The organism is Sinobaca sp. SA16-1 (genome assembly GCF_059510515.1).
The window spans coordinates 688903-738404 of the sequence record NZ_JCAKFL010000003.1; the positions used below are offsets into that span (position 1 = coordinate 688903).

The following is a 49502-nucleotide window of genomic DNA, read 5'->3' on the forward strand; positions in this document are numbered from 1 at the left end:
ATACGTTTGACTGTCAATCACTTCAGCTCCTAAAGCTTTTTCATAAAATACAATGGCTTCCCGGCCTTTGCCATCAATCATAAGATACGGATTCATCCCTTGAATCATCAGTATACTGCCTCCTTTATTCGTAGTCGGAAAAGAAGACCGAAGATGACTGCTCCCATCACATCACCTCTCAATATATGGCTTGTTATTAAATATATTCTGGATAACCCAATAGTTCCCTTTAAAAAAATCAACAAAAAATCCTGCGCTGTAGGCTACAGGATGTGATTCTGAGGTTTAGTGGTAATAAGCTCTTCCGAACGGTCCGTGGCCGAAGGCGGAGCAGGGGATAAGGCAGAAATTTCATCGCGCCATTCAGGTGTCATATTAATATCCAATGAGTTTAACGAATGCTCAAGCTGCTCCGGGCTGCGCGCTCCGATAATAGGGGCGGTGATACCAGGATGCGATTTAGCCCAGGCGACAGCGAGAGAAGCGGGGTGGATGCCATGGGTGGCTGCATAGGAAGAAAAGCGTGCAGCAATATCGAAATTAACCGTATCTGCATAACGGTCGGTGTACATCTTTTGTTCGACCAAACGTCCCTGGACCGGTCTGTCCGTTACGCCGTATTTTCCGGTAAGCAGGCCGCCCCCGAGAGGACTGTAGGAGATCACTCCGACCTGTTCGGAAGCGGCAAAGGGAAGGATTTCGACTTCGGCCTGACGCTTGGCAAGGTTATACATCGGCTGGATCAACTCAAAGCGGCTGAGATGTTCTTTAGCTGAAATACCCAGAGCTTTCGCGAGCTGCCAGGCTGCCCAGTTGCTGGCCGCCGGATAAAGGATTTTCCCCTGGCGCTGCAGATCGTCAAGAGCGCGGAGAGTTTCTTCCATTGGGGTGAGTGAATCGAATTTATGTAGAAAATAAAAGTCAATTCGATCCGTTTTCAGCCGGCGCAGGCTGTTCTCGACCTCAAGCATGATATGACGCCTGGACAATCCGCGTGCATTCACATCCGTACCGGTTGGATTGGCCACTTTGGTTGTGAGCACAATATCATTCCGGCATCCGGCGATACAGTCTCCCAGAATTATTTCCGCCCGGCTGTCATTGTAGTTGTTGGCAGTATCAAAAAAGTTAATGCCGGCTTCCCGGCAGCGATTGAACATAGTTTTAGACGTTTCTTCGTCTGCATTGCCTCCAAAAGACATCGTGCCAAAACAAAGCTCAGATACAGAAATACCTGTTTTTCCGATCGGATTGTATTTCATATAAGCCGCCTCCTGCTTGAGTAGTTACAAAAAGTATAAAGCTTAACCCCCGTTATGTAAACGCTGTAATGTAAAATATTGACTCCAGTGTCCGTTTGTTACTTTAATGAATAATATGTATCGAAAAAAGCAGAATCGCCGAGCAGGTAATAGCGAAGCAGCTCACTGATGCGTTTTTTCATGTTGAGCTTCAACAGGTGTAGACGCTCATGACGGCCTTGGCAGTAAATGTCATATACAATAAAACCCGGATAGGCTGCATCGGCCCGGGCAAGCCGAATGCCTTGCTGCTGTAGATCCTGCTTGATATCACGGAGGTCCCGTTTTATCCGGAGAATCAGCACGTCAAACAATTCCTGGTAGTAGTGACCAAGCTTCATCGTCTTTTCCAGAAAAAAAGAGCGGTCTTGTTCCATTGTATTCACAAGCAGCTCGGTAAGCAGAAAACGATCTGCGGTCTGAAGGTGCTGCTCTTCTATCATTTTGACGTCTTCCATCGCACACCTCTCTTTCCTGAAGCAGCAGAACAGGATTTTTCTAAGTATATACGAATAAACGTTCCCCTGTGAAGACTTAAATACGAATCGACTGTAAATAAAAAACAGCGCCTTTCCCACAAATAGGAAAGATGCTGTTTTTAGTTTCCCTGGTCAGCGTTTCGTTTCATGTACGGTTCCTTCTTTTAAAACGTAATTCCTATTGTTCTACCCGTTTCCAAAAGAAGAAAACCTTTATGAGAATTAAGGCGTCACACGAACAGCACCGAAGTATCCATCATTCCAGTAGGCAGAAAAGGGGGTGTAATCCACGCCTTTACTCACTGTGGCATGAAATAATGTGTTGTTATCAATATAGATAGACACATGGTTAATGATGCCATTTTTATTCGTATCAAAAAAGACAAGGTCTCCTTTTTTCAGGTTGGACCGAGCAACGGGGGTTCCGGCTAAATACTGCTGGCGTGAAGTCCGTGGAAGCGTAATACCATTTTCAGCAAACACACGCTGGGTAAAGGATGAACAGTCAAAAGCCGACGTTATTGTAGGGGCTGCTCCAAACAAGTACGGAGTGCCGATATAGCTTTCTCCCCTTGCGATGACGTTATCAATAACGCTCGTATGAACGCCGCCGACCTGTTCTTTAGGTGGTTCAGGGGTCGATGTATCGCTGTTGGAAGATTTTTCATAAGCTGCCATTACCGAATCGCTGATGGCCGCAGTTCCCCCTAAGATTAAGCTGCGGTTGGAGGAATTTTGAGCGTAGTCGACGGTAGCTGTTCGAGCGCTGCTGTGATGGGATAAGATAACTGGTGCATTCAACTTATTTGCAAGTCCAGCCGCAGCTACAGCATCAGGGTAATCTTCCTGTTGAGTGTTTACAGAAGTACCGCGCACATAAATATTATGTTGTCCGGAGGCGGATAAAGATTCTGCAGCAGCAATACTTGTTTCATAACGATCTGCTCCTTGAATTCTTTCTACCGTTCGTCCTTCATTGCGAAGCTGCTGCTCTACAGAGGCACTTACTGCAGCCGTGCCTCCGAAAATAGTTACATGTTTAACGTTAGCTGGAAGGTTCACACTTAAACTGTTTTTTCTGGTTAAATATATCGGACGTTCTTTAATGGCAGCCATGCCGGAAGCACTTAGTGCATCAGCTGCCACTTCACCGCTTACGAGAAGAGCGGAACTTTTCTTATCATAACTGGAAGTTTCGTTCACGGCTTCAGCTGTTTCATAACGGGTGTCTCCAGAAATACGCTGGACAGAAATGCCTTCAGCGTTCAGCTTTTTTTCTACAGTAGAAGAAATTGCCTGCGTGCCACCCAAAAGATAAACTGTTTTCGTGTTTAAGCGGCGCAGTTCCGAAATAATACGGGAGTCAAGAGAGCCAGATCTTGTTAACAGTATGGGAGCATCATTTTTAGCAACCAGGCTTGCAGAAGCCAGCGCATCAGCAGGATGATCTGCTCGGGCTAGAATGGCATAATCACTTTTATTCCATCCGTATTCTGAAATGCCAATGGAGGTACCAATCCGGTCCTGCCCGTGTATTCGCTCCGAGGCGTCCGCTGTAGTAGGGAAAGCAGCAAAGCCAATCAGACAGGCAAATACCAAAGGAGTAGTGCAGCGTAGTAAAGATTTTTTCATTATGTATTCCTCCATATGTATGTTTTGGTGTTTCTAATATCACGTGCAGAGGGTCTCATTTATGGGAGGCGCATACTCTAGTTATCGGCAGGTTCTGTAAACATTTGAAGGGAAAAAAGTAAATTGACCAGAACGGTCGAACATGCTATATTTAAGTCGACCAATGCGGTCTAATAAAAATGAACGGAGGGATGGCTTATTACAACATCTTTTGCAAACCTGCAGCCGGAGAAGAAAAAAGCCATTCTGGACGCCGCATTAAAAGAATTCAGCGACAATGGATACAAGCAGGCGTCCACAAACAATATCGTTAAAGATGCCCAGATCGGTAAAGGGATGCTGTTTTATTACTTTAAAAGCAAAAAAGGCATGTACGAATATTTAGTGGACTACAGCATGGAATTTATCAAAACGGAATATTATGCCTACATTGATGAGTCCGAAACTGATTTTATCGAGCGCTACCGGAAAACATCGGAGCAGAAACTACACTGTTACTTATCGCATCCGTATCTTTTTGCGTTTCTCGGCACGTTGTTTCTATCAGACGAAAAAGAGTGGAGCCCGTCCCTGCGGGAAAAATATGAGGAATTGACGAGGCTTGGCTACAGCAAGATGTACCATAACGTCGATATGACACTTTTCCGGGACGACGTCGATGTAGAAAAAGTATTTAAGCTGATCACCTGGGCAGTGGAAGGTTACGGCAATGATATAAAGCACAGGCTGCACGGGAAAATGATAAGTGAAATAAAAATGGAGCCTTTTTGGGATGAATTTCATGACTATTTAGACATATTAAAAAAAAGCTTCTATAAACAGGAGGTAAGCTGTCATGACTATTCTGGAGACGACGGAGCTGACAAAGACGTTTGGACGGGTTAAGGCACTTGATCGAGTGAGTATCGAAGTGAAAGAAGGCGAGGTTTACGGATTTATCGGCCCGAATGGGGCAGGAAAGTCCACGACGCTTCGTGTGCTGCTGGGTGCGATTAAAGCAACAAGCGGAAGTGCCCGTATCTTTGGAAAGGATGTATGGAAAGAAGCGGTCGCCGTGCATAAGCGAATTGCCTATGTTCCGGGTGACGTCAGCCTCTGGCCGAATTTAACGGGCGGAGAAGTTATTGACTTGTTTATGAAGCTTCATGGAACGAAGAATGCGAAGAGGCGCAGCGAGCTCATCGAGATGTTCGATCTGGATCCGGCTAAAAAGTGCGGAGCCTATTCAAAAGGAAACCGGCAGAAAGTGGCATTGATCGCTGCCTTTGCGTCTGAAGCAGATTTGTATATTATGGATGAACCAACATCCGGACTCGATCCGCTGATGGAAAAGATTTTTCAAAAGCAGGTACTGGAAGCAAGGAAAAATGGAAAAAGTGTGCTTTTATCAAGCCATATTCTGTCCGAAGTGGAGAAACTGTGCGACCGGCTCAGCATTATCCGTCAGGGGGAAATTATCGAAACCGGCAGTCTTGCCGATCTTCGTCATTTAACGAGAACCACTCTGCTGCTGGAGACGAAGAAACCGCCGCAGGGGCTGTCTTCTTTAAAAGGTGTCCACGAAATGACCCATAAAGAAGGTGCTCTTCAATTCCAGGTGGATACAGAAGAACTGGAGCATGTGATGGCGTTTGTCAGTTCTTTTGGGATTACCCGGCTCGAAAGTGCACCTCCTACGCTGGAAGATTTGTTTTTGCGCCATTATGAAACCGCGCGTCCAAAAGCGCAATAGAGGGGGAAGGAAGATGTATCAGTCTTTATTTGCCCAAACGGAAAAACTGTCCTGGTTTGTCATCAAGCGCAACAAGCTTCGTTTTCTCATATGGCTGATAGTATTGGTTGGAATAACTGCCGGAACGGCAGCCTCCTTTTTAGGACTTTACCCCTCCGAGGCAGAACGCCAGGCGCTTACGACGGCGATGGTAAACCCGGCGACAACAGCGATAGTAGGGCGCGGCTATGGATTGGATAATTATACGTATGGCGCTATGATGGGCCATCAGATGCTTGCGATGACGGCCCTTACAGCCGGCATCATGAATATCCTGTTTGTGAGCCGCAATACAAGAGGCGATGAAGAGGACGGAAAGACAGAAATGCTGATAGCCCTGCCAATCGGCAGAATGTCTTCATTAGCTTCAGTGATTGGCACGGCGTTTTTTTTAAATGCCGTTTTAGTTCTAATGATGACAGCGGCATTAATGATGCTTAATATTGAGAGCATTGATGGGGCAGGTGCTTTTCTCTATTCTGCCGCTATCGGGCTGTGCGGGTGTTTTTTTGCAGCGGGAACGGCTCTTTCCGCACAGCTTGCCCAGGGCGCCAAAACCGCGACCGGTCTGGCGTTTGGTTTATTAATGACCACGTATGCCCTTCGTGCCATTGGAGATGTGAATGAAAATGCTCTCTCCTGGCTGTCTCCGATAGGGTGGGCGCAGCAGACGGAAGTCTTTGTAAACAACATCTGGTGGCCGCTGTGGCTGTTAGCGGCTGCAGTGCTCCTAACAGCAGGTACCGCCCTGTATATCAATGCAGCAAGAGACACAGGAGCTGGTTTGTTTTCAGCCAAAAAAGGAAAAAAAGAAGCTGGACTGCTGCTGCAGGGACCAGGTGGACTTGCTTTCAGGCTGCAGCGGACCGGTATATTATTCTGGACTGCTGCTCTTCTGCTGCTTGGTATCACGTACGGATCGGTATTGACCGATACGGAGGCTTTCTTTGAAACAACGGATGTCATGCAGGGAATTATTTCGCAGACTTCTGATTTCACGCTAAGCGAGCAGTTTCTGCCGATTTTAATGGCTGTCATGTCTCTTATTGGAACCATTCCTGCTGTCATAGCTGTATTGAAAATAAAAACGGAAGAGAAAAAAGAACGCTTGCAGCACATACTGGGCCGTTCGGTTTCCCGGGTGCAGCTGCTAGGCAGTTATGCGATTCTTTCCGTTACGCTTAGTATCGTGATGCTGCTTGCAACAGCTGGTGGGATGGCGTTGGCGATAGACCAGGAAAGCATCTCAATTTCTACGGTGTTTACTTCTGCCTCTCTTTATCTCCCGGCTTTATGGGTGATGACCGGTCTGGCTGTTCTCCTGATTGGGTTTTTCCCCAAGTATACGTTTATAGTCTGGCTGTATTTAGGCTATTCCTATGTGGCTGTATATTTTGGGGGGATCTTTCAGTTTCCGGACTGGGTGGCCGAACTGACACCGTTTGGCTGGGTAGCATCATATCCACTAGAAGACGTGAATACCATGCCAATCATAGGATTGGTGATTACAGCCATTCTGCTCGGGACAGCCGGATTTATAGGATTTATGAGACGGGATACGAATGGATAATATGTACAAATAAACAGTTGATTATATTATTGTCTATATTATTATTATGTAAACAAAAACATGGAAATCTATTTCGGGTATAAGTTTCTCGAAAACGGGTATGTTTTTATATAACCTAAAGGAGGGTCTGCACGATGAGAAGAATTGGTGTTAATAAAATTGCGATCAATGGAAAAACCCATTATAAAGCCGATAAAATGGTGCTTGAGTGGCATTCCAACAGCAGGTGGGTCCTTCAGGTCCAGTATTTGAACCTCACGTTGAAAGATTTTCAAAAAACAAAAGATGGAAGCGTGGAATTGACGATTTACTCGGATAATGATAAATTCGGCACATATAAAGGACGGGCGCGGCCGATTCCTTTACACGGCGACAAAAAGAATCAAGGCGTCTACAATTACAAATTTCAGGGAACGGAGCCTTTAACCGAAGTCGAAGAAAAATTAACACACAACGGATAGAAAGGAATGACAGTCCATGAAGCAATACAGCGAAGAAGTATTAACGGAGCGTGGATTCGTGTTTGACGAAGAAGCCACGAAAGAAGAAACAAAAAATAAATTTAACTCCAACGGCTACAAAATTTATACGCAGTGGCTCAAAGATGAACGAATTGCCTCTTTAGGAGTAAACAACGATACAGAAGACAAGCACATTATTTCCTCATTAAACAAGCTGGAAGAAGACCGGAAGAAAAACGCTAATTAACGATTATTTCGGGGGAGGATTCACGTATGAGAGACATTGAGATCAAACTGGTCTACATCAATGATCAATTCATCGACTGCCAGGGTGGCATTTTATCTGTGGAAAACACGGAAGACAGCTGGCAGTTTGAGATGCATCATCCGGTACTAACCCTGGAAGAAGAAGGACTGCACCATACGGATGAGTACTATTTAAAGCTTTACACAGCAGATGATACGATGTTTACCGGGCGTACCTTTACGTCTGAAAACGTAGAACAAAATAAAAAGCTCCTTGTGTTTCAAGGAGCCGGTGAACTAAATGAAGCGTGACATGGAAAGTCTCCGGCTCAAGCCGGGGACTTTTTGGCGGTAAGACGCTTAGGGATTCATCTGTTTCATCACATATTTTAGTCCGGTTTTGGAATGAGGGAAGGTAGGAATATTCCGTTCCAGATTCCCCATAGTCATAGCAAGATTGCTGCTCATGCCAACAACAATACACTGCGTGCCGACTAATTTCAGGCTGTCATGCACCCGCTGAATATAGTATTTCAAACGATCTTCGAATTCATATACTGCGCCCAGATTTAATATAACGTACTCGATTCGGTGTGTGCTGCATTCTTCTAAAAGAGAGTGCAGCATGTGCCCGGCACGTTCTTCATTGAATTCTCCAATCATAGGCAGCACGATCGTGCGGTCCCAAATATGTACGATTGGAATAGACAGCTTCCGGTACCATGCTTCTTTTCGTTTTTCTTCCTCCGCTCGTGAGGTCACATCCATCAGCATTACAACAAAACCAATAATGTGGTCTTCCTCCTGGAGAGGAGTAATGACAATATCGGCAACGATCGTTTGTTTTATCGTAATGCGTGTCCGCTGTGTCTGCTGCATGTGCTTCATCACATCGAGCTGATGCGCGCTTAAATCATAAAAATGATGAATGGAAACGCCGATAAAATCTTCCGGTCCAGTCATATAAAACAACGGGGCAGCTTCCTTCAATAATACCGCCGCCTGTTTATTCGCCCAAATGATTGTATACTCCTTATCCAAGAGCATTACATTTTCACCAATACTGTTAAGAATGGTCCGGGAACTCATATTTGAAGGAATGCTGCCAATACCTGACATAGGATACCGCCTCCATCGTAAAGTCATATTCTTTTGATTATAGGTTACCACATAATGCCAGCCTTCCGCTTTAAAATCGGCAGGATTTGGCAATAGAAAAAAGAAGGAATATAACATGAGCTGTTTACTATAAACAAAGGAGTTTTATACATGAGAGCTGTAACGGTAAAGGAAGCCGGCGGTGCAGATCAGCTGCAGGTAACAAATCAGCCGCTGCCGGAACGGGGCAGGCGTGAGCTTTTAATTAAAGTAGAAGCCGCTGCAATTAACCGGACGGATATTCTAGCACGTGAAGGGAAAGCCGGTTACATGAAAAATCCTATCCTTGGAATAGAAGTAGCCGGTACGGTAGTGGAGAGCGACAGCTGGTCCTGGCAGAAAGGAGACCGGGTAATGGGACTTGTCGAAGGCGGCGGCTATGCAGAATACGCCGTAATGCCCGCTGACCGGGCGATGCCGATACCCTCATCTTTGTCCTTCGAGGAAGCCGCAGCCATTCCTGAGGTATTTCTAACGGCGTTTCAGACGCTCTACTGGATTGGACGGCTTCAAAAAGAAGAAACGGTCCTTATTCATGCAGGGGCAAGCGGTGTAGGAACCGCCGCGGTGCAGCTTGCCCACAGGCTCAGCCAGGCACGGATCATTGTAACCGCAGGATCGCAGAAAAAACTCGATGCGTGCCGTAATCTTGGTGCTTCCGTGTGCATTAACTACAAAACCGAAAAATTTGAGAAAGAAGTACTAAACGTTACAGACAATACGGGTGTAGACTTGATTTTGGACTTTATCGGAGCCTCCTACTGGGAAAAAAACCTAAATAGCGTACGAACCGACGGACGCTGGGTGTTGATCGGTATACTCGGAGGCGCGGTTGTGGAAAAAATGAATTTAATGGACGTACTCTTAAAGCGCGTTCAGATTACAGGGACATTGTTAACACCAAGAAGCAGTGAATACAAAGCGGAACTCACTGCCGATTTTGTGAAACATACCATGCATTTATTTCAACGCGGGGATCTGGCACCGGTAGTGGACGAAGTATTTTCCCTGGAGGAAGCGTCCGCCGCCCACACAAAAATGGAATCCAACAAAAATATCGGCAAAATTATTCTGCGGATCAGTTGAACGGCAAGCAGGGAGCAGCATCGCTTCCTGCTCGATTATGGTAGAATAGAGAATGAATATTCATTCATTTTTTAGAGGAGGAAAACGATGGTTAAACCAGGCGATGTATTTCGGGGAGAAAAAACGTTCCAACGGGAGGAAGTGCGCCATTTTGCCGAAATAACAGGAGATACCGGCAGGCATCATATGGAAGAAGATGAAAAAGGACGGGTGATGGTTCACGGGCTGCTGACCGCAAGCATCGGCACGAAAATTGGCGGAGGGCTGCATTATATTGCAAGAGAACTAAACAGTGAATTTCTGCGCCCGGTCTTCAGTGGAGATACAGTAACGTGTGAACTCGAAATTCTTACTGTCGATAAAGAAGAAGCCCGTCAGGTCGTGTCGCTCCGCTCGACATACCGCAACCAGAACGGAAAAGAAGTGCTGCGCGGTACAAGCATCGGCGTTATTCTGCATCGTTAAAAAGGCCTCTTCCTGTATGGAAGGGGCCTGGATTCATGATTAATAGACAGCGACCACTGCAGGACGGGCCCCTTTTGTGGTGTAATGCAGGGTAACCGTACTGCCTTCTTTCAGGGAGTAGGTGGTGCTGTATGCTTTGCTAACCGCTGTTTCTTTACCGTTTATCTGAAAATAGAGCGTGTGGTTGTCGCCCTGGCCGATATATTTGGCTTTTGTAGTTATCACATTGGGGATTTTTAAGCTTTCTCCGGCCCAAAGCGCAGAAGTTTTTTTGTTGTTTAGTTGTTTTAATGAAGAAACGGTAGTGCCGAAACGGTTAGCGAGCGAATACATCGTGTCACCCGGCTGTACCTTATAGGACGCTTTGGCAGTGGTGGCGGCAGGAGAGGCTTTTACTTTCAGCTTTTCCCCGACGTAAATGGTTGTGCCTTTTTTCTTATTTAACTGCTGCAGCGCAGGCACGGTCATGTTGTGGGCCCGGGCAATGCGGTACATGGTGTCTCCCGATACCACGGTATAACTGCCTGATTTGGATTTACTTTTCTGAAACTGGTCAAGTGGAACGCCTTTTCCTTGATTGGCATTCTCATTATTGGCAGCTTCTATAGGGACGAGAAGCGTCTGTCCGGAACGGATCATGTACGAATGCAGTTCATTTACACTTTGCAGCTGTTCGACGGTAACTTTGTGTTTGTTGGCAATCGAGTAAAGGGTGTCACCTGGCTGAACCCGGTAATCCTCACTGCATGCGCACGCACTTCCGGCAGTGGATAATGTTAAGAAACCGGCAGCCGCTATACTGGATGCAAGCGAGACCCGCCATACTTTCCGGCGTACGACCTTTTTGTTCTGGTGGCTGGTTGAGCGGGTAGGAAGGGAAGAAACCATTTTCAACAACTCCTTTTCGTTAGTGGGTTTCACTAAAATGCAACATGTACATTTTGAATACGAAAAAAGGAAAAATGGAATCAGGATGGGGTGATATAGAGGATTGGTACTACTCTTATTATACCTTTAAAAGAAGGAAAAGAAACAAAAATTCGCTGAATAGAACAAAATTTTTATAAACATGAAAATGAATAAAAATACATTTATGTGATTATTTATTTACATTTATCCTGGTTTCCATTACACTGAATGAAAGAGTAAAAGGATAAAGGAGAAAGATCATGGTTACGATAAGAAAAGCCCGGCCGGGGGATGTAGAATCTATATATAGCATTGTTTACGATTACGCCCTGCAGGGGCTTATGCTTCATCGCACCCGTGAAGCAATCCGGCAGGAGATAGAAGCAGAAGCAATGTTTGTGGCAGAAGAAGCTTCTTTGATTTACGGCGTGGCAGGAATTACCGTCTTTGATCCTTCTCTGGCAGAAATCCGCTCCCTCGCGGTAAATAAAAGCGGACAGGGCAAGGGAATCGGCAGCAAACTGGTTGAGCGGATCGTGGAAGAAACAAGAGAGCGCCGCATCGAAAAGCTTCTTTCACTCACCTACCAGGTTCCTTTTTTTGAAAAGTGTGGATTTCATATCACCCAGAAGGAAACGATGCCGCAGAAAGTGTGGAAAGACTGCATACACTGCGCGAAATTTACCAACTGTGACGAAGTTGCAATGGTCGTTTATGTATAAAGGAAAGGGATAACGGCAGGACACAGCGAATACAAACGAAGTAGAGAGAATAAAGGAGGTGCCTGCTGTATGCATTACCGCGTAACGTATTACTTTTCCAAAGACTTTTCTGTTGTTCATATGATCAAAACAGATGAACCTTCTGAATCGCTCAGCAACCGTATTTTTGCTGAAAATGAAATTCAGTTTCATGATTCCTCCGGAACGCTCCACCGTTTTTTAATGAAGGATGTTGTCCTGATTACCATCGATCAAGCTCACCAGGAAGCATAAACAAACCGCACATCCTCCGGGATGTGTTTTTTTTTGCCGGGCTTTCTTGATTGCCAGGAAAGAATAGATATTTTATAATGCAGAAGACAAAAGGAGAGTGGCAGCGATGATTAAAGGCGTTATATTCGATTTTGACGGATTGATTCTTGATACAGAAACCCATCAATATGAAGTGATGAATACGATATACAAAGAGCACGGCCACGAACTGCCGCTGGCATTGTGGCAGGAACAGATTGGCACGTACACGGGATTCAGGCCGTTTTCCTATTTGGAAGAGCAGCTGCAGACCCCGGTTGAACATGAGGTGCTTGAAAAAAGACTGAACGAAACCTTCGTGGAAAAGTTGTCGTCTGAACAGCCGCGTCCCGGCGTGCATGACTACCTTCAGGCCGCTTCGCACCTGAATTTAAAAATCGGTCTCGCCTCGAGCTCCGATTATTCCTGGGTGTCCCGTCATTTGAAGACATTAGGGCTGTATGATCATTTTGAAACGATCAATACGAAAGATGACGTGGAGATTGTCAAACCCGATCCTGCGCTTTATCAAATAACTGCCAAACAGCTCGGTCTTTCCCCGGAAGAGTGTCTCGTATTTGAAGATTCGGCAAATGGGGCGCTCGCTGCAAGAAGAGCGGGAATGGCCTGTGTGGTGTTTCCGAATACGGTCACGAAAGCAATGGAATTCGGGGAAGTGTCCCATCAGTTGGAATCGATGGCGGACATGGAACTGCAGGAATTGATCCAATATATTAATGAAAAAGCATAAAAAAGGAATCCCATCGCGGGATTCCTTTTTTATGCCTGATTGGCTCGTTCATTCCGGGAGAAATACAGGCCGGGGTTTCCCGGGCTGACGATCGCGGCGACCACACGGTCATGGTCTTCATCGACATCCTGCAGGGAATAAATTTCGGCGACAATCTGCGCCGGCGTCTGCCGAAAGGACGTTTCAATCATCCAGCAGGAGCTGGTAAGCTCCCTTGATTTAAAAGAGGTGCGGATATACTTTTCAATAGCGCCGAAATCACGCTGGCGGCCGGTGATAGCCAGTTCATAATTTACAATCATAAAGCTCATAGCGTATTACTCTCCTTCTTTCTAACAGTTCCTATTCAGTGTACCAAATCGTGACATGCACAGAAAGCATGATGCCTGCAGGGAAGCTCGATTCATTGCGGTTCTTTTTAAAGTTATTTATAGTAAATAAAGAAAGGAGAGGATAAAAATGAGTGTACATGACTTTACAGTGAAAACCCCTAAAGAAGAGGAGAAGGCATTATCCGATTATAAAGGGCAGGTCATGCTGATCGTAAATACAGCGACCAAATGCGGGCTTGCTCCTCAGTTTGACGGACTCGAAGCGCTCCATAAAAACTATAAAGAGGAAGGCCTTGCCGTAGTCGGATTTCCATCCAATGATTTTCTCAACCAGGAACCTGTAGAGGATGAAGCGATGGAAGAAACGTGCAAAGTGAATTTCGGCGTAACGTTTCCCCTGTTTGCGAAAGTAAAAGTGAACGGACCGGAGGCCCATCCTTTATATAAATACTTAAAGAAAGAAGAAGGCGGCGTGTTCGGCTCTGCTATCAAATGGAACTTCACGAAGTTTCTGGTAGACCAGGAAGGCAGAGTAGTTTCCCGCTACGGACCGAAAACAGCACCAAAGGATATGGAAGACGATATCCGCAGACTTCTTGAAAAAAACGAGTAAGACAGTGCGGCCCGGGAGGCCGCTTTTTTTATAGGCACAGAACTTTTTATCCATAAGACAAAAGACTTGCGGCGGCAGGCTTCTTATAGCATAATAATAACCATTCCGATTTATTAGAAAAGGTGGTGAAGGGTGGGCCCGGCCTGCTGTTGATTATGCCAATGAATAACATACAAACATTTTTTAAGTTTCATCCTATAGAGGCACAGCGTTATACCTTTGTGCTGGATAATAAGCTGCATATGATAGACAGTGATTTTATGATAGGGGTTATTTTGTCTTCTTCCCAGGAAGAACAAGAAGAAGTAATGAGCATGCTTCATCATATTAAAAACGATCAGCAGACGATTCATGACATGCTCAAACATTTTGCGATACTATACGTGAAATACCAGTAAAAATGAAGCCGCAGCACCTGCGTGAAATGAAATTGTCCTGCTCTTTATGACAAATTTACGAAAAGGATTGTTTGTTGGCTGAATACCGGTAAAATGAGAGGGGTGCATGACGAGTCTAACGCAGTTATTGGAGGATACATATGAAATTAATCATTCGCTTACTTGCCGGCATTGCAGCCGGGGCACTTATTGGCTATGCGGGGAATGAAACGACCGTACAGCTGATGGTAACCATAAAAGAACTGATTGGGACGTTTATTTTCTTTATGGTTCCGTTGATTATCCTGTTTTTTATTACAGCAGGAATAGCTTCCCTCGGAAGAGGAGCGGGGCGTATCCTGGGGGCCACCGTCGGGACAGCCTACGCGTCTACGGTGCTGGCAGGAACTTTTGCGTTAACGGTGGTCGTGTTTGTACTTCCTGCTATAGGTCTGACAGGAGGAGAAGCAGCCCAGCCTTCTGAAATGGAAGGATTTATTGATTTCACGATTGAGCCGGTGTTTGATGTATTGACGGCTCTCGTGCTGGCATTTGTGTTTGGTATTGGCATTGCCGCTACCGGTTCGCAAAAGCTGCTTGGCTTTTTCACGGAAGGGCAGTCCATTGTAGAACTGTCGATTCGTAAAGTGCTGATCCCTCTGCTTCCTTTTTATATTGCAGGTGTATTTGCAGAAATGAGCTATGAAGGCACTGTCGTGCAGACGCTGGGCGTATTTGGAATAGTCCTGCTGCTCGCCATTGGAATGCATTTTGCCTGGCTTATGATTCAGTATAGTATTGCAGGAACATTGAACCGGACAAATCCTTTTGTGCTTCTAAAGACGATGCTCCCTGCTTATTTCACAGCATTAGGTACGATGAGCAGTGCCGCTACGATTCCGGTAACGCTGGAATCCGTGAAAAAAACAAAGGCGCGGCATGCTGTAGCCAATTTTGTCGTGCCATTGTGCGCGAACATCCATTTATCAGGAAGCATGATTACGATCGTGACAGCAGCCACAGCCGTCATGTACGTTTATCCAGGGCTTGCGTTTCCCGGCTTTCTGGCGATGATTCCTGTTATTATGACGCTCGGCGTGATGATGGTGGCAGCACCCGGCGTACCGGGCGGCGCTGTCGTTGCAGCAGTCGGGGTACTATCCACCATGCTTGGTTTCGATGAAGGAGCGGTTGCCCTGATGATTGCCATTTACCTGGCTCAGGACAGCTTCGGAACGGCAGCCAATGTTACCGGAGATGGTGCCATTACAATGATTATTAACTCTTTAAAAAGCAGCAAAGCCAATATAGACGTGGATTAAAAAGCAGAGCCCGCGGGCTCTGCTTTTTTGTGGCGAACAATAGTGAAGAGCGGGTCTTTGTTTTATTATTGGAAAGAAGAGGGTATAAATAGATAAAACAGGATGAAAACAGAGGAGATTGGACATGAATATTATCGTTTTTCAAATGAATATTATTGCCGGAGAGCCGGAACGCAACAGGGAAAAAGTAAAAGCGTGGTTTCAGCGGAATGTGGAGCCTGCGGTAGATATTGTAATGCTTCCTGAAATGTGGACAACTGCTTACGCGCTGGAGGAACTTGACGATCTGGCGGAGCCACCGAACGGCCCGGCCGTTACTTTTCTTAAAGAACTGGCTGTAGAGTATAATGTTCATATCATCGGCGGGTCAATCGCGGTGAAAGAAGACAATAACATTTACAACCGGGCTGTCGTCATTGATAGAAAAGGCCATGTCGTATACGAGTACGATAAAATTCATCTTGTGCCCATGCTTGATGAACCAACCTACCTGAGCGGCGGCAGACAAAAGGTTCAGGCGTTTGAGCTGGACGGCATTAAAATGGGGATTATTATCTGCTATGACCTGCGTTTTCCGGAAATTATCCGGGATCTGGCCCTGCAGGGCATTCAAGTCTTGTTTATACCGGCGGAATGGCCGGATGCACGTGCAGCCCACTGGGAAACATTAAGTGTGGCCCGGGCGATTGAAAATCAAATGTATGTAGTGTCCTGCAACCGTATAGGGTCGTATAACGGCACGACGTTTGCCGGACGTTCAATGTTTATTGAACCATTTGGAGGCGTGCTTTCCAAAGGAACCCCGGATAAAGAAGAAGTGCTGCAGAACACACTGGATCTGGAAAGCGTGAAACGAGTAAGAGAAGAGGTGCCTATTTTTAAAAGCAGAGTACCGGACTTGTATAATTAATCCACTAGACAGAAGGGGATGAAGGATGAATAAGATCGGATTGGTCTACCGGGAAGATGGCCGGCAGCTGGAATATACGATAAGAGGGGCGGGACCGGCTGTACTCGTAATGCACGGCGGTCATTCGAACTGTTATGAACAGCTGGGGTACAAAGAGCTTATCGAGGCAGGTTATTCCATTATAACGCCTTCCCGTGCCGGTTATGGGGAAACGTCCCTTGCATGCGGGAACACACTGCAGATGGCTGCAGAAAGCTGGGTACAGCTGCTTGATGCCTGCAGTATCAATTCGGTTTCCATCCTTGCCATGTCAGCCGGCGGACCGGAAGGCATCGCAATGGCAGCACTTTATCCCGACCGGGTAAAATGCCTCGTGCTGCAGTCTGCCGTAACAAAAACGTGGCTTGCGCCAGGAGATAAAGAATATACTGCAGCCCGGATTCTGTTTAATCGTTATACAGAAAAAGGGACATGGCGTCTGCTTGCTGCAGCCAGCCGGAAGCTCCCGGACGTTGTCTACAAAGCAATGAGCTCTTCTTTCAGCACGCTGCCTTATGAAAACATTGCCGGCAAAACCCGCCCGGAAGACGTAACGGCATTTGTGCAGATGATGCAGACGCAGCGGTCGAAAACCGGCTTTTTCAACGACATCGCTCTGGCCCGGGAGTGTGTGCCTTCTCTTCTGGAACAGATCACATGTCCAGTGCTTATTCAGCACAGCAGAAACGACGCAGCGGTAGCCGGTTCTCATATGTATCACGCGGGAAAGCATATAAAACAGGCAGAAATGCAGCTGCTCGACACATGGGGCCATTTAATCTGGGTTGGTCGTTACTCCGATCAAATGCAGGAAAAGCTGCAAGCATTCTTAAACGCTCATAGCTGAAGTGCGGCAGCATGGGCCCTCCACTTGGGGTGGCATTGTTTGTCACCGCCCGAATTGCTAATAGTAAAGTACCGGATATGTTCAAATACCTGATCCCGCAGATCAGCATTCTTTTGGCAGTGTTTCTTATTGTTACGTATCTGCCGGATATTATTATGTTTATTCCGGATAATTATGAAAGCTGGTTCAATACGACGCCGGCAGAGTAAGAAGGAGGAGAACAAAAATGATATCGGCAGAAAACGCACGGCTGCAGATACGGAGCCGCTCCCATATCGGGCCTACCACCGGCATGGCGCCGGAGTACACCCAGACAAACGTAGTGATTCTTCCCGAAAAAGAAGCCGCGGCTTTCCGGGAATTTACGCGTCTGAATCCAAAGTCGTGTCCGGTACTCGAAGAAATGACCGCGGGCGATTACGTTTCCTCTTTAGCGGCCGGATCGGATATCCGCAGTGATGTGCCGAAGTATCGTATTTACAAAAAAGGCGCATATGTGGAACAGCAAACGGACATCACGGATTTGTGGAGAGAGGATTTTGTAACGTTTCTAATCGGATGCAGCTTTACATTCGAAGCTGCGCTGCTTAAGGAATCGGTGCCGATCCGTCATATAGAAGAGCACCGCAATGTACCAATGTATAAAACAACCATACCGGCAGAAGCCTCACTCCCTTTTCAAGGAAAGATGGTCGTGAGCATGCGTCCGATCCCGGAAGCACTCGTCCAGAAAGCAGAACAGATTACCGCCCGATATCCTGATGTGCACGGGGCACCTGTTCACGTCGGAAATCCAACCGATCTGGGCATTACGGATCTAGGGAACCCGGATTACGGCGACGCGGTAACGATCCGTCCGGGAGAAGTACCCGTATTCTGGGCGTGCGGGGTCACACCGCAGAACGCACTGTTGGAAGCAGAAGTACCGCTCGCGATTACTCATGAACCAGGCCATATGTTTATTACAGATCAGCCGCATGATGTGTATAAAAAAAGTGAATAAAAAGAGCTTCTTCCTTAGGGAAGAGGCTCTTTTGGTGAATCCATCAGTTCAAAATCAACCGCCTGTTTTTCTTCACCGTTTATTAAAACAGCCAGCGTGTGCCTGCCCGGATAATGAACCCGGGTCGTTAACTGCCGGAAGGACAAGGTTTTAACGAACTGCCTGTGCGTGTCAGCTGCTACCTCTGTTTCGGTTACATGAAATACCTTCCGCGAGCGGCGGCCGCTGTTTTTTACATAATCCACTGCGAATTCCACCCGCACCTTCGTACGCTTTTTGGTCGAGAGGAGAAAAGAAAACTCTGCGCTGTCACCGATAGGCAGCCTGTCGGGAACGATAGTGAGATTGGACACTTCTGTGCGGCCTGGATAAAATCCAAACAGCCCTAATATTCGGAGGTCGCCTTTTTTCAGCAGGGAGCGCGACGCATGCTTGACGATCCAGCTGGTACGTCCTCCTATTTCATTCCAGCGGGTAACCGTTTCGAGAAATAAATCGGGATGGGTTTTGGATATGTCATTCAAATGATTGGCCACACTTTTCTGCACATACAGAGACGGATCCTGAGCGAGTTCTTCCAGCAGAGGAAGCGTGAGTTCAGGATTCTTTTTTAATGCAGGGATTCCTTCTCCCCATGGCAGTCGTGGGCGGCTGCCTTCGCTGGCCAGTCGGCGGATATGCTCATTCGGGCTGCGGGTCCATACAGCCATCCGTGCCAATGTGCCGTTCAGGTCATGTTTTAAAAAGGAACGGATCGCATATTCTGAGGTGGAATAGCACGTATAGGCTTCCAGCGCCTGAAGGGACCGCTCCCGGTGCAGATGGCCAAAGCGTGCCACAAATTCAGGAAAGACAATGCCTTCCAGCCCTTGAAAAGAAGGAGCGGCCTGGTCAAGTAACTCGAGTGCTTCGAGATACCCATCAGGCAGGACCTGCTGCATCGATTCGGCAATCCGTGCAGCCCGCTGCTTAAATTCCAGCTGCTCCCAGTCTCCCTGGTATACGGCGTTTCGGAAATCTACCACAGAAACGGCAGGCGAAAGCGCAGAGAGTATGCCGCCAAGACGTTCCACGTAGTCTGAACTATAAATACTTTTTAGACTGGCTGTCATATGATCCCCCCGTTGAGATGCTTAATTGTAAACTATTTTATATCATAGATGGAATATTTGATAAATCTGCCGATAGTAAGAAAAAGACTGTATACCATATTATACGGGATAAAAGGAGATAATCGAATGGCATTTCTAACAATAGCAGGCTTGAGAAGAACTGAAAAAAAAGGAAACGGATCCACACCCGTTTATCAGGGGAAAGGCACATTATCTATACCATCCGGCAGTGATATGCACCGGCAGCTGCATATTATCAATTTAAGCGAAGCGGATCTTTCGATAGTGAAATCACTCAAGCCTCTAGTGGTAGAAAACATAGATTGGATCACCGAACAGTTTTACTGCAATATTACCAAACAGCCCAACCTTCTGGAGATCATTGAAAAACACAGCCACGTGGAGCGTCTGAAAACAACGTTAAAAGCCCATATCGTGGAGTTGTTTGATGGGGCGATTGATGATACGTTTTTGGCAAAAAGAAAGCGCATTGCCCATGCCCACGTACGGATTGGTCTGGAAACGAAATGGTACATGTCTGCTTTTCAGGATCTGCTGAACTCACTGGCTAAAACCGCCGAAGCTCATATTGAAAGCCGGGAGGAATTAACACAGGCTGTACTTATTATAAGCAAGTTGATTAATTTTGAACAGCAGATCGTTCTTGAAGCCTATGAAGAAGAAAACGAGAGACTTCGTCTGGCAGATCAGGCCGTGACGGATACGTTCATCGAACGGGTCAACGTTACGTCCGAAGAGCTGTCAGCTATATCTGAAGAAACCAGTGTGTCGATTAAACAAACAACGGTGCAGTCGGAAAATATATTAAAGCTTGCCCAGCAGGGATCAGACCTGGCCGATAAGTCGGAGGCGTCTTCGATGAGCGGCAAAACCCAGGTGGAGCACCAAAGTGAAAACATGGCCTATATTAAAAAAAGCATGGATACGATCCTGCAGGATTCCAAAGAACTGCAGGTCATTTCCCAGCAGATCAATGAAGTGATCGATATCGTTCAGGATATTGCGGTGAAAACGAACCTGCTAGCGCTGAACGCCGCAATTGAAGCATCGCGTGCGGGCGAACACGGAAAAGGGTTTTCTGTCGTAGCCGACGAGATACGTGCGCTTTCAACCCAGACGAAACACTCTACGTCCACTGTCTCGGACTTGATTGCCAAAACCAATGCACAGGTGAAAAATGTGTCCGCTTCTGTGGGTCAAGTTAATTTACTCGTCCAGGAAGGAACGAACGGCATGGCGGAGACAGACCGTTATTTTGCCGAAATTCTGGCAGCGATGAAAGAGTCAAAAGGACAGAACGAGAAAATTGAAATGGAGCTTGGGACGTTTGCTGCGGTAATGAAGGAAATGGAACACGCCATGGCAGAGGTGGCCGGTTCGGCTGAAGGGCTCAGCCGGATACGGGAAGAATTTGAACAACAGCAGCGCTGAAAAAAACGGAACCTCTTTTAAAAGAGGTTCCGTTTTTTTTCGGGCCGGCGGGAAGAAGCAAGCTGCAGGTTGGACTGCACGCAGTTCCGGCCGCGGCTTTTTGCTTTATATAGAGCCTGGTCTGCCTGTTCTGCGATAGGACAAAGCGGGGGAGGCAGGGTGCCGGCAGCGGTGTAGGTTGAAGCAACTCCGAAGCTGGAAGTAACTGTAATGCTTTTATCTTCAATGGTAATCGCCGACGCGGCAATTTTCCGGCGTAGATTCTCGGCAATTTTTACAGCGGTTTTTAATGGGACGTTGGGAAGGCAAATAATAAACTCTTCTCCACCAAACCGTCCGATAATATCGGAAGCACGCAGGTTGTCTTTCACCGTAAGCGCCACGTTTCGCAGCGCCCGGTCTCCGGCTTCGTGGCCGAAGGTATCATTTACCTGTTTAAAGTAATCGATATCAAACATAATGATGCTGACATAGCCTCCTTTTCGGCTTAACGTTTTGTTTGCATCGTTTGCGCGCTCAATAAAGGCGGCTTTATTCAGAAGCATCGTAAGAGAATCAATCGTCGCAAGCTCTTTTAGTTCTTTTTCTATTTCCACGCGCGTGGTGACATCAATTAATGTAACGATTTTCCCAATATCTGTATTATTTCTATCATAGATAGAGGAAAAACGGGGATGGAAGTGGTAGTTTATTTCGTCGGTCTCCCACGTGAAGTCTTCTTCTTTTTCCTGGTATATAATCTTAAGGAATTTAGGATGATCTGCTAATACTTTATCTGCGGGCTGGCCGATGGAATCATCTGAGAGTTCGGGTACCAGCTCCTGCATGGGCCGGGTATAGTCTATAATCATGTCGCTTTTATTCAGCACGATGACCGGCTCTTTCATATTTTCAAATACCCGGTCTCTTGCGATCGGAGCCACAAGAAAAAAAGGAAACATGACAAGGGCAAAGCCGTGAAACAAAAAGGAAACAGCCAAAAACACAGGAGCGAGATCAAGGCCGGCGGGCTGGAAATTATATGCATGAAGAATACCGGATAGAATGGGAATGCAGATGCCGGCTGCCATTAACAGGGTAGGGACTTTGTATTTCGAAGAAACGCGCTGCAGCTGGCGCAGCAAAATGAGAACACTTGAGAGCAGGCAGAAGAACATAAAAAAAGAATGTATATAGAACCACAGACCCGGCACCAGGTTTAAAACAGGAAAAGGCCCGCTGTTATCAAAAGAAACAGATGCATAAAAATAAGAGTGCAGATGACTTGTCTGCTGCATTAAAAGAGTGATTACAGGAAGCACGCATAGCAGCTGAAAAAGCCAGGATGGCATTTTTAATCCAACATAGCGGACACACATAAATAAAATAAACAATGGAATAAAAGGGATAAACAAATATTCCACGTTCAGCCAGAATCTTATATTTTCAAAGGAGGAGGCGGATAAACGAAGCGTATGCGCAAAGGCATACAAGGCAGTATAAAGCGTAGCCAGAATAAAATAAAACCCGCCGGGAGAAGCTTTAATTTTAAAAATGGCAAATATGCTGAGCATAAGGCTGAGAACGCCGCTGAGCACAACAGCACTCATGTAGAGGCTTAAATCTCCCATTACTGTATCCTCCTCTATAAACAGTTCCGAACGATCATGTATATTTTATAACGAACTATCTATAGTATAAACAATCTTTATATCGAATGGTATGGTTATTCCTATAATAATAGGGAAAAGAAGGAAAAAAATGCCCGGCGGCAGGTGCTGTTAACGGGAGCCTGCCGGCTCGGACAAAAGGTGCTCGTAGACGCGGACGCAGTTGCGGCCATCACGCTTGGCCTCATACAGAGCAAGATCAGCTTTTTTTGTTAACCTGTTGAGTACTGCCGGGACATCCGCCGGCTCATCAAGCAGCACATGGGCAATCCCGAAACTCGAAGTCACTTCAATATCAAACTCTTCTGTGACAATTTTTAATCCGGCTATTGCCAGACGAAGCGTGTGGGCTTTTTCCACCGCTTCTTCTTTTGTTGTTCCGGGAAGACATAAAATAAACTCCTCCCCGCCATAACGGCCGGCAATATCAGACGGGCGCAGGCTTTTTCTAACGATTTGGGCAATGCTTGTAAGCACCTGGTCTCCGGCATCATGGCCGTATGTGTCATTAACCTGTTTAAAATAATCAATATCCAATAAGATAAGCGCTGCCTGTACGGGTGGAGACGTCGGCAGGCTTAGACTTTTTTCAGCCTGTTCGGTAAAAAAGGTACGGTTGTATATTTGGGTAAGGCCGTCCGTGCTGGCCAGGTGTTTTAATGTTTCTTCCATTGCTACACGTTCTGTAATATCGAGAAAGGTAACAACGGTCCCGGCGTGGTTGCTGTTTTTATCCATCACCGGAGAGAAACGGACGTGAAAATGGGCAGGCCGTTCGTTGATTTGAAGAGAAAAATCACATTCTTCGCCTTTCTCGACAGCAGTAACTAGATCTTCGTGTTTGTTCAGCGCCTCATGTATTGAATGGCCGACGAGTGGATCGGTAACATGCAGGGGCAGGCTTTTAAAAGAGGTATTGTAGTCAATAATAATATCGTTATCGTTTAGCACAAGCACTCCCTGCTCAATGCTTTCAAACACAATATCTCTTGCGATCGGCGCTACATCAAACATGCGCAGGGAGGTAAGCGCCAGCCCATGAAACACAAAAGACAGGCTCATAAAAACAGGAACCAGATCGATACTTCCGGCGCCGGTATTGACGGTGTTCAAAAATCCGCCGATGCCCGGCACGATAAGCCCGATAATCATCAAATAAGTCTGCTTTCGAAACGGTTTAATTAATTTCCGAAGCTGCAGGAGCAAAAGCACAATGCTGATACAAACGCAGCTGTAAAAAAATACAGCATGAAGCATATAAAAAGGGCCATGCTGCAAATAGATAACTGAAAACGGATTATTAACGATTACCCCCATAGAAGTATAATACATATAGTGAAATTCATTTGTGTTTTGCATGATAATAGTGATTACAGGAATAATTAACACAAGACAAGACATCCATAGTCGCACTTTATGGCCGCAGTATTCTGCAGCCATTAAGAGAATAAATACAGGCAGCAGCGGCAGCGCAATATACTCGACGCGGAGCCAAAAGCGCATCGCTTCATAAGTCATGCTGTAAATTTCCATTGCATAGGAAAAGGTAAACAGGGCGGACAAGGCGGTAACAATAATATAATAGCGGCCGCCCGGCGCATGCCGGAACTGCATAAATCCGAAAATAGAAAGAAAAGAACTTAATAGAGAGGCAACGGATACAATAATTAAATAGATTATAACGGTCGACGACATAGGTTCTTCTCCTTCTATATATAAGTATGGCTGTATCTAGTATATAGAGAGGACGTTTGTTCGTCTATAGTGTACAAAAATATAATATTCACTGTGATAGAAGAATAAATGGCAGTCATTATTTTTTCGGAAATCAATAGTTAAAGAACAAATGTGAGTCCATAGGCAATGAGAATACTAGAAACGATAAAGTACAGGGAGAATGGTAAATTCCATAAGCTGAGCCGGAAAGGCACAAGGTTCATCTGGCCGGCCAGAAGCGACACCGATAAATTATAAGGGCTGTAAATGGCCGTGGCGAGACTTGATGTAATTAATACGAGCGCGAGCGGGATGGAAGAAATATCGGCCATTACGGGAGAAAGCACTTCGCCAAGAAGCGCAATCGATACGAGCGGATGAAAGCCGCTGAATGAAGCCAGGATGAAATACAGGCCGATTAATCCGAACAACAGCAGTTCATGCCCGGCATTCGCAAGAAAGACAGCTTCCAAATAAGAAATAAAAGGAGACGCCGACAGCATTTCCACAAAAAAACCGGCACTTAGAAACATAAAGAAATAGTTGGAAAGAGAAAAAGTCCGCACTTTAAAAACGGGAACGGCAATATTTAAATAACGTCTGCGCCTATGAATCAGCAGCGCCCAAATAAATGAAATCGGCACAATCGATAGAACGACGGAAAACAAAAAGCCCTGCTCGAATAAGTATTCAAAAAGAGTCGCCGTCAGCACGAGCACACAGAGCATGCCCATCATCTGCGCGGTTTTTCTAATGATTTTTTTTAAAGGAAGGCTTTCGCTGGTCTTTATCATAAGAGGGAGGCCTTTGTATTTTCTGCGTGAAAATATCCAATCGGATAAAAACATCAGCAGCACGAGCGGAATTAAAAATGGGACGAGGTGAATATAGGTAAACCCCGTTAAATCAAGCGAAATGATGACCATAATTTCAATAGGACTCCACACAAGACAAAGCGCGTACCCGCGCAGAATGCTGCGGGTATAAAAAATATCGGCCATTTTCGTCTTCATGCCGGAAAGCGACGGCTTTAACGTCCGATGAACGAGCGACACGGTGGCGATGTTTAAAAAGAGCCCTAGAAAGTGGGAAATCATAAAGCTGCGCGTGTACAGTGTGTGTACGTCATGAACGCCATTCTGGAGAAGCCGGCGCAGGCTCGTATCATACTGTCCGGCCCGTATAATCGAATTTAAAAAAGGAAGAACAAAAAACAGAGACAATATGCCGATCATCGAATCAAAATACAAAAAGAAAGAGCTCCAGGCAGTTCCGTTGTAGACAAACAACACGGATGCCAGAATAAGAAAGACCAGTCCTGATTTTTTATAAAGGCCGGATGCGTGTAAAGAAGCTGCCGCAAGCGACAATACAGCGAGAATGCCTACCGCATAAGAGAAAAACGGCGTTTCCCAAAAGCGGGACATGGTATAGATAAGTATTAAACTCGAATATAACGTAATAATGACCGGCCTCATAGTCTCCTCCTTTTTATTGAATAAAACATATTATCTCATGTATTTTTAAACGATCCTACAAAATATTTAAAGAAAATAGTTACAGCAGCTGAATGTTTCCGATAGACTAAGAATAAGAGAGCAGCAGCAGAGAGAAGCTGTATAGTAAAACAATCAGGAGGCACAACCGTCATGACAATAAAAGCACAAAGCCTGGATTTACACAAATATACGTCCAATATATGTACAGCATTAGTAGGAAAAACAGAAGAAGAAGTGAACCGGGAACTGGATATTATTCTGCCTAAAGAGCCTGACGTACTGGAATGGCGTGCTGATCATTTGCAGACGCTGGCAGACACCGGCCGGGTGCTTCGTACAGCCTCATCCATTAGAAAGCGGGCCGGCAGCCTGCCGATTATTTTCACGATCCGGTCCGTGCACGAAGGCGGAGAAACGATCGACATAGAAGAAGAGGCAAAAATAGAGCTGATCGAGCAGGTAGCGGCAACTGGAAGTGTGAGCGCGGTAGACTATGAATGGAGTAATCAACAGGAACAGGTGGAAACTGTTCAAAAGTCCTGCCGGAAACACGGGATCCAGTGTATCCTGTCCTATCATAATTTTCAGGAAACGCCTGCCCGTGAAGATATGGTACGAATTCTTCAAGAGATGGCTGCTCAAAATCCGGATTACGGCAAGCTCGCTGTCATGCCGAAGAAAAATACGGATGTACTGCAGCTATTAGATGTGACCGAAGAGCTGGCAGCCTCTATTGACATGCCGATTATTACAATGGCGATGGGGAAGCTTGGAGGCATTACCCGGCTCGCCGGCTGGCAGTACGGGTCCGTTCTCACGTTTGCCGTGGGAAGCAGCAGTTCTGCTCCCGGCCAGATACCGATTGATTTAGTCAGAAGTGTGGAACAAGTGCTTAAATAAAGGGGATTATACAGAAAGCCGTCCGGCATCCGGGCGGCTTTCTCATGCGTTATTTATGTCTAGCCCGCCGGATACTTCACAGCGTTTTTTGCCAGCTTCTGCTCGATAATTTCTTTTACATCAAGATTTAGGTCTGAGCACATCATCAAAGCATAAATAAGCACGTCGGCGATCTCTTCGCGGATATTATCTCCGTTCGCCTCCAGCGCCTGGGCACTGCTTTTCCACTGGAAATCCTCCAGCAGCTCGGCTGCTTCAATAGAAAGGGAAATCGCAAGATCTTTTGGGTTATGGTACTGCCGCCAGTCTCTCTCGTCCCGGAAGTGGTTAATTTCGTTGATTAACTGATTAATGTCGCTCATGGTCTGCTCCTTTGCTTACCGCCCGTAGTTTCTTTTTCAGCTTAGGGTCAATGGCATATAAAAACAAGCCGTGGATGCCCCGCTTCATTAACATAGTAAGCGAATTTAAAATAATTTCCTCTTTCATCTGTTCATTCTGCGCTTTTGTATAGTCTTTTCTTGCCGCAAATGCGCCTTTATCCTGGTATTTTGTCGTATCAATGACTAGTTTGTCTGTTTCTTCATCGTAGCTTACGGAAGGGCCGATCACCACGCCGGCATAGTTCAAATCAAAGCCCTGCACCGTATAAATGGAGCCGACTTCCTTGATCGTCTGGGGACTCTCGGCCCATGTTTTTTTGTCGTCCGTGCGGTTCCACGGCATGTTTAAACCATCTTCGTCGACATAGTAGGTGCCGCCATCCTTTTTATGCAGGTAATCAAACGTGGATACGATCCGGGAAAGGCCATGCTGTTTGTTCTTCGCTTCAATGGCCTGCCGGAAGTCATCCGGATCGTCAAACAGCTGAAATTCATAGCTGTCTGGACGGTCCAGCGGAAAAACAGGTACCTGCTTTTCGAGAAAAGCATTGATCCAGTCCAGTACGGATTGGTCCGCAGTCATCCGCAGCTGCGAAGAAAGTGGCAGCGTTTCGGTTTTATATTGCCTGCTGATATTCTGCATCATCTTTTCGTTCCAATAGCTTTTAATTTTCAGTACCTGATTTGGATCGAATATAATAATGGTGATTTTACTGCGCTTCATAATTTCCTGCAGATGGTTTGCAGCGTTGAAATTATTGTAGGAATCTTCTTTGGTCAGCAGGAGGTGGGCTTCGTCCACCAGCGTAATATCTGCCGTTTGATCCTGTTTTGTCATTTTATTAATAAATGACGTTGGCTTTTCAAAATTATTTTTCTTTAAATTAGGCAGACTGTCCGCCATATTTTTATACGTTTTAAGCATTTCGGCGTGATTAACGAGTAAGTAGTTTTTTGTTTTGTAGAGCGTCGAGCCCGGATCGCCGGCTTCATCCTGGATCGTGTTAAACAGGGAGCTGAGCAGCACGCTTTTGCCGGTGCCGGCATCGCCTTGAATAATAAACACCCGATGCTCCGGATGCTGGATGTGTTCTTTGCAGTATGCAATCAGCTTTTCTTTTACATCTACCTGCTCCGGAGAAAGCTCCTTAAAAGGGGAAAGCTTGAACAGATCCTTGTTCTCCAAATACGCCAGGGATTCGGACACGATATTCCGGCTGCGCAGCTCTTCCCAGATTTCCTGAAACAGTGTCTCGTTGTAGTAACTTTTCTGGTAGTACTGGTGCATCTGCCTAGTGGCACGCTGGCTGACATTCTGGAGCTTGTACCGGTTGTCGGCAATAAAGTAGTTAATGAGGTTGGATTCAATGTTATATGTAGCCGACTGGTTGAATGTTTCATGGCCGAACATCAGAAGGGAGTTCAGGCTGCGGCGTTTTGGATTGACAAAATGATTCTTCAGGCGCCGGTCCGCCTGCACAGACTGGCCGATATAGGCCGTCGGTTTGTTTTTCTCATACAAAATATAAATCACAGGCTGATTATTTAACGCCTGTACGGGCATGGATGCAATAGTTTCTTCGGTAAATGTGTGATGTTCGACGATTAATGGGCCCATACTTTCTCCTTAAGTGTATTTTTCTCATCGTACCATAAGACAGATTGCGGCAAAAAGAACGTGAAGAAATTAACATAGAAATTGCGGAAAAATTATTGTATACTATAACAATAATTGAAATAAAACCTGTATTAAAACACGGCTTCATATTTTATTCTTCGGCCTAGGATGATACAATATAGTAAGGTAATTATGTGTATGAAGCGGATGTACAGCAGACAATATAGAAGAGTGAAAAGTAGAACGCTTACATCCTTTCAATAAAATTAAGTATAGAGGCGATAACATGAGTAAGGAACATACTTCTACAGACGTCATTTTAATTGGTGCAGGTATTATGAGCGCCACGCTGGGTTCGCTATTAAAAGAAGTAGCACCGGAATGGAACATTACAATGTTTGAGAGACTGAGCGGGGCAGGCGAAGAAAGTTCCAATGAATGGAACAACGCAGGCACGGGCCATTCTTCGCTCTGTGAGCTCAACTACACGGACCAGAATCCGGACGGCTCCATCGACATCAGCAAGGCTGTCAAAGTGAACGAAGAATACCAGCTGTCCAAGCAGTTCTGGTCGTATCTTGTCACGAGCGGAAAGATACAAAATCCAAGAGACTTTATTATGCCGGTGCCGCACATGAGCTTTGTGCAGGGCCAGGACAATGTCAACTTTTTGAAAAAGAGACTCGATGCTCTATCAGGAAATCCATTATTTCAGGGCATGGATTATGCAACCGATGCCGAAACGTTAAAAAAATGGATCCCACTCATGATGAAAGGCCGTTCGCTGGACGCTCCGATTGCCGCAACGAAAATTGACGCCGGCACCGACGTAAACTTCGGCGCCTTAACGCGCAAACTGTTTAACCATCTGGAAAGCCAGGACGTTAATATGAAATTCAGGCATCAGGTGGAAGACATTAAGCGCGTAAGCGGCGGCGGATGGAAGCTGAAAGTACAGAACCTGGAAACCGGAAAAACAGAACATCACCAGGCTAAATTTGTCTTTATCGGCGGCGGAGGCGGAAGCCTTCATCTTCTTCAGAAAACCGGAATACCGGAAAGCAGAGGCATCGGCGGATTCCCGGTAAGCGGCATGTTTATGGTATGCAGGAAGCCGGAAATTGTCGAGCAGCACCATGCGAAAGTATATGGCAAAGCACCGGTCGGCGCGCCCCCAATGTCCGTTCCCCACCTGGACACAAGGTTAATTGATAAGGAAGAGTCGCTGTTCTTTGGACCATTCGCGGGCTTTTCCCCGAAATTTCTGAAATCAGGATCGAATCTGGATCTTTTCACTTCCGTCAGGGCAAACAACCTGATTACAATGTCGGCGGCCGGCATGAAAAACATGCCTCTGACAAAGTACCTGATCAATCAATTGCGGCTGAATAAGGAACAGCGGATGGAAGAACTGCGCGACTTCGTACCGGAAGCAAAAAGCGAAGACTGGGAGCTTCTTGTCGCCGGCCAGCGTGTGCAGGTTATTAAAGACACAGCCGAAGGCAAAGGCACGCTGCAGTTCGGCACGGAAGTCGTCAGCTCTGCCGACGGTTCTGTATCCGCTCTTCTCGGCGCCTCACCGGGCGCGTCTACTGCTGTTGCTGTCATGCTCGAAGTAATGGAAAAATGCTTCCCGGACAAAGCAAGCCGCTGGGAGCCGAAGATCAAAGAAATGATTCCATCCTACGGCAAAAAGCTGTCCGATCATCCCGAGCTCGTGGACAAGCTGCACGAATCCACAGCAAAAGCACTGAACCTGGAGCAGGAAGAAAAAAAGCAGGGGAATTTAGCTTAATAGGATTTGAAAACGCGCATGCGGCCTGAGGGTTGCGTGCGTTTTTTATTAAAGAAAAAATATTATAGTTTCAGGATAATGCATGGTGAACCGTATCATAAGTTCAGTTATTCTTATTCGTTCATATTAGATTTAATAGCGATAAAGAAGCATACATTAGAAAACTAGTCTGCTTAAACAACTGTAAACCGGGAATAGAAGACCTAAGCATACTATGTCTCAAACCATGAGGAGGTTTTTTATGCTCGATTATAAGTTGACCCGCGTGATTGATTTGACAATTATGAAGCAGAATCTGGAAGGGTTTCCGGAGAATGTCCTGGCGGATGCGCACCGGGAATTGGCGCTGGAAATTGGCTATGAGTTAAAGAATGAAGATAAAGAAGAGCTCGACCGTACGACGCAGGCGATTGATGATTATTTAAATATGAAGCTGGGCTATCAGGAATTAACAGAAACAATCCAGCAGCAGCAAAAAGAGCAGTAAAAAACGAGCAGGGATTTGAGCCCCTGCTCGTTTTTATGCGTCTGCTTCTGTTTTGTTTTTCTCTGTTTTATCAATAACTTTCGTTCCAACGAGGTCGCCGGTCACGTTCAGTGCCGTCGCTCCCATACCGATCAAAACGTCGACTGCTACAAGCAGGGCAACGGCTTCCATCGGCAGCCCGAGCTGGGCGAAAACGGTGGCAATCATAATGATACCCGCACCGGGCACGCCGGCTGTGCCAATGGTAGCCAGTGTGNCAAAACGTCGACTGCTACAAGCAGGGCAACGGCTTCCATCGGCAGCCCGAGCTGGGCGAAAACGGTGGCAATCATAATGATACCCGCACCGGGCACGCCGGCTGTGCCAATGGTAGCCAGTGTGCCGATCAGCACAATCTGCAGGATGGCGACAAAGCCGAGCGGTTCTCCAATAACGTTAGCGGCGAATACGGCGGAAACCGCCACGCGTATCGCTGCGCCGTCCATATTAATCGTAGAGCCGAGCGGAATACTGAAGCCGTACAGGCTCTGCCGGATGCCGAGATTTTTCGCTGCATTGAGCGTAATAGGAACGGTTCCTGTGCTGCTCTGTGTGACAAAAGCGGTAAGCATCGGTGTACGGGCTTCTTTGAAAAACGCTCCGAGTTTGGTTTTCGTAACAAGCAGCAATCCGATGTACAAAGCCAGCTGCACGGCAAGTGCCGCATACAGCACGAGAATAAAGTTTCCGAGTGACAGCAGAGTGCCAGCGCCCTGGCTGCCGACGATACCGGCGATAATAGCGAAAATGCCGAACGGAATGTACTGGAGAATTCCTTTCATTACTGTGATGGTCATTTCATTTAACGCTTCTGCGCCGCGGTAAAGCCTCTCTCCCATATCCCCTGTAGAGGCGGACGAGCGCAGATAGGAAATCGCGATACCAAAAACGATGGCGGTAAAAATAATGCCAAGCAGATTCATTTCTGTAAAAGCAACAGCGAGGTTATCCGGTACAATACTTAGAACCACTTCTGTTAGTCCCGGACTGTCGGGAGAATCAACATTTTCACTTCCGTCGAGTGTGACCCCGGTCCCCGGATTAAAAAGACTGGCGACAGAAATACCAACAATAATCGCAATGGCAGAGGTAACAACATAATAGAGAAAAACTTTTCCGCCCATGCGGCCAAGCCCTTCTATTGTAGTCTGGTTTACCCCGACGATAAGGGTAAATAAAATAAGGGGAATAATAATAAACTGCAGGAGCCGCATCAGCAGATCTCCGAAAGGCGCAAGCACAGAGGCATTTTCCCCGAATATAAGTCCAACTGCAATACCGGCTGCAAGAGCAACGGTAATTTTTTTTATCAACGACACTTCAAAATACTTTTTCACTAACTGCTTCAAGCCAAACCCTCCTTTATAAAAAAACCTATCGATTTAGTCAACATTAAATAACCTATCTAAAATAGGAAGGAAAGTCAATAAGATTGCTTACAATATGTATAAAACCTTATAGAAAGCACTTGTCTTTTTCGTTTCTAAAGAGTTTTTACTAATAGGATGGTTATGAAAAAGGAGAGGAGGTCTTGTGTTAAAATGGAAATAAATTGGGAGGTGTGGTCGATGGGCAATCACTCAAATGATGGACATACCATCGGAGAATCTGCTATTGGAATCATGCCATCCGGCTTATTTATTATTAACACCTGTACGTTTTTCGATACGACGTTTAAACAAGATAAAACAAAGACCTGATCTTAAAACAAGTACTGGATTTTAGGTTGTTTGATAGAGGAGGTTTCAACATTGACAGCAAGGCTCATTTTACTCATTTAATATCCGTGGCCATTGGATCTTTTTCTGCTGACATACTGGAAAATATAAACGTTAATGTTTGGGCATCCAGAGTGATTGGTTGTTTTATTTCTATTCTGGCTGCATTTCCCTTAAATAGAATGTTTAAAATCTTTTAAAGTAATTATGTGCTGTTCATTTTTGCGGAACGAATTTTTATAATGGACAGGTTTAAATAAAAGAAAAAAAGGAATGATTATTTATGTACAATAATTACTAAATATTATCAAAGAATCAAAAGTACGTAAAAAGAAAGGATGACAAAACATGCAAAAAAGAAAACTGGGAACGTCAGAACTTGAGGTATCACCACTGGGACTCGGATGCATGGGCATGTCTGAATTTTACGGTACAGGAAATGAAGAAGAATCGATTCAAACGATTCACCACGCGCTTGAACAGGGAGTAACGTTTCTGGATACAGCCGATATGTATGGCGTCGGCCACAATGAGAAGCTGATTGGACGGGCGATTAAAGACCGCCGTGATGACGTAGTTCTGGCAACAAAATTCGGCAATGTTCGTGGAGAGGACGGTTCTTTTAAAGGAGTAAACGGGCATCCGGACTATGTTAAGCAATCATGTGAAGACAGCTTAAAACGCCTGGGAATCGATCATATTGATCTATACTACCAGCATCGTGTGGACCCGGTGGTGCCGATTGAAGAGACCGTCGGGGCGATGGCAGAACTCGTAAAAGAAGGAAAAGTCCGTTATCTGGGATTATCGGAGGCATCTCCAAAGTCGATAAAAAAAGCGCATCAAGAGCATACGATCACTGCGCTGCAGACGGAATATTCGCTCTGGAGCCGTGATGTGGAAGAGGAAATTCTTCCATTGTGCCGGGAACTCGGTATTGGCTTTGTTCCATACAGTCCGCTTGGCCGTGGCTTTTTAACCGGACAGATTAAAACGATCGATGACTTGGAAGAAAATGATTTCCGCCGCTACAATCCGCGCTTCCAAGGCGAAAATTTCCAAAAAAACATTGATCTTGTAAGAAAAGTCGAAGACCTGGCAAAGGAAAAAGGCTGCGATCCATCCCAGCTTGCTTTAGCCTGGCTTCTTGCCCAGGGAGAGGACATTGTGCCCATTCCGGGAACCAAGCGCCGCAAATACGTGGACAGTAACCTTGGAGCGCTGCAGGTGAACGTTTCAAAACAGGATCTTGAACAAATTGATAAAATAGTGCCCCGTGGTGCGTTTGCCGGAGAACGTTACCCTGCAGAACACATGAAAGGTCTTAACGACCAATAACAGATAACACGTAAGAAGCTTGGCATGCGGTTTTTCTACGAGAGAAGCACAGCTAATGGAATCCAGCTGTGCTTTTTCACATGGTACCAATTGAAAGATAAAAGGAGTAGATACTATGACTAATGAACGTCCGTTTGTCATGATCACAGGAGCCTCTTCCGGATTAGGACTGGAACTTGCTAAATTATTTGCTCAGGATGGGTATGATATTGCGATTTCAGGCTCGAGTGAGCGGATTTTTGAAGCAGAATCGACTATCAAAAGCTATGGGGTGGAGGCGTATCCTCTCCAGGCTGATGCCTCTACCTATGAAGGAGTGGAGGCATTCTGGCAGTTTGTAAAAAGCAAAAATAGAAAGCTGGATGCAGCTGTGTTGAATGTCGGTGTTAGTATGGGCGGTTCCTTCCTTGAAAATGATTTAGAAGAAGAGTTAAAGTTGATCGACATTAATATTAAAGGAACGGTGCATATGGCAAAACGCGTCGTGCAGCATATGGTTCCAAATAAAGAAGGAAATATTCTGCTCGTGTCTTCTGTCTCAGCGACGCTACCGACTCCGTATGAAACAGTATACGGACCCTCTAAAGCATTTGGATTTATGTTCGCGGAATCGCTGAGAGAAGAGTTAAAAGAAACAGGAGTCAATGTAACAGCGATGCTTCCTGGTGCGACCAATACAGATTTCCATCATAACGCCGGCATGGATTCTACGTACTTCGGCGACGAGAGAAACAAAAACGACAAAGAATTAGTCGCGCAGCAGGGCTACGAAGCGTTTAAGAATAAAGTAGATCACGTCGTGTGCGGGGATGAAGCGACGAAACAAGAAGCGGAAGACAATCGAACAACACCGGAAGAGGTAAAAGCTGCGGCCCATGCGAAAAAAGCAAAACCGCAATAACTAAAAAGAAGCTGCCGGTGAGCAGCTTCTTTTTAGTTATTCTACAGGTTGTACTTTATACACTTCCCGGGAAACAACGAGATTCTCTGTATTTTCGCGGTAGGCCTGGTAATGATCAGTCTGAATGTGCTGCTGAACGGCTTCTTCATCTTTCCACTTTTCCGAAAAGATAAGCACCTATCCATATTCCAGCAGCAGACTAAATTTCATGTTTATCTTCTCCTTTTCAAGACAAACTTAATATCCTGCCGTGATATGAATTCTGCGTAGACACACAAAAAACCTTCACCGCTGAGTCGGTGAATGTACACAAAAAAGCCTTCACCTGTCTCATAGGTAAAGGTCTCGCTAACAGCATACTGGCTGCCAATAAAACCGAGGATTTCTCCCGTCCTGACGATTTTATTGAAAAAGCTACTCCCCTTTTTCCAAAGGATATCAAGTTATTTCTTATAATGTACTCTTCTCTAACGAACATGTCAATCTTAATTATTCTGGCTGGTGGACCAAGTTTTCTGGAAGCATGCTTTACTTACGGGGATGGTGCAGTACCCGGCATTGTGGCCCGGATTTTCAAGATCATGTGTCACAATATCAAGAGACGTTCTACATGAAATAACGCCTCACACAGCAGTTGATTTTACTTTTATGTTGGATAGAGTACTGCGGCGTGGAGGCTTATAAGAGATAAACTGAGAGAAATTTCAGTTTTATCAGTGAAGTTCCTCAAATGGAACCAGACCATTTGAGAGCAGTCTTCAGCTGACACTAAAGGGACCAAACGACAGAAACATACCCAAGTGAAAAAGGAATAAGGCAAGAAGTATTACTGTGTACAGAAGCATAATCATAGAGGTACTTCTTTGGCTGTCTAATACATAGTATTTCACTAAAAGAAAGGAGCGGGAGAAATAGAAAACAAACGTGAAAATAATGAACATCGTTCCAAGTGGATAGGTAATCGACCGCCATGAACCCAAGTAGGAATAAAAAGAAAAACTGAGATTATAAAGCAAAATACATAGAATAGAGAGTGTCACCATATCACTGAAAATTTTCTGCGTACTTCTTTCAGTCGTAGAGTAACGCCTGCTGAACCAGCGGATCACATAAAAGTTCACAAGCACGGCTGGAACACTTAGCACAAACAATGTTTGTCCCAAAAAAATGTACATAAATATTCCCATGGTTTCATAAACAGGAAGAAGAGTTCCCATAATGATTAGGTTAACCGCATATAAGACAAAGACAAGCAAAAAAAGGAACAAAATGAGGAGAATGATACTGTTTATAATCGTTAAATGATGATCTTTCTTAATATTTTTTCTGGGAGCGCTCAAGGCGTTTACAAAAAAAGCCCACATGGTTAGTTTCTTATCACCGGATTTTGTCATAATAGCTCCTTTTTACCTGAAATGAAATGGGCATGCCTAATTGAACAGTGAAAAGCAGAGAGACCGCTTATAATAGTTCTCTTTTAGTCAACTACTAGATATATTCGATGCCTGGTATAGAATTCCTTTCTCTAAAAACAAAGGCGGGCGCTGAAAAGAGTGAAGCTTATCAGAAGATTTATGGAACCAATAGATTAATGCGGCTGTATTTTAACGGAAAATAAGAAAAGCAGAAGGAAAAACAGTACCTAATCCACAATTTTGAGGCCTAAAAGAGCCGCAAACTGCAGGGCCTGATGACTGGAGACTTTGCAGCCGAATAGATTATCGGGCGAGATTGTGAGGGAATCAAACCTGGAGGTACTAATGTCGATTCCTTTTAATGATGTCTGTTCAAAGTTGGCATCCGTAATGTTACAGGAGGTGAAGGCGACATTCTTAAACAGACAGTCAAAAAAGTCGGTATTCACTAATGAGCTGTCCTGAAAAGAGGTTTTCTCGCATTTGGATTCGCCAAACGCTGCGAGGTTTAACAGGGAGTGCTCAAATGACACGTGACCGAATCGGGACTCGGTGAAGTTAACGCCTGTCAGCTTACAGCTGTGGAACACGACGCGGTGAATGGAAGAATGGCTTAAATCAGCGTTGGAGAAATCACAGTTTTCAAACTGCACGTCGGTAATGTCGATATCCCGGAAAAATGTGTGCGAGAATCGGGAGTTTTTGATAATCATTTTTGACAAACGGGCACGAGGAAGCGATTCTGCTTCAAACAAAGAATCGGTGATCGAGCAGAGCTCGAGCTCTGGATCTTCCTCCATTAGAATATCGCTGAAACTTCTCGTAAAAAGGTGGTCCGGAATAGCAGGGGCGTTTATTTTCATACTAAAACCTCTCTCTGCGTGTATTGTATTACTATAGGAAAGAAACACAAATAAAAACAGACTATATTTTTTGTGCAAGGTATGAGCAAAGGTTATTATATCCATGATAATTTCACATACTATAATATTTTTAAAATAAAATAAGCAGTAAACAGACAAAACTACTTGAGAAATTACATATAAATTCATTTGTCTATATATGATAAAGTTAAAGAAAAACCTGAGGCGGGGGAATCGCAATGCACATAATAGAACGCCATCAGTTTTGGATATGGCTTCTACTTTTAATAGGGGCATGGGGATCGATTTTATTTACACCGTCTTCGCTGTGGGACCTGCCGCTGAAAGCACTGCTCGCTGCTTTGTTTTTTGGGGTGTTTTTTCTGCTGCCGCTTGCAAACGAGCACATGAAAATACAGGCGGGGCTCATCTTTATACTGGGGCTGGTGGCTGCTGCAGCGGCCTGGCCGGAGGGGACGACGATGCCCGTATATGAACTGCTGCTTGTTTACACCCTCTTGGGCGGCCTGGCTGTGTTTTATCTGCCGGCTGCATACGCTGCGGCAGTGGGTGCTGGGTTTATCGTTCTGGCGGGTCTTTCCGGGCTGCCGGGTAACCTTAGCTTTTTTCTGTTGTACATACTGACGGCCGGTACGGGACTGATTATGTATACGTATATGTATCGGAAAGAACAGAGAATGTCCCGGCGCAATGAAATCCTGTTCACTGATTTTCGAAAAATGAAGCGTTCCCTGATTTCAGGTGAACAGGCCGTGCGTCGTGAAGAGCGGACGCAGATTGCCAGGGAAATTCATGATTCGGTGGGCCATAAATTAACCGCATTACTCATGCAGCTGGAAGTATTCCGGATTCAGGTCCCGGAAAAACAGGAAGAGGTACAGGCGCTGAAGGAGCTGGCCAATGAAAGCCTGGAAGAAACGAGATCGGCGGTGAAGTCATTAAAGCGTGAGGAAAGTTCCGGGCTGCCGGCGATTCTTCTGCTTATCCGCAAGCTGGAGGCAGAAAGCGTTGTAACAATCGATTTTACGATAAAACAGAGAGCACTTACCGCTCCGTTGAGCAACGTCCAGTCTATTGCCGTGTATAGAGGCGTACAGGAAGCGATTACGAACGCGATGAAGCATGGCAGTTCCAACCAGATAAGCATTACTTTCGAGGCACCGGGCGGTCATATTTTCCGTTTTATCGTAAGAAATTCTATAAAATCGGAGATGTTTCAAAAAGAAGGTTTTGGCCTTTCCTCGATGCGAGAAAGAATGGAAGAAGCCGGTGGAAGTTTACGCATTGAAATATATAACAAAGAATTTATAGTAACGGGAACGCTGCCATTAGGGCAGGAAGGGGGTGCACACTATGATTCATATACTGCTGGCCGAAGATCAGAAGATGGTTCGACAGGGATTGAAAGTTATGATTGAAACGGACGAATCTATGCTGGTGAGCGGGGAAGCGGCAACGGGTCTGGAAGCCGTCGAATTATGCGCAAGCGGCAACCGCTATGATATTGCGATTCTCGATATCCGGATGCCGGTTATGGATGGGTTAAAAGCCGCTAAAAAACTGCACGAAGACTACCCGCAGATGAAAATTCTCATGCTGACGACGTTTAACGATGACGAGTATGCAATTGAAGCGTTAAAAAACGGAGCGAGGGGCTACCTGCTGAAAAGTGCCGACACGGAGGAGTTGATCCGCTCGATCCATACCTGCCTGGAAGGAGGACTCGTTCTCGAAAGCCATGTGGCGGCCAAAGTACTTCCTAATTTAATCGGTCGCAGCCCTCAGGAAAAGCAGTTTCTGGATCCGTCATTGACCGAACGGGAAGTGTCGCTCATCTGCTGCGTCGGAAAAGGAATGAACAATAAAGAAATAGCGGACACCCTTTATCTTTCTATCGGTACAGTAAAAAATCAAATCAGCGTAATTCTCGAAAAACTGGAGCTTCGGGATCGTACCCAGCTTGCTATTTATGCAATCCGCAATCAGATGGTATAAACAGATGACTAAAGTCATTTAAAAACGCAGCATAGATGACAAAAGACAGTGGGAGCACTGTCTTTTTGTGTATACACTACATATAACAACAAAAAAGGAGGTACGTCTATGCTGGAGGTAGAGAATGTGTCCAAATCATTTAAAGGCAGAAATGTAGTCGAGGGAATAAATCTTTATTTGGAAAAAGGCGAATCAATTGGACTGCTCGGGCCGAACGGAGCCGGGAAATCAACGACTATTTCTATTATTTCATCGCTCATTAAGCCGGGCAGCGGCGATGTGAAGCTGAATGGAAGCAGTGTAATAAAAAAGCCTTCGATAATCCGGAAAGTAATTGGCATTGTGCCGCAGGATATTGCCTTGTATGAAGAACTGTCCGCCTACGAAAACCTGCTTTTCTTCGGCCGGATGTACGGCATGAGCAAAACCGGCCTGGAAACGAAAATTCAAGAAGTCTGTAAACTGGTCGGGTTGGAAGACCGCCAAAAAGATATTGTCAAAACGTATTCCGGCGGGATGAAAAGACGGGTAAACATTGCGGCAGCCCTCCTGCACGATCCGGAAATTTTAATTATGGACGAACCGACGGTCGGTATCGATCCCCAGTCCCGAAGCTATATTCTGGAAATGATCCGCAGCTTAAATATAGAAAAAGGGATGACCGTATTGTACACGAGCCATTACATGGAGGAAGTCGAACGGCTCTGTGACAGAGTGTATATTATGGATCACGGGAAAATTATTTCCTCCGGTACAAAAGAAGAGTTGAAAAATATTTTATCTGCCGAAGAGACCATTTATATCGATTTTGACCGGGTATATCCAGCGATGTATCAAGAACTGCAGCATCATAATGACGTGCTGCGGGCCTCGGAAACCGAGCATGGCCTGAAGCTGATTGTGCCAAAAGGAAGCCGCCTGCTTAGCCGTATCTTCCAAATTACCGAGCGTCATAAAGCACAGGTCACTAATGTGAACGTCAGCGTTCCGTCACTCGAAGATGTATTTCTGCATTTAACAGGACGTAAACTTCGTGATTAGGAGGGGACAAATGTGAAGCCTTTTCTTATCAAAGATTTTAAAATAATGCTCCGCGACCGCTCTGAGCTCGTTGCTCTGCTGCTTATGCCTTTTATCATTATGGGAATACTCGGTACGGCATTAAGCGGTGTGATGGAAGGCGATACGTCTTCGATTGATATTCAGCTGGCTGTAGTCTACGAGGACGTTCAGGAGGAGGGTATTGCGGCTTTTCAGGAGCAGTTGCAGAACAGCGGACTGCCTCCGGAAGCAGAAGGTGAATTAGCTGCTGCTGCAGAGAATACGAATCCGGCCGGGTTGTTGGATAATATGCTGGAAGATCCGGAATTGGCGGACATGATACACGTGCAGACGATGGAGCGGGAAGAAGCAGAAACAGCCGTTCGTGCAGGGGATATAGATGCCGTGCTTACCTTCCCGGAACATTTTACGGAAGAGACGCTGAACAACATGTTAATGAATAAAGGAAACGGCAGCGAAATGCAGCTGCTTATAAGTGATGAGAGCTCTATTAATACTACAATTCTGAAAGATCTGCTGGCAGGTTTTACAGATAACCTTAATACCGAAAGTGCGATTGCTGCTGCCGGAGGAGCCGAGGCTGCTGTATCCCCTGCTCCGATAGAAGTCGGCGGGACTGAATCAGTATCCCAAAATGAGCCGGTCAGCGCGATGCAGTACTACTCCATCGGCATGGCTGTCATGTTTGTCCTTTATGTAGCAGGTACTATAGCGGGTAAGGCATTCGTAGAAAAACAGCAGCAGGTGTATAACAGAATTATTTTATCGGGAACAAGTCCCTGGAAATACCTGGCGGGAAAAATCATAGCCACTGCTGTGATTGCTTTTGTGCAGCTGACAATTCTTTTTATTCTTTCCGCTCTCGTATTTCGAACCTTTGAACTAAGTTCCCTTTCCTTTTGGATGGGCATGCTCGGTATTTCTGCTGTTCTGGCGGCCTGTGTAGGGGGGATGGGCGGCTTATTGACCTCCTTATCGATTCGGACCGAATCAGATACAGCCTCAGGAATTTTTACAGGCGTAATTGTCACGCTGTTTGCGTTTGCCGGAGGCAGTTTCTTTCCGCTGGAAGGAATGCCCGCATTTATCAGCGCTTTTGGCAGCTGGACGCCTAATGGAGCCGCGATGAACGCTTATTTACGATGGGTGCAGGGGTTTGGATGGAGTGAGCTCGCAGGACCATTTATGCAGATTGGCATCGTTTCACTCGCGGCAGTCTTTATCAGCTTCCTGATCTTTCCAAGAAGGAGGTCGGTGTCCTCATGAAAGCAATATTTCTTTTACAGTGGAAAAGGCTGCGGCGGATGCCGTATCTTGTTCTCACATTTTTCGCTCTGACACTGCTGTTTGTCTTTTTCTTAGGCAGTAACGGCCCTGGAGGGCAGATGGAAGTTAATGCATACATGGGGGAGAATGTGCAGGAAGCAGAGGCTGCCGGCTGGATAGACAGACTTAACGCCTCGGATTCCTTTCATTTTGAACTGGTGGATGAAGATCGGGCACGCAGTGAGATTATGGACGGAAGCCGGAACATGGCGCTTGAAATAAGAGAAAATGACTACCGCATGCTTGTTGCGGTGGAAGACCAGAACCACCAGCTTGTCGACAGCTATGTGAACCAGGTGTTTCGGGAAGAGCAGCGGCTGCAGCAGGCAGAAGAGCAGACAGGAGCGACTGATCTAAGAGAACAGGTGGAAGAAGAAATGGACAATCCGCCGCTCGATTTAACGATCAATTCAGTAAGCGGGGAAGAAAGCGGGTTTGTGTATAACGCGAGTCTACAGGCGCTGTTTGGGATGACGCTGTTTTTCTCCATGTATACGATTATGTTCAGTCTTTCCAACGTTGCAGACGAAAAGCGGCAGGGTACATGGGATCGGATGATTGTGTCGCCGCTCCGGAAATGGGAAGTGTATGGAGGACATCTGGCGTACTGTTTTGTACTCGGTATGCTGCAGATTATGATGATCTTTGTATTCTTTGAATGGGTGCTTGGTTATGACGTTAATATTCCAATCGGAGTCATAGCCGTCATCACAGCCTGCTATACGTTTGCCGTGGTGTCTGTCGGTATGCTGTTGATCGGACTCGTCCGTACGACCCAGCAGCTGCGGGCGGTCATTCCAATCGTCGTAACATCCATGGCGATGCTCGGAGGAGCATTCTGGCCGCTTGAAATCGTCTCGAATTCGTTTGTGCTTGCGTTATCCAAAGGGACGCCGATATACTACGGGGTCCAGGCTCTATATGATGCGTCGGCACTTGGTTACGGTATTTCCGGCCTGGCCGGCCATTTATCTCTGCTCGTGCTGTTTGGGGTTCTCTGCATGGGTATTGGCATCAATCTAATGGAACGCAGAAGTTAAAAAAGCAGAAACCCTCCGTTTCACAGGGTTTCTGCTTTTTCGTTTACAATTACAGCATTTGACTGACAGTTTTCGGATGCATGTGCTGGATAAGGTAGTCGGGACCGCCTGCTTTAGCATCAGTTCCTGACATTTTAAAGCCGCCGAACGGATGATACCCGACAATGGCGCCGGTGCAGTTGCGGTTAAAATACAGGTTACCAACGTGAAAACGCTGCTTTGCGTATTCCAAATGTTCGATCGTTCGGGAAATAACTGCGCCGGTTAACCCGTATTCGGTGTTGTTGGCTATGTGAATTGCCTGTTCATAGCTCTCGGCTGACGTAAAGGCCACGACCGGTCCGAATATTTCTTCCTGCATAAGCCGGGAGTCGGGGTCTGCATCCGCAAACACGGTCGGCTGGATAAAGTAGCCGGTGGAGTCATCGCTTTCCCCGCCTGCAACAAGGCGTGCTTCCCTTCGCCCAATCTCAATGTAACCGGTAATTTTATCAAAGGCTTTCTGGTTTACAACAGGCCCCATGTAGTGGTTGGAGTCTACGGGATCACCAACAGTCAGGCGCCTGGTACGCTCTTCGATTATGCTGAGCAGTTCCTCGTATACGTCCTGATGGGCGATAACGCGGGAGCCGGCGGAACACTTCTGGCCGGAAAAGCCGAAGGCGGACTGAATCACCGCTTCTGCTGCCACCTCAAGATCGGCGTCGCTGTCGACAACAATGGTATCCTTGCCGCCCATTTCGATAATAACCCGCTTTAAATGAAATTGGTTTTCCTGAATAACAGCTGCGCGGTTATAAATGCGCGTACCGGTCGCACGGGAGCCGGTAAAGCTGATAATCGACGTTTTTGGATGATCCACCATATAATCGCCGATCACTTCCGGGTCACCGGGCACAAAGTTGACGACGCCTTTTGGGACGCCCGCTTCGTGGAGAATATTAATAAATGCAGCAGCGATGACAGGCGTCGGTTCGGCGGGCTTCAGCAGGACTGTATTGCCGCTCACAAGTGGTGCTACCGTGATGCCCACCATAATCGCACAGGCGAAATTCCACGGTGGAATCGACACTGTCACGCCAATCGGCTGGTACATATACTGATTGTATTCACCTTCACGGCTGTTGATCGGTTTGCCGTTTTTAAGCTCGATCATCTGCCGGGCGTAGTATTCCATAAAATCGATTGCTTCGGCTGTATCGGCATCTGCTTCTTTCCAGGGTTTGCCGGCTTCTTTCACGAGCAGGGCGGAAAATTCATGTTTGCGGCGGCGCATAATGGCTGCCGCCCGAAACAGCAGTTCTGCCCGTGCTTCTGGATTTGTGTACCGCCAGCTTTCAAATGCCGTGGAGGCAGCCTCGAAGGCCTGATTAATATGAGCGGTCGTCGCTTTGGATACACGTCCAATGACTTCGTCTTTATGAGCCGGGTTCGTGGAGACTAGTTTATCTTCAGTCGTCACCGCCTCTCCATTGATCACAAGCGGATAGTCGCGGCCGAGGGACTGCTCGACCTGCTGCAGCGCCCGGCTGAATGCCTGCTGGTTCGTTTCGTCGGTGAAATCAGTAAACGGTTCGTGTTTGTATGGGGTGTACATTATATGGCCTCCTTAGTTTGTAGTAAAAACGTCTTCGATTTGGGAAATCGCCCAGTCCAGGTCTTCCTGCTCAATGACGAGCGGCGGGGCAAAGCGGATGACCGTTTCATGTGTTTCCTTGCAGAGCAGGCCTTTTTCTTTAAGTTGTTCACAGTATGGACGAGCCGGTACGGTAAGTTCCAGGCCGATAAAAAGGCCGCGGCCGCGTACTTCTTTAATAATCGGATTCTGGATGCTGCTCAGCTTGTTTTTAAAATAAGTGCCAAGCTCCAGGGAGCGCTCCGCCAGGTGTTCTTCTTCCAATACCTCAAGCGCAGCGATCGATACGGCGCAGGCAAGTGGATTGCCGCCGAACGTAGAGCCGTGGGAGCCGGGGGTGAATACGCTGAGAATGTCGTGGTCGGCTGCGACGCAGGATATAGGAAAGACCCCGCCTCCGAGTGCTTTGCCGAGAATATACATATCAGGTACGACGTTTTCCCAGTCGCAGGCAAACGTTTTCCCCGTCCGGCCGAGTCCGGCCTGAATTTCATCTGCTACAAATAGAACATTATGTTCCCTGCAGATTGCATACGCTTCTTTTAGAAAGCCTTCAGGCGGAATAACAATACCCGCTTCTCCCTGAATCGGTTCGACCAGAAAAGCAGCGGTCTGCGGCGTGATGGCCTCCCGCAGCGCTGCAGCGTCTCCATAAGGGATCAGTTTAATGCCGGGCAGTACCGGCCCGAAGGCCTGCTTGTTTTCCTCTTCAGAAGAGAGGGACACGGCAGCCATCGTTCTGCCATGGAAATTACTGTTACATGCAATAATTTCTGCACGGTTTCGCTCAATTCCTTTTTTTTCATAGCCCCAGCGGCGGACGGCTTTTATAGCTGTTTCCACCGCTTCAGCTCCCGTGTTCATCGGCAGGATCATATCTTTATTTGTTAATGCGGCCACTTTTTCATAAAACGGTGCCAGCGGCTCGCTGTGAAAAGCACGCGACGTGAGGGTTACTTTTTCCGCCTGCTCCTGCAGGGCACGAATAATTTTAGGGTGGCAATGGCCCTGGTTCACGGCAGAGTAAGCACTCAGCATATCAATGTAGCGGTTTCCTTCCGGATCCTCGACCCATACCCCGTTGGCCTTGGAAATAACAATCGGAAGCGGCTTGTAGTTATGGGCGCCGTACTGTTCTGTCTGTTCAATAATGGAAGCGGTTGAAATGGAGGCTGTCATTTTACTCTCTCCTTTATATAGATGAAATGTAACTTTTCCTGAAAAATATCTTTTCTAACAGAGCTTTTCCCCAAAGAGGGAACCGATTAAATCGACCGCGGCTTTAGCCGTGCGGTTTTTTTCGTCCAATATAGGATTAACTTCTACAAAATCAGCGGACGTAATGATTTCTGCTTCGGCGAGCATTTCCATCGCCAGGTGGCTCTCCCGGTAGCTGAGTCCGCCGACGACCGGTGTACCGACACCCGGGGCATGCTGGGGATCAAGCGCATCCAGATCAAGACTTAAATGGACGCTGTCTGTTTTGTCCTTTAAATAGGAAATGGCTTCTTTCATCATTACGCTCATGCCGTGCCGGTCTATTTCATGCATCGTATACACCCGGATGCCGAGCTGTTTAATTAACTGTTTTTCGCCTTCATCAAGCGCACGGGCTCCAAAGAGGACGATATTTTCGGGGCGGAGCTTAGCCCGGCTGCCGCCGATATGGGTGAGCCTTTCTTCGCCAAGCCCGAGCGCAGCGGCAAGCGGCATGCCGTGAATATTGCCGGACGGGGAGGTGTCGCTCGTATTCAGGTCGGCGTGGGCGTCATACCAGATCACGCCCGGGTTTTCATAATGGCCGGCCACCCCGGCGACCGATCCGATGGCGATGCTGTGATCTCCCCCAAGAGTAAGAGGAAAGCTGCCGGAGGCGATGGTTCTGGATACCTGTTCCGCCAGCCGGGTATTTACATCAACGACCTGGCCCAGATTCCGCAGGCTTTCGGTTGTCCCGGCAGTATGCAGCGGGGGTGTAAGGTCCCCAAGATCTATCACGGTGTGGCCGAGATTCTGAAGCCGTTCAACGACGCCGGCGTAGCGGATAGCACTCGGTCCCATATCAACCCCTCGTCTCTGCTGGCCTAAATCCATAGAAGCGCCAATAATACTAATATGTTTCATCGTTGTCCTCCTTTAACATATGTAAGACTCTCTTGTTAGTAATGCAATATACGTGCCAACTTAATGGTATCTAAAAAAAACGAAGCTGAATGAACAGCTCCGGTTTTCTACACTAATATTTTTTGGATCCCGAGTTTTTTCAGGCGGTACTGCAGGCTCTGGCGGCTGAGGCCTAGCACCTCCGCGGCCTGTTTAATATTGTAGTTGTTTTTTTCGAGTACCTGCTTGACATACTGCTTTTCTGCTTGAAATAAATACTCATGAAGCCCGGGAGACCCCTCGACGGAGGGAATGTCTGCAGGAGCTTGTTGTTCAACGGGAGAGGTTATCGATGTCCCTTTTGAAACAGGACGGTTTCGAAAAGGAAAGGGAAGGTGCTTTGTGTCAATCCGCTTTTCTGTTTCCATTACGTTCATCGCGCCTTCAATTACATGCTCAAGCTCCCGCACATTTCCCGGCCAGCTGTGCTGCTGAAACAGCTGATCTACTGCCGGTTCCAGCCCTTGGACGTGCAGCTGGAATAAATGATTGTATTTGGATATAAAAAATTCGGCCAGAGGTGCAATATCGGCCCGGCGCTCCTGAAGCGGCGGAATAAACAAGGTAACTACCCCAAGCCGGTAGTATAAGTCTTTGCGCAGCCGGTTTTCGGTAATCGCATCGATTGGATCTTCGTTCATTGTGGCGATAATACGGATGTTCACTTCGATGTCCTTCGTTCCGCCTATCCGCCGGATCGTCCGTTCCTGCAGCACCCGCAGCAGCTTGGACTGCAGGTGGGGGCTTAAAGAATTCAGTTCATCGAGAAGCAGCGTCCCGCCTTCCGCCTGTTCAAACAGGCCCGGTCTGTCAGCAGCACCGGTGAACGCCCCTTTGTTTGTACCGAATAAAATACTCTCAATCAGGCTGTCCGGCAGCGCTGCGCAGTTCTGGCTGATAAATGGTTTGGAAGCGCGGCTGCTTTCGTTATGAATGCTCTGGGCAAATATTTCTTTTCCGGTACCGGTTTCCCCGATAATTAAGACAGAAGACGTAGTCCGTGTGGCACGTTTTGCGAATTCAACGGCTTCTATGAGTTCGCGGCTGTTTCCGATGATGTGCTGAAATGTGTACCGGCGGCTGCTTTGACTGCGGTTTTCCTGGAGAATCCGTTCGAGCTTCGTAATGTCTTTGGCAATTTCCACTGCTCCGATAATACGGCCGTTTTCCCGCACGGGGAAGGTGTGGTTTACTGTAGTGATTTCCGCGCCCTGGTTATTTAAATAGGTCTGGCGGGGCCTGCGGGACTCGGTGCCTTCACGCCATGCCTGCTCGAGGGTGCTGTCGTGCCCTTCATTAAAAGCAAATACATCGGAAATATTACGGTACAGCACATCACAACTGTTCATGTTTTCAATCTGCGCCATTTTTTCATTGTAGATAACGGTTTTTCCCATATCATCTACGACATGAATGCCAAGATCGATATGTTGAATCAATGCCTGGTATATCGTTTCCGGAAGGACCATCGTTTATCCCTGCTTTCTAAACAAATGCCAAAATTTTTTTCTTAAGAATTAATATTTATATAAATAGTAGCACGAGGGAGGAGGGATGCAAAATAATTTGTGAAGATTATACAGGGTAAAACAAAAACAGACAGGGTTTCCTGTCTGTAAAAGGTGATATTATTGTTCCTTCATAAGCTTTTGCACCATTTGTTCAGCAATAGCGTGTCTTTGGGCATCCGCTTCGTAACCTGTATAGGAAGCACCGCCTTTGTGCACCGCATCAATAAACGCAGCGGTAACGCCGAAAAACCCCCGCTTCTGGAGCATCGGCTCCCAGTCGTTCATGGAATGCTTGATAATTTGTTTATTTTGATGAGTGGCGACATCGTTGATGTTGTGAACAACTCTTGTTTCGCTCTCGCTCATCAGCTCGACTTTTTCCTCGGTCGTGCCCGCGTTGCGGTTCATAATACCGATGGCGGTTCCTTCTTTGGCTTCGAGTTCGAGCACTACGTGGTGAACAAGCCCGTCTTTCTGTACGCCGCGGGTCCGAATTTCCTGAATCTCATAAGGGAATAAGTACAGAAGGGTATCAATTACGTGTATAAAGTCCTCTACTATAAACGTGCGGTAATCAGCGGCCTGATGGTCTCTGTTTTTCTGCATAATGATCATGTTCGGATCCGCTACTTCTTTTAACGCTTGATAAGGCTTAGCATACCGGCGGTTGAATCCAACCATAAGGATTAAGTTATTATCTTTTGCTTTTGCCAGCAGCCGTTTGGAAGCACTGCCGTAAAAAGTGATCGGCTTGTCAATATAAACGTGGATCCCGTGGTCAAGAAGCTCGTCAATAATAGCCTCATGGGCCTCGGTGGCCGTACTTACAAAGGCGGCTTCAATACCGCTTTCCATCCATTTCTTTCGATCGGTAAATATTTCACGGACAGGAAATGTGGCAGCGGCTTCCTCTAGAGCTTCCCGGTTTCTGGAGCATAAGTACAACTCTACGTCTTTTGTTTGAATGAGCGCCGGCAGGTAGGCTTTTTTAGCAATATCCCCGATGCCGATTAATCCTATTTTCATGTTTTTCCCTCATCTCAGCTATTAGTGTTCTCCTCTTATAAATACCCTCCTTTTCCAGGAATGAACCGCAGCGGTGGAAAAGCATAGAAAAAGCGGACAGGTGTAAGCCTGTCCGCTGTGTTGTATTAAGAAGAGGGGGAAGTAGTTGTTGAAATCTCAGTCAGTTTTCTTTTATCTGGGGTAATCGGCTTGACGTTCTCGCGGTTGGCCAGGAATTCCGGACGCGGCGGCTGCCCGGAGAACGGGTGGGTGAGTTGGTTTTCCATCGAGTTAAACACAAAAAACACGTTGCTGCGTGCATACGGGGAAATGTTCCCGGACGAGCCGTGCATGGTGTTGCAGTCAAAAAACAGCACCGAGCCGGCCGGGCCGGTGGCCCGGTCAATGCGGCCGCCGGCTTTATCGACGAGCCAGCTCATGCTGTCGTTGTCCGGCACGCCGCTTTCCTGCTTCTGCAGCGACGACTTGTAGTTGTCCTTCGGCGTCTCGCCCGGGCAGGAAATGTACCATTTCTGCGAGCCCGGGACGAGCATCAACGGGCCGTTGAACTCG

General features: G+C 46.5%; 53 protein-coding genes and 2 pseudogenes (1 of these 55 running past the window's edge). 32 read left to right on the forward strand and 23 right to left on the reverse strand.

Annotation, left to right across the window (positions count from 1 at the left end):
* From AC5W2J_RS11505 to AC5W2J_RS11520, 4 genes are all read right to left on the reverse strand, one after another.
* Positions 1-108: the beginning of a VOC family protein gene (locus AC5W2J_RS11505; protein ID WP_496059591.1), read on the reverse strand. Its footprint begins 327 nt before the window's first position; the window shows 108 of its 435 coding nt (coding positions 1-108); it begins with the start codon at positions 106-108; the stop codon falls past the left edge of the window.
* Between the two features lie 155 nt (positions 109-263).
* Positions 264-1262: an aldo/keto reductase gene (locus AC5W2J_RS11510; RefSeq protein ID WP_496059592.1), complete on the reverse strand. Its 999-nt coding sequence runs from the start codon at positions 1260-1262 to the stop codon at positions 264-266.
* A gap of 98 nt (positions 1263-1360) precedes the next feature.
* Positions 1361-1759 (reverse strand): YhjD family protein, encoded by a 399-nt coding sequence (locus AC5W2J_RS11515; RefSeq protein WP_496059593.1) that lies wholly within the window; start codon positions 1757-1759, stop codon positions 1361-1363.
* 243 nt (positions 1760-2002) lie between these two features.
* On the reverse strand, positions 2003-3412 hold the full coding sequence (locus AC5W2J_RS11520; RefSeq protein ID WP_496059594.1) for a cell wall-binding repeat-containing protein: 1410 nt from the start codon (positions 3410-3412) through the stop codon (positions 2003-2005).
* A gap of 246 nt (positions 3413-3658) precedes the next feature.
* On the opposite strand from AC5W2J_RS11520, the pseudogene AC5W2J_RS11525 reads away from it, so the two are divergent.
* The 7 genes and pseudogenes from AC5W2J_RS11525 to AC5W2J_RS11555 all read left to right on the forward strand — a co-directional run.
* Positions 3659-3781, forward strand: a pseudogene (locus AC5W2J_RS11525) (TetR/AcrR family transcriptional regulator); the annotation flags it as partial.
* Positions 3782-4297 carry a TetR/AcrR family transcriptional regulator gene (locus AC5W2J_RS11530; RefSeq protein ID WP_496059595.1) on the forward strand — a complete coding sequence of 172 codons (516 nt, stop codon included), beginning with the start codon at positions 3782-3784 and terminating at the stop codon, positions 4295-4297.
* Positions 4248-5144 carry an ABC transporter ATP-binding protein gene (locus tag AC5W2J_RS11535; protein WP_496059596.1) on the forward strand — a complete coding sequence of 299 codons (897 nt, stop codon included), beginning with the start codon at positions 4248-4250 and terminating at the stop codon, positions 5142-5144. The genes AC5W2J_RS11530 and AC5W2J_RS11535 overlap by 50 nt, the downstream gene beginning before the upstream one ends.
* 13 nt (positions 5145-5157) lie before the next feature.
* A complete protein-coding gene (locus tag AC5W2J_RS11540; protein WP_496059597.1) occupies positions 5158-6753 on the forward strand; it encodes an ABC transporter permease in 1596 nt (531 codons plus the stop codon).
* Positions 6754-6887: 134 nt separating this feature from the next.
* Positions 6888-7214 (forward strand): hypothetical protein, encoded by a 327-nt coding sequence (locus AC5W2J_RS11545; RefSeq protein WP_496059598.1) that lies wholly within the window; start codon positions 6888-6890, stop codon positions 7212-7214.
* 16 nt (positions 7215-7230) lie between these two features.
* Positions 7231-7461 carry a hypothetical protein gene (locus AC5W2J_RS11550; protein WP_496059599.1) on the forward strand — a complete coding sequence of 77 codons (231 nt, stop codon included), beginning with the start codon at positions 7231-7233 and terminating at the stop codon, positions 7459-7461.
* A 26-nt stretch (positions 7462-7487) separates the two neighbouring features.
* Positions 7488-7772 carry a hypothetical protein gene (locus AC5W2J_RS11555; protein ID WP_496059600.1) on the forward strand — a complete coding sequence of 95 codons (285 nt, stop codon included), beginning with the start codon at positions 7488-7490 and terminating at the stop codon, positions 7770-7772.
* Between the two features lie 48 nt (positions 7773-7820).
* Here the strand turns inward: AC5W2J_RS11555 and AC5W2J_RS11560 are convergent, their stop codons facing one another.
* Entirely contained in the window at positions 7821-8606 is a 786-nt protein-coding gene (locus AC5W2J_RS11560; RefSeq protein ID WP_496059601.1) for an STAS domain-containing protein, read from the reverse strand.
* Between the two features lie 123 nt (positions 8607-8729).
* Here AC5W2J_RS11560 and AC5W2J_RS11565 point away from each other — a divergent pair, with 123 nt between their 5' ends.
* Both AC5W2J_RS11565 and AC5W2J_RS11570 read left to right on the forward strand, forming a co-directional pair.
* Entirely contained in the window at positions 8730-9704 is a 975-nt protein-coding gene (locus AC5W2J_RS11565) for an NAD(P)H-quinone oxidoreductase (RefSeq protein ID WP_496059602.1), read from the forward strand.
* An 87-nt stretch (positions 9705-9791) separates the two neighbouring features.
* Positions 9792-10169 carry an FAS1-like dehydratase domain-containing protein gene (locus AC5W2J_RS11570; protein ID WP_496059603.1) on the forward strand — a complete coding sequence of 126 codons (378 nt, stop codon included), beginning with the start codon at positions 9792-9794 and terminating at the stop codon, positions 10167-10169.
* 39 nt (positions 10170-10208) lie between these two features.
* Here the strand turns inward: AC5W2J_RS11570 and AC5W2J_RS11575 are convergent, their stop codons facing one another.
* Positions 10209-11057 carry a LysM peptidoglycan-binding domain-containing protein gene (locus AC5W2J_RS11575; RefSeq protein WP_496059604.1) on the reverse strand — a complete coding sequence of 283 codons (849 nt, stop codon included), beginning with the start codon at positions 11055-11057 and terminating at the stop codon, positions 10209-10211.
* A gap of 281 nt (positions 11058-11338) precedes the next feature.
* On the opposite strand from AC5W2J_RS11575, the gene AC5W2J_RS11580 reads away from it, so the two are divergent.
* The 3 genes from AC5W2J_RS11580 to AC5W2J_RS11590 all read left to right on the forward strand — a co-directional run bounded on the left by AC5W2J_RS11580 (position 11339) and on the right by AC5W2J_RS11590 (position 12842).
* Positions 11339-11800, forward strand: a complete 462-nt coding sequence (locus tag AC5W2J_RS11580; protein ID WP_496059605.1) for an N-acetyltransferase — start codon at positions 11339-11341, stop codon at positions 11798-11800.
* A 69-nt stretch (positions 11801-11869) separates the two neighbouring features.
* Positions 11870-12073, forward strand: coding sequence for a hypothetical protein (locus AC5W2J_RS11585; protein WP_496059606.1), 204 nt, complete (start codon positions 11870-11872; stop codon positions 12071-12073).
* A 106-nt stretch (positions 12074-12179) separates the two neighbouring features.
* Complete coding sequence (locus AC5W2J_RS11590; RefSeq protein WP_496059667.1) at positions 12180-12842, forward strand: HAD family hydrolase; 663 nt, start codon at positions 12180-12182, stop codon at positions 12840-12842.
* A gap of 29 nt (positions 12843-12871) precedes the next feature.
* Here the strand turns inward: AC5W2J_RS11590 and AC5W2J_RS11595 are convergent, their stop codons facing one another.
* Positions 12872-13153, reverse strand: coding sequence for a hypothetical protein (locus AC5W2J_RS11595; protein ID WP_496059607.1), 282 nt, complete (start codon positions 13151-13153; stop codon positions 12872-12874).
* A 148-nt stretch (positions 13154-13301) separates the two neighbouring features.
* Between AC5W2J_RS11595 and AC5W2J_RS11600 the strand changes: the two genes are divergently transcribed.
* The 7 genes from AC5W2J_RS11600 to AC5W2J_RS11630 all read left to right on the forward strand — a co-directional run bounded on the left by AC5W2J_RS11600 (position 13302) and on the right by AC5W2J_RS11630 (position 18285).
* Positions 13302-13787, forward strand: a complete 486-nt coding sequence (locus tag AC5W2J_RS11600; protein WP_496059608.1) for a glutathione peroxidase — start codon at positions 13302-13304, stop codon at positions 13785-13787.
* A 161-nt stretch (positions 13788-13948) separates the two neighbouring features.
* Positions 13949-14185 carry a hypothetical protein gene (locus AC5W2J_RS11605; RefSeq protein WP_496059609.1) on the forward strand — a complete coding sequence of 79 codons (237 nt, stop codon included), beginning with the start codon at positions 13949-13951 and terminating at the stop codon, positions 14183-14185.
* A gap of 140 nt (positions 14186-14325) precedes the next feature.
* Positions 14326-15486, forward strand: coding sequence for a dicarboxylate/amino acid:cation symporter (locus AC5W2J_RS11610; protein ID WP_496059610.1), 1161 nt, complete (start codon positions 14326-14328; stop codon positions 15484-15486).
* A gap of 124 nt (positions 15487-15610) precedes the next feature.
* Complete coding sequence (locus AC5W2J_RS11615) at positions 15611-16396, forward strand: carbon-nitrogen family hydrolase (protein WP_496059611.1); 786 nt, start codon at positions 15611-15613, stop codon at positions 16394-16396.
* 25 nt (positions 16397-16421) lie between these two features.
* Complete coding sequence (locus tag AC5W2J_RS11620) at positions 16422-17282, forward strand: alpha/beta fold hydrolase (protein WP_496059612.1); 861 nt, start codon at positions 16422-16424, stop codon at positions 17280-17282.
* Between the two features lie 11 nt (positions 17283-17293).
* On the forward strand, positions 17294-17491 hold the full coding sequence (locus AC5W2J_RS11625; protein WP_496059613.1) for a TRAP transporter large permease subunit: 198 nt from the start codon (positions 17294-17296) through the stop codon (positions 17489-17491).
* A 17-nt stretch (positions 17492-17508) separates the two neighbouring features.
* The gene (locus AC5W2J_RS11630) at positions 17509-18285 is read left to right on the forward strand and encodes a putative hydro-lyase (protein ID WP_496059614.1); all 777 of its coding nucleotides are present in this window, start codon (positions 17509-17511) and stop codon (positions 18283-18285) included.
* Positions 18286-18299: 14 nt separating this feature from the next.
* On the opposite strand, the gene AC5W2J_RS11635 is transcribed toward AC5W2J_RS11630, so the two are convergent.
* Positions 18300-19397, reverse strand: a complete 1098-nt coding sequence (locus AC5W2J_RS11635) for a DNA alkylation repair protein (RefSeq protein WP_496059615.1) — start codon at positions 19395-19397, stop codon at positions 18300-18302.
* 126 nt (positions 19398-19523) lie between these two features.
* On the opposite strand from AC5W2J_RS11635, the gene AC5W2J_RS11640 reads away from it, so the two are divergent.
* The gene (locus AC5W2J_RS11640) at positions 19524-20849 is read left to right on the forward strand and encodes a protoglobin domain-containing protein (RefSeq protein WP_496059616.1); all 1326 of its coding nucleotides are present in this window, start codon (positions 19524-19526) and stop codon (positions 20847-20849) included.
* Positions 20850-20866: 17 nt separating this feature from the next.
* Here the strand turns inward: AC5W2J_RS11640 and AC5W2J_RS11645 are convergent, their stop codons facing one another.
* The 3 genes from AC5W2J_RS11645 to AC5W2J_RS11655 form a co-directional block, all read right to left on the reverse strand.
* A complete protein-coding gene (locus tag AC5W2J_RS11645) occupies positions 20867-22459 on the reverse strand; it encodes a histidine kinase N-terminal 7TM domain-containing diguanylate cyclase (RefSeq protein WP_496059617.1) in 1593 nt (530 codons plus the stop codon).
* A 150-nt stretch (positions 22460-22609) separates the two neighbouring features.
* Positions 22610-24193: a histidine kinase N-terminal 7TM domain-containing diguanylate cyclase gene (locus AC5W2J_RS11650; RefSeq protein ID WP_496059618.1), complete on the reverse strand. Its 1584-nt coding sequence runs from the start codon at positions 24191-24193 to the stop codon at positions 22610-22612.
* Positions 24194-24333: 140 nt separating this feature from the next.
* Positions 24334-25692 carry a hypothetical protein gene (locus AC5W2J_RS11655; protein ID WP_496059619.1) on the reverse strand — a complete coding sequence of 453 codons (1359 nt, stop codon included), beginning with the start codon at positions 25690-25692 and terminating at the stop codon, positions 24334-24336.
* A 171-nt stretch (positions 25693-25863) separates the two neighbouring features.
* Between AC5W2J_RS11655 and aroD the strand changes: the two genes are divergently transcribed.
* Positions 25864-26613, forward strand: a complete 750-nt coding sequence (gene aroD, locus AC5W2J_RS11660; protein ID WP_496059620.1) for a type I 3-dehydroquinate dehydratase — start codon at positions 25864-25866, stop codon at positions 26611-26613.
* Positions 26614-26672: 59 nt separating this feature from the next.
* Here aroD and AC5W2J_RS11665 read toward each other — a convergent pair whose 3' ends face one another.
* Positions 26673-26975: a nucleotide pyrophosphohydrolase gene (locus AC5W2J_RS11665; protein WP_496059621.1), complete on the reverse strand. Its 303-nt coding sequence runs from the start codon at positions 26973-26975 to the stop codon at positions 26673-26675.
* Entirely contained in the window at positions 26962-28614 is a 1653-nt protein-coding gene (locus AC5W2J_RS11670; RefSeq protein ID WP_496059622.1) for a DUF2075 domain-containing protein, read from the reverse strand. Before AC5W2J_RS11670 ends, AC5W2J_RS11665 begins: the two co-directional genes overlap by 14 nt.
* A gap of 286 nt (positions 28615-28900) precedes the next feature.
* On the opposite strand from AC5W2J_RS11670, the gene mqo reads away from it, so the two are divergent.
* Entirely contained in the window at positions 28901-30409 is a 1509-nt protein-coding gene (mqo, locus tag AC5W2J_RS11675) for a malate dehydrogenase (quinone) (RefSeq protein WP_496059623.1), read from the forward strand.
* A 241-nt stretch (positions 30410-30650) separates the two neighbouring features.
* Complete coding sequence (locus AC5W2J_RS11680; protein ID WP_496059624.1) at positions 30651-30896, forward strand: hypothetical protein; 246 nt, start codon at positions 30651-30653, stop codon at positions 30894-30896.
* 33 nt (positions 30897-30929) lie between these two features.
* Here the strand turns inward: AC5W2J_RS11680 and AC5W2J_RS11685 are convergent.
* Together AC5W2J_RS11685 and AC5W2J_RS11690 are read right to left on the reverse strand one after the other, a co-directional pair.
* Positions 30930-31043, reverse strand: a pseudogene (locus AC5W2J_RS11685) (hypothetical protein); the annotation flags it as partial.
* A 56-nt stretch (positions 31044-31099) separates the two neighbouring features.
* A complete protein-coding gene (locus AC5W2J_RS11690; RefSeq protein WP_496059668.1) occupies positions 31100-32272 on the reverse strand; it encodes a dicarboxylate/amino acid:cation symporter in 1173 nt (390 codons plus the stop codon).
* Between the two features lie 231 nt (positions 32273-32503).
* Between AC5W2J_RS11690 and AC5W2J_RS11695 the strand changes: the two genes are divergently transcribed.
* The 3 genes from AC5W2J_RS11695 (at position 32504) to AC5W2J_RS11705 (ending at position 34892) form a co-directional block, all read left to right on the forward strand.
* Positions 32504-32635: a hypothetical protein gene (locus AC5W2J_RS11695; RefSeq protein WP_496059625.1), complete on the forward strand. Its 132-nt coding sequence runs from the start codon at positions 32504-32506 to the stop codon at positions 32633-32635.
* Positions 32636-33001: 366 nt separating this feature from the next.
* Positions 33002-33991, forward strand: a complete 990-nt coding sequence (locus tag AC5W2J_RS11700; protein WP_496059626.1) for an aldo/keto reductase — start codon at positions 33002-33004, stop codon at positions 33989-33991.
* Between the two features lie 115 nt (positions 33992-34106).
* Positions 34107-34892 (forward strand): SDR family NAD(P)-dependent oxidoreductase, encoded by a 786-nt coding sequence (locus AC5W2J_RS11705; RefSeq protein ID WP_496059627.1) that lies wholly within the window; start codon positions 34107-34109, stop codon positions 34890-34892.
* 36 nt (positions 34893-34928) lie between these two features.
* Here the strand turns inward: AC5W2J_RS11705 and AC5W2J_RS11710 are convergent, their stop codons facing one another.
* Positions 34929-35069, reverse strand: a complete 141-nt coding sequence (locus AC5W2J_RS11710) for a putative quinol monooxygenase (RefSeq protein WP_496059628.1) — start codon at positions 35067-35069, stop codon at positions 34929-34931.
* 324 nt (positions 35070-35393) lie between these two features.
* On the opposite strand from AC5W2J_RS11710, the gene AC5W2J_RS11715 reads away from it, so the two are divergent.
* Entirely contained in the window at positions 35394-35576 is a 183-nt protein-coding gene (locus AC5W2J_RS11715) for an undecaprenyl-diphosphate phosphatase (RefSeq protein WP_496059629.1), read from the forward strand.
* Between the two features lie 958 nt (positions 35577-36534).
* Here AC5W2J_RS11715 and AC5W2J_RS11720 read toward each other — a convergent pair.
* Positions 36535-37170, reverse strand: coding sequence for a pentapeptide repeat-containing protein (locus AC5W2J_RS11720; RefSeq protein ID WP_496059630.1), 636 nt, complete (start codon positions 37168-37170; stop codon positions 36535-36537).
* Between the two features lie 239 nt (positions 37171-37409).
* Between AC5W2J_RS11720 and AC5W2J_RS11725 the strand changes: the two genes are divergently transcribed.
* The 5 genes from AC5W2J_RS11725 to AC5W2J_RS11745 all read left to right on the forward strand — a co-directional run bounded on the left by AC5W2J_RS11725 (position 37410) and on the right by AC5W2J_RS11745 (position 42614).
* A complete protein-coding gene (locus tag AC5W2J_RS11725) occupies positions 37410-38609 on the forward strand; it encodes a sensor histidine kinase (RefSeq protein ID WP_496059631.1) in 1200 nt (399 codons plus the stop codon).
* Positions 38545-39186 carry a response regulator transcription factor gene (locus tag AC5W2J_RS11730; RefSeq protein WP_496059632.1) on the forward strand — a complete coding sequence of 214 codons (642 nt, stop codon included), beginning with the start codon at positions 38545-38547 and terminating at the stop codon, positions 39184-39186. Before AC5W2J_RS11725 ends, AC5W2J_RS11730 begins: the two co-directional genes overlap by 65 nt.
* Positions 39187-39294: 108 nt before the next feature.
* The gene (locus AC5W2J_RS11735; RefSeq protein ID WP_496059633.1) at positions 39295-40227 is read left to right on the forward strand and encodes an ABC transporter ATP-binding protein; all 933 of its coding nucleotides are present in this window, start codon (positions 39295-39297) and stop codon (positions 40225-40227) included.
* 12 nt (positions 40228-40239) lie between these two features.
* Entirely contained in the window at positions 40240-41514 is a 1275-nt protein-coding gene (locus AC5W2J_RS11740; protein ID WP_496059634.1) for an ABC transporter permease, read from the forward strand.
* A complete protein-coding gene (locus tag AC5W2J_RS11745; protein ID WP_496059635.1) occupies positions 41511-42614 on the forward strand; it encodes an ABC transporter permease in 1104 nt (367 codons plus the stop codon). Before AC5W2J_RS11740 ends, AC5W2J_RS11745 begins: the two co-directional genes overlap by 4 nt.
* 49 nt (positions 42615-42663) lie before the next feature.
* Here AC5W2J_RS11745 and pruA read toward each other — a convergent pair whose 3' ends face one another.
* The 6 genes from pruA to AC5W2J_RS11775 all read right to left on the reverse strand — a co-directional run.
* Positions 42664-44211 carry an L-glutamate gamma-semialdehyde dehydrogenase gene (gene pruA / locus AC5W2J_RS11750; protein ID WP_496059636.1) on the reverse strand — a complete coding sequence of 516 codons (1548 nt, stop codon included), beginning with the start codon at positions 44209-44211 and terminating at the stop codon, positions 42664-42666.
* A 12-nt stretch (positions 44212-44223) separates the two neighbouring features.
* Positions 44224-45429 (reverse strand): ornithine--oxo-acid transaminase, encoded by a 1206-nt coding sequence (locus AC5W2J_RS11755; protein ID WP_496059637.1) that lies wholly within the window; start codon positions 45427-45429, stop codon positions 44224-44226.
* A gap of 54 nt (positions 45430-45483) precedes the next feature.
* On the reverse strand, positions 45484-46374 hold the full coding sequence (rocF, locus tag AC5W2J_RS11760) for an arginase (protein WP_496059638.1): 891 nt from the start codon (positions 46372-46374) through the stop codon (positions 45484-45486).
* Positions 46375-46481: 107 nt separating this feature from the next.
* Entirely contained in the window at positions 46482-47882 is a 1401-nt protein-coding gene (locus tag AC5W2J_RS11765) for a sigma-54 interaction domain-containing protein (RefSeq protein WP_496059639.1), read from the reverse strand.
* Between the two features lie 159 nt (positions 47883-48041).
* A complete protein-coding gene (locus AC5W2J_RS11770; protein WP_496059640.1) occupies positions 48042-48950 on the reverse strand; it encodes a Gfo/Idh/MocA family protein in 909 nt (302 codons plus the stop codon).
* 125 nt (positions 48951-49075) lie between these two features.
* Positions 49076-49502: phytanoyl-CoA dioxygenase family protein (locus AC5W2J_RS11775; protein ID WP_496059641.1), on the reverse strand; the 427-nt coding region annotated here is incomplete at its 5' end.

Coding starts and splice junctions, on each gene's coding strand:
- AC5W2J_RS11655 (WP_496059619.1), bottom strand. CDS start 25,692: ATGAGGCCGGTCATTATTACGTTATATTCGAGTTTAATACTTATCTAT.
- AC5W2J_RS11545 (WP_496059598.1), top strand. CDS start 6,888: ATGAGAAGAATTGGTGTTAATAAAATTGCGATCAATGGAAAAACCCAT.
- AC5W2J_RS11565 (WP_496059602.1), top strand. CDS start 8,730: ATGAGAGCTGTAACGGTAAAGGAAGCCGGCGGTGCAGATCAGCTGCAG.
- AC5W2J_RS11595 (WP_496059607.1), bottom strand. CDS start 13,153: ATGAGCTTTATGATTGTAAATTATGAACTGGCTATCACCGGCCGCCAG.
- AC5W2J_RS11555 (WP_496059600.1), top strand. CDS start 7,488: ATGAGAGACATTGAGATCAAACTGGTCTACATCAATGATCAATTCATC.
- AC5W2J_RS11670 (WP_496059622.1), bottom strand. CDS start 28,614: ATGGGCCCATTAATCGTCGAACATCACACATTTACCGAAGAAACTATT.
- rocF (WP_496059638.1), bottom strand. CDS start 46,374: ATGAAACATATTAGTATTATTGGCGCTTCTATGGATTTAGGCCAGCAG.
- mqo (WP_496059623.1), top strand. CDS start 28,901: ATGAGTAAGGAACATACTTCTACAGACGTCATTTTAATTGGTGCAGGT.
- AC5W2J_RS11700 (WP_496059626.1), top strand. CDS start 33,002: ATGCAAAAAAGAAAACTGGGAACGTCAGAACTTGAGGTATCACCACTG.
- AC5W2J_RS11605 (WP_496059609.1), top strand. CDS start 13,949: ATGAATAACATACAAACATTTTTTAAGTTTCATCCTATAGAGGCACAG.
- AC5W2J_RS11735 (WP_496059633.1), top strand. CDS start 39,295: ATGCTGGAGGTAGAGAATGTGTCCAAATCATTTAAAGGCAGAAATGTA.
- AC5W2J_RS11560 (WP_496059601.1), bottom strand. CDS start 8,606: ATGACTTTACGATGGAGGCGGTATCCTATGTCAGGTATTGGCAGCATT.
- AC5W2J_RS11665 (WP_496059621.1), bottom strand. CDS start 26,975: ATGAGCGACATTAATCAGTTAATCAACGAAATTAACCACTTCCGGGAC.
- AC5W2J_RS11770 (WP_496059640.1), bottom strand. CDS start 48,950: ATGAAAATAGGATTAATCGGCATCGGGGATATTGCTAAAAAAGCCTAC.
- AC5W2J_RS11570 (WP_496059603.1), top strand. CDS start 9,792: ATGGTTAAACCAGGCGATGTATTTCGGGGAGAAAAAACGTTCCAACGG.
- AC5W2J_RS11580 (WP_496059605.1), top strand. CDS start 11,339: ATGGTTACGATAAGAAAAGCCCGGCCGGGGGATGTAGAATCTATATAT.
- AC5W2J_RS11635 (WP_496059615.1), bottom strand. CDS start 19,397: ATGACAGCCAGTCTAAAAAGTATTTATAGTTCAGACTACGTGGAACGT.
- AC5W2J_RS11705 (WP_496059627.1), top strand. CDS start 34,107: ATGACTAATGAACGTCCGTTTGTCATGATCACAGGAGCCTCTTCCGGA.
- AC5W2J_RS11650 (WP_496059618.1), bottom strand. CDS start 24,193: ATGTCGTCGACCGTTATAATCTATTTAATTATTGTATCCGTTGCCTCT.
- AC5W2J_RS11575 (WP_496059604.1), bottom strand. CDS start 11,057: ATGGTTTCTTCCCTTCCTACCCGCTCAACCAGCCACCAGAACAAAAAG.
- aroD (WP_496059620.1), top strand. CDS start 25,864: ATGACAATAAAAGCACAAAGCCTGGATTTACACAAATATACGTCCAAT.
- AC5W2J_RS11680 (WP_496059624.1), top strand. CDS start 30,651: ATGCTCGATTATAAGTTGACCCGCGTGATTGATTTGACAATTATGAAG.
- AC5W2J_RS11640 (WP_496059616.1), top strand. CDS start 19,524: ATGGCATTTCTAACAATAGCAGGCTTGAGAAGAACTGAAAAAAAAGGA.
- AC5W2J_RS11730 (WP_496059632.1), top strand. CDS start 38,545: ATGATTCATATACTGCTGGCCGAAGATCAGAAGATGGTTCGACAGGGA.
- AC5W2J_RS11540 (WP_496059597.1), top strand. CDS start 5,158: ATGTATCAGTCTTTATTTGCCCAAACGGAAAAACTGTCCTGGTTTGTC.
- pruA (WP_496059636.1), bottom strand. CDS start 44,211: ATGTACACCCCATACAAACACGAACCGTTTACTGATTTCACCGACGAA.
- AC5W2J_RS11630 (WP_496059614.1), top strand. CDS start 17,509: ATGATATCGGCAGAAAACGCACGGCTGCAGATACGGAGCCGCTCCCAT.
- AC5W2J_RS11755 (WP_496059637.1), bottom strand. CDS start 45,429: ATGACAGCCTCCATTTCAACCGCTTCCATTATTGAACAGACAGAACAG.
- AC5W2J_RS11550 (WP_496059599.1), top strand. CDS start 7,231: ATGAAGCAATACAGCGAAGAAGTATTAACGGAGCGTGGATTCGTGTTT.
- AC5W2J_RS11590 (WP_496059667.1), top strand. CDS start 12,180: ATGATTAAAGGCGTTATATTCGATTTTGACGGATTGATTCTTGATACA.
- AC5W2J_RS11585 (WP_496059606.1), top strand. CDS start 11,870: ATGCATTACCGCGTAACGTATTACTTTTCCAAAGACTTTTCTGTTGTT.
- AC5W2J_RS11610 (WP_496059610.1), top strand. CDS start 14,326: ATGAAATTAATCATTCGCTTACTTGCCGGCATTGCAGCCGGGGCACTT.
- AC5W2J_RS11695 (WP_496059625.1), top strand. CDS start 32,504: ATGGGCAATCACTCAAATGATGGACATACCATCGGAGAATCTGCTATT.
- AC5W2J_RS11535 (WP_496059596.1), top strand. CDS start 4,248: ATGACTATTCTGGAGACGACGGAGCTGACAAAGACGTTTGGACGGGTT.
- AC5W2J_RS11625 (WP_496059613.1), top strand. CDS start 17,294: ATGGGCCCTCCACTTGGGGTGGCATTGTTTGTCACCGCCCGAATTGCT.
- AC5W2J_RS11515 (WP_496059593.1), bottom strand. CDS start 1,759: ATGGAAGACGTCAAAATGATAGAAGAGCAGCACCTTCAGACCGCAGAT.
- AC5W2J_RS11510 (WP_496059592.1), bottom strand. CDS start 1,262: ATGAAATACAATCCGATCGGAAAAACAGGTATTTCTGTATCTGAGCTT.
- AC5W2J_RS11520 (WP_496059594.1), bottom strand. CDS start 3,412: ATGAAAAAATCTTTACTACGCTGCACTACTCCTTTGGTATTTGCCTGT.
- AC5W2J_RS11620 (WP_496059612.1), top strand. CDS start 16,422: ATGAATAAGATCGGATTGGTCTACCGGGAAGATGGCCGGCAGCTGGAA.
- AC5W2J_RS11645 (WP_496059617.1), bottom strand. CDS start 22,459: ATGGGAGATTTAAGCCTCTACATGAGTGCTGTTGTGCTCAGCGGCGTT.
- AC5W2J_RS11720 (WP_496059630.1), bottom strand. CDS start 37,170: ATGAAAATAAACGCCCCTGCTATTCCGGACCACCTTTTTACGAGAAGT.
- AC5W2J_RS11765 (WP_496059639.1), bottom strand. CDS start 47,882: ATGGTCCTTCCGGAAACGATATACCAGGCATTGATTCAACATATCGAT.
- AC5W2J_RS11615 (WP_496059611.1), top strand. CDS start 15,611: ATGAATATTATCGTTTTTCAAATGAATATTATTGCCGGAGAGCCGGAA.
- AC5W2J_RS11725 (WP_496059631.1), top strand. CDS start 37,410: ATGCACATAATAGAACGCCATCAGTTTTGGATATGGCTTCTACTTTTA.
- AC5W2J_RS11530 (WP_496059595.1), top strand. CDS start 3,782: ATGTACGAATATTTAGTGGACTACAGCATGGAATTTATCAAAACGGAA.
- AC5W2J_RS11600 (WP_496059608.1), top strand. CDS start 13,302: ATGAGTGTACATGACTTTACAGTGAAAACCCCTAAAGAAGAGGAGAAG.
- AC5W2J_RS11745 (WP_496059635.1), top strand. CDS start 41,511: ATGAAAGCAATATTTCTTTTACAGTGGAAAAGGCTGCGGCGGATGCCG.